Origin of the sequence: Sphaerotilus microaerophilus, assembly GCF_023734135.1 — a bacterium.
GTDB lineage: Bacteria > Pseudomonadota > Gammaproteobacteria > Burkholderiales > Burkholderiaceae_C > Sphaerotilus > Sphaerotilus microaerophilus.
In genome coordinates this window covers 5,117,768-5,173,547 of record NZ_AP025730.1, presented here as the reverse complement: position 1 = coordinate 5,173,547, position 55,780 = coordinate 5,117,768, and the positions used below count along the sequence as shown (strand labels likewise).

General features: G+C 71.4%; 52 protein-coding genes (2 of these 52 cut by a window edge). 24 read left to right on the top strand and 28 right to left on the bottom strand.

Features of this window, described 5'->3' with window-relative positions:
* The 4 genes from NGK70_RS22185 to NGK70_RS22170 all read right to left on the bottom strand — a co-directional run.
* On the bottom strand, window positions 1–902 hold the 5' portion of the coding sequence (locus NGK70_RS22185) for an aminotransferase class V-fold PLP-dependent enzyme (protein WP_251970630.1). It extends 223 nt beyond the left edge of the window; the window shows 902 of its 1,125 coding nt (coding positions 1–902); the start codon lies at window positions 900–902; its stop codon lies off the left edge, out of view.
* A gap of 4 nt (window positions 903–906) precedes the next feature.
* Window positions 907–1,266 (bottom strand): FKBP-type peptidyl-prolyl cis-trans isomerase, encoded by a 360-nt coding sequence (locus NGK70_RS22180; RefSeq protein ID WP_251970629.1) that lies wholly within the window; start codon window positions 1,264–1,266, stop codon window positions 907–909.
* 66 nt (window positions 1,267–1,332) lie between these two features.
* The gene (gene gluQRS / locus NGK70_RS22175; protein ID WP_251970628.1) at window positions 1,333–2,271 is read right to left on the bottom strand and encodes a tRNA glutamyl-Q(34) synthetase GluQRS; all 939 of its coding nucleotides are present in this window, start codon (window positions 2,269–2,271) and stop codon (window positions 1,333–1,335) included.
* A gap of 13 nt (window positions 2,272–2,284) precedes the next feature.
* A complete protein-coding gene (locus NGK70_RS22170) occupies window positions 2,285–3,325 on the bottom strand; it encodes a LysR substrate-binding domain-containing protein (protein ID WP_251970627.1) in 1,041 nt (346 codons plus the stop codon).
* 211 nt (window positions 3,326–3,536) lie between these two features.
* Between NGK70_RS22170 and NGK70_RS22165 the strand changes: the two genes are divergently transcribed.
* Window positions 3,537–4,247 carry a pirin family protein gene (locus tag NGK70_RS22165; protein ID WP_251970626.1) on the top strand — a complete coding sequence of 237 codons (711 nt, stop codon included), beginning with the start codon at window positions 3,537–3,539 and terminating at the stop codon, window positions 4,245–4,247.
* 60 nt (window positions 4,248–4,307) lie between these two features.
* Entirely contained in the window at window positions 4,308–5,036 is a 729-nt protein-coding gene (locus NGK70_RS22160; protein ID WP_251970625.1) for a DUF599 domain-containing protein, read from the top strand.
* A 13-nt stretch (window positions 5,037–5,049) separates the two neighbouring features.
* On the opposite strand, the gene NGK70_RS22155 is transcribed toward NGK70_RS22160, so the two are convergent.
* Together NGK70_RS22155 and rhlP are read right to left on the bottom strand one after the other, a co-directional pair.
* Entirely contained in the window at window positions 5,050–5,433 is a 384-nt protein-coding gene (locus tag NGK70_RS22155; protein ID WP_251970624.1) for a TfoX/Sxy family protein, read from the bottom strand.
* 16 nt (window positions 5,434–5,449) lie between these two features.
* Entirely contained in the window at window positions 5,450–6,256 is an 807-nt protein-coding gene (rhlP, locus tag NGK70_RS22150; RefSeq protein WP_251970623.1) for a rhombotarget lipoprotein, read from the bottom strand.
* Between the two features lie 467 nt (window positions 6,257–6,723).
* Here rhlP and NGK70_RS22145 point away from each other — a divergent pair, with 467 nt between their 5' ends.
* Entirely contained in the window at window positions 6,724–7,038 is a 315-nt protein-coding gene (locus NGK70_RS22145) for a c-type cytochrome (RefSeq protein WP_251970622.1), read from the top strand.
* A 97-nt stretch (window positions 7,039–7,135) separates the two neighbouring features.
* Here NGK70_RS22145 and NGK70_RS22140 read toward each other — a convergent pair whose 3' ends face one another.
* The 3 genes from NGK70_RS22140 to NGK70_RS22130 form a co-directional block, all read right to left on the bottom strand.
* The gene (locus NGK70_RS22140) at window positions 7,136–7,906 is read right to left on the bottom strand and encodes a ferredoxin--NADP reductase (protein WP_251970621.1); all 771 of its coding nucleotides are present in this window, start codon (window positions 7,904–7,906) and stop codon (window positions 7,136–7,138) included.
* Between the two features lie 147 nt (window positions 7,907–8,053).
* Window positions 8,054–10,663: a ligase-associated DNA damage response DEXH box helicase gene (locus tag NGK70_RS22135; protein ID WP_251970620.1), complete on the bottom strand. Its 2,610-nt coding sequence runs from the start codon at window positions 10,661–10,663 to the stop codon at window positions 8,054–8,056.
* A gap of 84 nt (window positions 10,664–10,747) precedes the next feature.
* Window positions 10,748–11,377 (bottom strand): c-type cytochrome, encoded by a 630-nt coding sequence (locus NGK70_RS22130; protein WP_251970619.1) that lies wholly within the window; start codon window positions 11,375–11,377, stop codon window positions 10,748–10,750.
* A 556-nt stretch (window positions 11,378–11,933) separates the two neighbouring features.
* On the opposite strand from NGK70_RS22130, the gene NGK70_RS22125 reads away from it, so the two are divergent.
* Window positions 11,934–12,542, top strand: a complete 609-nt coding sequence (locus tag NGK70_RS22125) for a hypothetical protein (RefSeq protein ID WP_251970618.1) — start codon at window positions 11,934–11,936, stop codon at window positions 12,540–12,542.
* Between the two features lies 1 nt (window position 12,543).
* Here the strand turns inward: NGK70_RS22125 and NGK70_RS22120 are convergent, their stop codons facing one another.
* On the bottom strand, window positions 12,544–14,301 hold the full coding sequence (locus NGK70_RS22120) for a long-chain fatty acid--CoA ligase (RefSeq protein WP_256490704.1): 1,758 nt from the start codon (window positions 14,299–14,301) through the stop codon (window positions 12,544–12,546).
* A 601-nt stretch (window positions 14,302–14,902) separates the two neighbouring features.
* On the opposite strand from NGK70_RS22120, the gene NGK70_RS22115 reads away from it, so the two are divergent.
* The 11 genes from NGK70_RS22115 (at window position 14,903) to NGK70_RS22065 (ending at window position 30,036) form a co-directional block, all read left to right on the top strand.
* Window positions 14,903–16,297 (top strand): glycosyltransferase family 2 protein, encoded by a 1,395-nt coding sequence (locus NGK70_RS22115; protein WP_310742554.1) that lies wholly within the window; start codon window positions 14,903–14,905, stop codon window positions 16,295–16,297.
* The gene (locus NGK70_RS22110; protein WP_251970616.1) at window positions 16,294–17,856 is read left to right on the top strand and encodes a hypothetical protein; all 1,563 of its coding nucleotides are present in this window, start codon (window positions 16,294–16,296) and stop codon (window positions 17,854–17,856) included. The genes NGK70_RS22115 and NGK70_RS22110 overlap by 4 nt, the downstream gene beginning before the upstream one ends.
* Window positions 17,853–19,970, top strand: coding sequence for a polysaccharide deacetylase family protein (locus NGK70_RS22105; RefSeq protein WP_251970615.1), 2,118 nt, complete (start codon window positions 17,853–17,855; stop codon window positions 19,968–19,970). The genes NGK70_RS22110 and NGK70_RS22105 overlap by 4 nt, the downstream gene beginning before the upstream one ends.
* Before the next feature lie 6 nt (window positions 19,971–19,976).
* A complete protein-coding gene (gene wecB / locus NGK70_RS22100; protein WP_251970614.1) occupies window positions 19,977–21,185 on the top strand; it encodes a non-hydrolyzing UDP-N-acetylglucosamine 2-epimerase in 1,209 nt (402 codons plus the stop codon).
* Window positions 21,178–22,005 carry a YaiO family outer membrane beta-barrel protein gene (locus NGK70_RS22095; protein WP_251970613.1) on the top strand — a complete coding sequence of 276 codons (828 nt, stop codon included), beginning with the start codon at window positions 21,178–21,180 and terminating at the stop codon, window positions 22,003–22,005. The genes wecB and NGK70_RS22095 overlap by 8 nt, the downstream gene beginning before the upstream one ends.
* 22 nt (window positions 22,006–22,027) lie before the next feature.
* A complete protein-coding gene (locus tag NGK70_RS22090; RefSeq protein WP_251970612.1) occupies window positions 22,028–22,888 on the top strand; it encodes a hypothetical protein in 861 nt (286 codons plus the stop codon).
* A gap of 1 nt (window position 22,889) precedes the next feature.
* Window positions 22,890–24,197, top strand: coding sequence for a hypothetical protein (locus NGK70_RS26530; RefSeq protein ID WP_310742553.1), 1,308 nt, complete (start codon window positions 22,890–22,892; stop codon window positions 24,195–24,197).
* 11 nt (window positions 24,198–24,208) lie between these two features.
* Entirely contained in the window at window positions 24,209–26,512 is a 2,304-nt protein-coding gene (locus tag NGK70_RS22080; protein ID WP_251970611.1) for a polysaccharide deacetylase family protein, read from the top strand.
* Window positions 26,513–26,695: 183 nt separating this feature from the next.
* Entirely contained in the window at window positions 26,696–27,016 is a 321-nt protein-coding gene (ppnP, locus tag NGK70_RS22075) for a pyrimidine/purine nucleoside phosphorylase (protein WP_251970610.1), read from the top strand.
* Between the two features lie 60 nt (window positions 27,017–27,076).
* Window positions 27,077–27,595, top strand: coding sequence for a putative pterin-binding protein (locus NGK70_RS22070; protein ID WP_251970609.1), 519 nt, complete (start codon window positions 27,077–27,079; stop codon window positions 27,593–27,595).
* Between the two features lie 2 nt (window positions 27,596–27,597).
* A complete protein-coding gene (locus NGK70_RS22065; RefSeq protein WP_310742552.1) occupies window positions 27,598–30,036 on the top strand; it encodes an ATP-binding protein in 2,439 nt (812 codons plus the stop codon).
* 34 nt (window positions 30,037–30,070) lie between these two features.
* Here the strand turns inward: NGK70_RS22065 and NGK70_RS22060 are convergent, their stop codons facing one another.
* Window positions 30,071–30,505 carry a hypothetical protein gene (locus NGK70_RS22060; RefSeq protein WP_251970608.1) on the bottom strand — a complete coding sequence of 145 codons (435 nt, stop codon included), beginning with the start codon at window positions 30,503–30,505 and terminating at the stop codon, window positions 30,071–30,073.
* A 137-nt stretch (window positions 30,506–30,642) separates the two neighbouring features.
* Window positions 30,643–32,040, bottom strand: coding sequence for a DNA repair protein RadA (radA, locus tag NGK70_RS22055; protein WP_251970607.1), 1,398 nt, complete (start codon window positions 32,038–32,040; stop codon window positions 30,643–30,645).
* A gap of 80 nt (window positions 32,041–32,120) precedes the next feature.
* On the opposite strand from radA, the gene NGK70_RS22050 reads away from it, so the two are divergent.
* Window positions 32,121–32,765 (top strand): LysE family transporter, encoded by a 645-nt coding sequence (locus NGK70_RS22050; protein WP_251970606.1) that lies wholly within the window; start codon window positions 32,121–32,123, stop codon window positions 32,763–32,765.
* Window positions 32,766–32,799: 34 nt separating this feature from the next.
* On the opposite strand, the gene arfB is transcribed toward NGK70_RS22050, so the two are convergent.
* From arfB to NGK70_RS22020, 6 genes are all read right to left on the bottom strand, one after another.
* Entirely contained in the window at window positions 32,800–33,198 is a 399-nt protein-coding gene (gene arfB, locus NGK70_RS22045) for an alternative ribosome rescue aminoacyl-tRNA hydrolase ArfB (protein ID WP_251970605.1), read from the bottom strand.
* Between the two features lie 24 nt (window positions 33,199–33,222).
* Complete coding sequence (locus tag NGK70_RS22040; RefSeq protein WP_251970604.1) at window positions 33,223–34,182, bottom strand: bifunctional riboflavin kinase/FAD synthetase; 960 nt, start codon at window positions 34,180–34,182, stop codon at window positions 33,223–33,225.
* Between the two features lie 65 nt (window positions 34,183–34,247).
* Window positions 34,248–36,401 (bottom strand): xanthine dehydrogenase family protein molybdopterin-binding subunit, encoded by a 2,154-nt coding sequence (locus NGK70_RS22035; protein WP_251970603.1) that lies wholly within the window; start codon window positions 36,399–36,401, stop codon window positions 34,248–34,250.
* Window positions 36,402–36,414: 13 nt separating this feature from the next.
* Window positions 36,415–36,885, bottom strand: coding sequence for a (2Fe-2S)-binding protein (locus tag NGK70_RS22030; protein WP_251970602.1), 471 nt, complete (start codon window positions 36,883–36,885; stop codon window positions 36,415–36,417).
* Window positions 36,886–37,042: 157 nt separating this feature from the next.
* Window positions 37,043–37,747 (bottom strand): pseudouridine synthase, encoded by a 705-nt coding sequence (locus NGK70_RS22025; protein WP_251973867.1) that lies wholly within the window; start codon window positions 37,745–37,747, stop codon window positions 37,043–37,045.
* A gap of 38 nt (window positions 37,748–37,785) precedes the next feature.
* Window positions 37,786–38,832, bottom strand: a complete 1,047-nt coding sequence (locus NGK70_RS22020; RefSeq protein ID WP_251973866.1) for a P1 family peptidase — start codon at window positions 38,830–38,832, stop codon at window positions 37,786–37,788.
* A 147-nt stretch (window positions 38,833–38,979) separates the two neighbouring features.
* On the opposite strand from NGK70_RS22020, the gene NGK70_RS22015 reads away from it, so the two are divergent.
* Window positions 38,980–40,599 carry a methyl-accepting chemotaxis protein gene (locus NGK70_RS22015; RefSeq protein WP_251970601.1) on the top strand — a complete coding sequence of 540 codons (1,620 nt, stop codon included), beginning with the start codon at window positions 38,980–38,982 and terminating at the stop codon, window positions 40,597–40,599.
* Between the two features lie 114 nt (window positions 40,600–40,713).
* Here the strand turns inward: NGK70_RS22015 and NGK70_RS22010 are convergent, their stop codons facing one another.
* From NGK70_RS22010 to NGK70_RS21980, 7 genes are all read right to left on the bottom strand, one after another.
* Entirely contained in the window at window positions 40,714–41,823 is a 1,110-nt protein-coding gene (locus NGK70_RS22010) for an acyl-CoA dehydrogenase family protein (RefSeq protein WP_251970600.1), read from the bottom strand.
* A gap of 2 nt (window positions 41,824–41,825) precedes the next feature.
* A complete protein-coding gene (locus NGK70_RS22005; protein WP_251970599.1) occupies window positions 41,826–43,019 on the bottom strand; it encodes an acyl-CoA dehydrogenase family protein in 1,194 nt (397 codons plus the stop codon).
* A 129-nt stretch (window positions 43,020–43,148) separates the two neighbouring features.
* Window positions 43,149–43,337, bottom strand: a complete 189-nt coding sequence (locus tag NGK70_RS22000) for a hypothetical protein (RefSeq protein WP_251970598.1) — start codon at window positions 43,335–43,337, stop codon at window positions 43,149–43,151.
* A 2-nt stretch (window positions 43,338–43,339) separates the two neighbouring features.
* On the bottom strand, window positions 43,340–43,798 hold the full coding sequence (locus NGK70_RS21995; RefSeq protein ID WP_251970597.1) for a DUF2442 domain-containing protein: 459 nt from the start codon (window positions 43,796–43,798) through the stop codon (window positions 43,340–43,342).
* On the bottom strand, window positions 43,785–44,033 hold the full coding sequence (locus NGK70_RS21990) for a DUF4160 domain-containing protein (protein WP_251970596.1): 249 nt from the start codon (window positions 44,031–44,033) through the stop codon (window positions 43,785–43,787). The genes NGK70_RS21995 and NGK70_RS21990 overlap by 14 nt, the downstream gene beginning before the upstream one ends.
* Before the next feature lie 42 nt (window positions 44,034–44,075).
* Entirely contained in the window at window positions 44,076–45,275 is a 1,200-nt protein-coding gene (locus tag NGK70_RS21985) for a type IIL restriction-modification enzyme MmeI (RefSeq protein WP_251970595.1), read from the bottom strand.
* Window positions 45,247–46,443: a DNA methyltransferase gene (locus tag NGK70_RS21980; RefSeq protein WP_251970594.1), complete on the bottom strand. Its 1,197-nt coding sequence runs from the start codon at window positions 46,441–46,443 to the stop codon at window positions 45,247–45,249. Before NGK70_RS21980 ends, NGK70_RS21985 begins: the two co-directional genes overlap by 29 nt.
* Window positions 46,444–46,507: 64 nt before the next feature.
* On the opposite strand from NGK70_RS21980, the gene NGK70_RS21975 reads away from it, so the two are divergent.
* From NGK70_RS21975 to NGK70_RS21960, 4 genes are all read left to right on the top strand, one after another.
* Complete coding sequence (locus NGK70_RS21975; RefSeq protein ID WP_251970593.1) at window positions 46,508–47,017, top strand: hypothetical protein; 510 nt, start codon at window positions 46,508–46,510, stop codon at window positions 47,015–47,017.
* A gap of 53 nt (window positions 47,018–47,070) precedes the next feature.
* Window positions 47,071–48,561 carry a hypothetical protein gene (locus tag NGK70_RS26525; RefSeq protein ID WP_310742551.1) on the top strand — a complete coding sequence of 497 codons (1,491 nt, stop codon included), beginning with the start codon at window positions 47,071–47,073 and terminating at the stop codon, window positions 48,559–48,561.
* A gap of 83 nt (window positions 48,562–48,644) precedes the next feature.
* Window positions 48,645–48,917 (top strand): ribbon-helix-helix domain-containing protein, encoded by a 273-nt coding sequence (locus NGK70_RS21965; RefSeq protein WP_251970592.1) that lies wholly within the window; start codon window positions 48,645–48,647, stop codon window positions 48,915–48,917.
* A 3-nt stretch (window positions 48,918–48,920) separates the two neighbouring features.
* A complete protein-coding gene (locus tag NGK70_RS21960; RefSeq protein WP_251970591.1) occupies window positions 48,921–49,259 on the top strand; it encodes a type II toxin-antitoxin system RelE/ParE family toxin in 339 nt (112 codons plus the stop codon).
* Here NGK70_RS21960 and NGK70_RS21955 read toward each other — a convergent pair.
* A complete protein-coding gene (locus NGK70_RS21955; RefSeq protein WP_251970590.1) occupies window positions 49,249–49,737 on the bottom strand; it encodes a YajQ family cyclic di-GMP-binding protein in 489 nt (162 codons plus the stop codon). The genes NGK70_RS21960 and NGK70_RS21955 overlap by 11 nt on opposite strands.
* 54 nt (window positions 49,738–49,791) lie before the next feature.
* Between NGK70_RS21955 and murB the strand changes: the two genes are divergently transcribed.
* Entirely contained in the window at window positions 49,792–50,817 is a 1,026-nt protein-coding gene (gene murB / locus NGK70_RS21950) for a UDP-N-acetylmuramate dehydrogenase (RefSeq protein ID WP_251970589.1), read from the top strand.
* 31 nt (window positions 50,818–50,848) lie between these two features.
* Here murB and NGK70_RS26520 read toward each other — a convergent pair whose 3' ends face one another.
* Both NGK70_RS26520 and NGK70_RS21935 read right to left on the bottom strand, forming a co-directional pair.
* Complete coding sequence (locus NGK70_RS26520) at window positions 50,849–52,018, bottom strand: septal ring lytic transglycosylase RlpA family protein (RefSeq protein WP_310742550.1); 1,170 nt, start codon at window positions 52,016–52,018, stop codon at window positions 50,849–50,851.
* Window positions 52,019–52,135: 117 nt separating this feature from the next.
* Window positions 52,136–53,233 carry an alkene reductase gene (locus tag NGK70_RS21935; RefSeq protein WP_251970588.1) on the bottom strand — a complete coding sequence of 366 codons (1,098 nt, stop codon included), beginning with the start codon at window positions 53,231–53,233 and terminating at the stop codon, window positions 52,136–52,138.
* Between the two features lie 327 nt (window positions 53,234–53,560).
* Here NGK70_RS21935 and NGK70_RS21930 point away from each other — a divergent pair, with 327 nt between their 5' ends.
* Window positions 53,561–55,507, top strand: a complete 1,947-nt coding sequence (locus NGK70_RS21930; protein ID WP_251970587.1) for a right-handed parallel beta-helix repeat-containing protein — start codon at window positions 53,561–53,563, stop codon at window positions 55,505–55,507.
* A 10-nt stretch (window positions 55,508–55,517) separates the two neighbouring features.
* Window positions 55,518–55,780, top strand: partial view of a right-handed parallel beta-helix repeat-containing protein gene (locus NGK70_RS21925; protein WP_251970586.1) — the start only. It continues 1,636 nt past the right edge of the window; only the first 263 of its 1,899 coding nucleotides appear in the window; it begins with the start codon at window positions 55,518–55,520; its stop codon lies beyond the right edge, outside the window.

The window sequence follows — 55,780 nt, the reverse complement described above, 5'->3', positions numbered from 1 at the left end:
CCATCGGCCGCCACGCTGGGGTAGCCCCGGGCCTGCAGCATGGCGCGGGCGGCCTGGCCCAGTTCCCACTGCTCGGCCTTGACACGGCCGAAACCGCGCTCACGCGTCTCGCGCATCACGTCGCGCGTGCGCGCCAGCGCATCGGTGGGCATGGTGGTGTGGTACGCGAAGCCGCCACCCTCGTAGGCCTCCATGATCTGCAACCATTTCTTGAGGTCGCAGGCGAAGCTGGTGCTGGTGGTGGCGTCGATGCGCTCGCGCGCCGCGGCGCTGAGCATCACGAAGCCGCAGCCGGGCGAGCCGGTCCAGCCCTTCTGCGGTGCGCTGACCAGCACGTCGACGTTGCAGTCGGCCATGTCCACCCAGATGGCGCCGGAGGCGATGCAGTCCAGCACGAACAGGCCGCCCACCTCGTGCACCGCGGCGCCGACGGCACGCAGGTAGTCGTCGGGCAGGATCATCCCGGAGGCGGTCTCGACGTGTGGCGCGAACACCACCCCGGGCCGCTCGGCACGGATGGTGGCGACCACCTCGTCGATCGGCGCCGGGGCGAACGCGGCCTGCGGGCCGTCGCCGACGCGGCCGGCCTTGAGCACCGTCGTGGACGAGGCGATCTGCCCCATGTCCAGGATCTGCGACCAGCGGAAGCTGAACCAGCCGTTGCGGATCACCAAGCAACGCTGGCCGGTGGCGAACTGACGCGCCACCGCCTCCATCGCGAAGGTGCCGCTGCCCGGCACGATGGCCACTGCCTGCGCGTGGTAGGCCTCCTTGAGGATGGCCGAGATGTCGCGCATCACGCCCTGGAACTTCACGGACATGTGGTTCAGGGCGCGGTCGGTGTAGACCACCGAGTATTCGAGCAGACCGTCCGGGTCCACGTCAGGCAGCAAGCCGGGCATGTTGTCAGTACCCCAGGAAGTCGACTTCGAAAACCAGCGTGGCGTTGGGCGGGATCACGCCGCCAGCGCCGCGGGCGCCGTAGCCGAGTTCGGGCGGAATCACCAGCACGCGGGTGCCGCCTTCGCGCATGCCTTGCACGCCTTCGTCCCAGCCGCGGATCACCATGCCGGCGCCGAGGTCGAAGCGGAACGGCTGGCCGCGGTCCTTGCTGGAGTCGAACTTGCGGCCTCGGCCATCAGGCTTGCTGGCGTCATGCAACCAGCCGGTGTAGTGCACGCTGACTTGCCTGCCGGCGGTGGCAACGTTGGCGCCGCTGCCGGGCACGGTGTCTTCAATATGGAGGCCGGACGGGGTCGTGGTCATCGGAATCTGCCTTCGAGGAACGTGTGCCCCACGCCCCCCGGCGTGCGGCAGCAAATATTACAAAGGTCACGATGATGCCACCCACTCGGCCTGTTGTGCCCACAGGGAGACCCCAAGCCCAAGCAGGTCGGGGAGGTGCCCCCCCGCTCCGGGATGGAGCATCCCCTGGATCGGGAGGCCCAGCGCCTGGGCGGCCCGCAGCAGGGCGGCAGCCGGGTCGGTGAGGTCCACGGGCGGCGCGCCATGGCTCTTCGAGAGCTTTTCGCCATCGGCCGCGCGCACCAGCGGCGTGTGCAGGTAGGCCGGCGTGGGCAGGCCCAGCGCGCGCTGCAGCAGGATCTGGCGCGGCGTGTTGTCGGCCAGGTCCTCGCCGCGCACCACGTGGGTGATGCCCTGCTCGGCATCGTCCACCACCACGGCGAGCTGGTAGGCCCAGCAGCCGTCGGCGCGCCGCAGCACGAAGTCGCCCACCTCGGCGGCCACGTCCTGCCACTGTGCGCCGAGCCGCCGGTCGCGCCAGTCGATCAGCGATGCAGGGGAGCCCGCCGTGCCGGTGTGCAGGCGCCAGGCCCGAGCGGGCCGGCCGGCCAGGCCGCCTCGCTCGGGCCGGCAGGTGCCTGGGTAGACCCACTCGGCGTGGCGCTCGTGCACGTGGCCCTGTGCGGCCCAGGCGCGGGCGATGTCGGCGCGCGTGCAGGCGCAGCCGTAGGCCCGCCCGCCGTCGATCAGCCGCGCCAGTGCCGCGTCGTAGAGGGCGCTGCGCTGCGACTGCCACTGCGGCGGCTCGTCGGGCAGCAGCCCGCAGCACGCCAGCTGGCGCAGGATCTCCTCGGCCGCGCCGCTCTGGCAGCGTGGCCCGTCCACGTCTTCGATGCGCAGCAGCCAGCGCCCGCCGTGGGCGCGGGCATCCAGCCAGGACGCCAGCGCTGCCGCCAGCGAGCCCTCGTGCAGCGGCCCGCTGGGCGTGGGGGCGAAGCGGCCACGGTAGGGCGGCAAGTCCTTCATCGCGCGGCAGGGGTCAGAGGATCAGCCCGGCGTGCTGCTCCAGCAGCGCGCGGCGCGTGGCCGGGCGCTCCAGCTGCTGCAGCCACCAGGCCAGGGCGCGGCCGTGGCCGGCGCTGCGGCGCCAGGCGTAGTGCAACTCGATGCGGCGCGGCGCCTCGGCGAGCGGCTTGACCACCAGCCGGCCGGCGTCCGCGTGCAGGCGCACCAGCGGCTCGGGCATGCGCCCGCAGCCCAGGCCGCGGATGATCGCTTCCAGCTTGGCCACCAGGGAGGGCACCGTCAGCACGTCCTGCCCCGGTGCCACGCCGAAGGTCTGCGGCGCCATGCGCAGCGCCGTGTCGGCGATCGCCACCACCCGGTGCCGAGCCACCGCCGCGCTGCTCAGCGGTTCGTCCTCGCGCGCCAGCGGGTGGTGCGGCGCCACGGCGAACACCATGTCCAGCACCCCCAGCGGGGCGCACTCCACCACGTCGAAGGGGGTGTCGGGCAGCATCACGCCGATCGCCAGGTCCACCTGGCCGTTGATCAGCGCCTCCCAGGTGCCCGACATCACCTCGCTGCGCAGCTTCAGTCGCGTCGGCGGGGCGTGCGCCGACGGGTCGTCGGCCTCGGCCAAGGACGCGGGCGAGGCGATGGCGGCGGGCGATGCCGGCGGCGATCCCGCGGGCGTGCGCGGGGCCACCTTCAGCGCGAAGAAGGCGTCCATCAAGTCGAAGATCGCCGGCGCGGCGATGATGCTGTCCACCGCGATGGACAGCGTGGCCTCCCAGCCGGTGGCCACGCGCTGCACCCGGTTGGCCACCGCGTCCATCTGCACCAGCAGGCGCCGGCCCTCGCGCAGCAGCTCGTCACCGGCGGTGGTGAGCTGGGCCTGACGCGAGCGGCGGTCGAACAGCAGCACGTCCAGCGCCTCCTCCAGCTGTCGCACGCTGTAGGTCAGCGCCGAGGGCACCTTGCCCAGCTCGCGGGCGGCGGCGGCAAAGCTGCCGGTGCGGGCGATGGTGTCCATCATCTCCAGCGCCTCGGGCGTCAGGGCACGGCGGCGATTGGTCATGGTCGGCGGCCTTCTTCGGCGTCGCAGCGCACCAGGGAGCCGGCCGGCGGCCGGGGTGCAGCGTTCTTGAATGATGCCATCGCGTCCGGTTGAACCCACGCCGCCCGCCCGCCCGGCAAGATCAGCGGCTGTTCCACCGACCGTTCCGCCATCCGTTCTGCCACCCGTTCCGCCCACCAGGAGGGCCGCCGCCCCGGCGCAGGCCACCACCATGCTGATTCCCCGCCGATCTGCCGAGCGCGGCTATGCCGACCACGGCTGGCTGAAGAGCTTCCACAGCTTTTCCTTTGCCGACTACCACGACCCCGCCCACATGGGCTGGGGCAACCTGCGTGTCATCAACGAGGACCGCATCGCTGCGGGCACCGGCTTCGGCACCCACCCGCACCGCGACATGGAGATCGTCAGCGTGGTGCTCGAAGGCGAGCTGGCGCATCGCGACAGCATGGGCAACGGCACCGCCATCCCGCCCGGCTCGGTGCAGCGCATGACCGCCGGCACGGGCGTGCGTCACAGCGAGCACAACCACGCCCCGGGCTCGGTCACGCACTTCCTGCAGATCTGGCTGCTGCCGGCCGAGCGTGGCCTCGCACCCGGCTACGAGCAGCGTGCCTTCGACCCCGCCGATCAGCGCGGCCGCCTGCAGCGGGTGGCCGCGCCCATCGGCGAGGCCGATGCCGCCGAGGTGCCGCTGCACGCCGATGCGCGCCTGTGGATCGGCCGGTTCGACGGCGCGACCGAATCCGCCCGGCTTGCCCTTGACCCGGCGCGCAAGGCCTACGTCTTCGTCACCCGCGGGCGGCTGGCCGTCAACGGCGTGGCGCTGGCCGCCGGCGATGCCCTGGCGGCGCAGGACGAGGCCGAACTGCGGGTCAGCGACGGCTGCGGCGCCGAGGTGCTGGTGTTCGACCTGGCGTCCTGAAGCGGTCCGCCTCGTCCTGCGTCGCGCTCCTGCCTCGCCGTGCTTCGGTAGAGTGCGAGGATGGACTTCCTCCTGCGTGCCCTCCAGGTCCTGCCCCGGGCCGACTGGCTGGCGCTGGCCGCCTTCGTCGTCGGCTGGGTCGGCTACGTGCAGTTCGCCCGCCACCGCGGCCTGACCCGCCGCTCGGTGCTGGGCAGCACCAACCGCATCCGCGAGGTCTGGATGCTGGAGAGCACGCGGCGCGAGGTGCGCATCGTCGACAGCCAGGTGCTGCAGAACCTCTCCTCGGCGCCGAGCTTCTTCGCCTCCACCACCATCTTCGTCATCGGCGGCCTGGCCGCGGCGCTGGGCGCCACCGAGAAGACCACCGAACTGATGCAGGAGCTGCCCTTCGCCGCGCGCACCTCCGCGCTGGTGATGGACCTCAAGCTGCTGCTCCTGCTGGGCGTGTACGTGCACGCCTTCTTCCGCTTCACCTGGGCGATGCGGCAGTACACCTTCGGTGCCCTGATGATCGGCGCCGCGCCGGACCGCGATGTCTTCGCCGCCGACGAGGCGGCCCGCCTGGCCTACGCTCACCGGGCCGCCCGCGTGATGGGGCTGGCGGCCGAAACCTTCAACGACGGCCTGCGCGCGATCTACTTCGGCTTCGCCGCGCTGCTGTGGTTCCTCTCGCCGCTGGCGATGGTTGCCGGCACCACGGGGGTCATCTGGGTGCTCTACCGGCGCGAGTTCCACTCCGAACTGCTCGCCGTGCTGGCCGACGAGTCGGCGCTGCCGCGCTCCTGAAGCCGTCCGTGGGTCAGCCGGCCTTCGGCCGGGCTGACTTCACCTTCGCCGGTGCTTTCGCCTTCGGTTCCCGTTTCGGGTTGGCCTTCGGCTTGGGCTCGGGCAGATCCGCACTCGTGGCCAGCAGGGCCGCGACCAGCCGCTCGCGGTCGTCGAGCAGGTCGTCGACCACGAAGTGTGCCTTGGCGCCCGGGTAGGGGAAACCTTCGCTCACCACGCCGATGCTCGCCCGCCCGGCGGCGCTGGGTTTCAGGAACAGCCGGTTGTCGCAGATGAAGGCCACCACCTTGCCGTGGTGGTACAGCGCGTACTCGCCGAACATGCGGCGGTGGGTGATGCCGGAGACACCGCCCAGCTGGTCGAGCACGTGGTCGAGGAAGTGGGCATCGGACGCCATGGGCCGCTCCCCGCCTTCACTTCGGCGCGGAGCTGTTGCCAGCGGCCGCGTCGTAGCCTGGCGGCAGCACCAGGCGGATCATCGGGTCCTTCGGCGCCCGTTCGCGGAAGGCCTGCACCTCGCCCTGCAGGTTCGTGACCATCTGGTCCATCGCCTGCGCGAAACCCTGACCGCGCGCCTCGCGGGCCTTCTCGGTGAAACCCACCAGCGTCGCACCGCCCTTGTTGCCTGCGGTGCCGGCCGCGCGCATCAGCAGGCGGTGGCTGCGGATGTCGAACACGGTGCACTCCACGGCGGTCAGCACCTCGAACTTGTCGCCCTCGACCACGTAGGCGCCCACCCCGGTCCAGTACAGGAAGGACCAGCCGCTGGCGTCGGCGTGCTGCACCTGGTCGTAGGACAGCAGCGCGATCACGTCCAGGTTCAGCAGCGCGCCCACGCGTTCCAGGTTGGCAAAGCCGCCGCCCGGCTCCAGGTAGAGCGAGGGCACCGTCTCGATGCGGCTGACGAAGGGGAAGCGGGCAAAGGCGTCGCGCACCTTGGTGGCCAGCTGCTGCCGCTCGGTCTCGGACAGGCGCATGTCGGCGCGCGTGGTGTCGGGCACAAAGGCCACCCCGATGCGGAACGGCACATTCAGCACCGCCACCTGGCTGCCGGGCGCCGGGGGCTCCTCCTTGCCAGGAAAGAGGAAGCTCAACACCGAGGCCACCTGGCGCTGCTTGTTCGCCTGGTTCATCGACGCGCAGCCGGCCAAGCCGCCCAGTGCCCAACCCAGCCCGGCCGCGCTCGCCCAGCCGGCCACCTGTCGTCTCGTCAGCTCCATGGTTTCCACCTCTGCGGTTGCATCACGGTCACGACATTGTGAAGGGCCATCCCTTCACCTGCGCTTGCCGCAGCCATCGTGAACCGGCGCCGGGCTGGCCGATTTGTCGCGGCGCAAACCCGTGTCGCGGTTGTTCAGCGCAGGAGCACCCGGCTGGCGCCGCCGCGGCGACGCGGCCGGGTGCTGCGCGGCTTTGGGACAGCCAGCGTCCCCCGCAGGGCCCCTCGACACCCGCCCGGGTAGCCCGGCCCTGCGGGTTCACCCGCAGCGGCGGCCTCCCAGCCATCGGGCACATGGCTTGCAGTAGGGCCTCCCAGCCTCACCGACCGGCTCCCTCCGACCCCTTGCCTCCGGTCGGTGCAGGCGGGGTGGCTGCCGCGACGGCCCGGCCGCGGCAGCCACCTGTTTTTTCTTGCCCAGTCACTGCGCCGGCCCGATCCACCGCCCGAGACGAGGAGACCCCTGTCATGACCGCTGCCCCCCGAACCCTGCGCATCGCCGCCGCCCTGCTCCTGACCGCCGGGGTGACCTCCGCCTGGGCCGCCGACGGCCAGGCCGTCTACAACAACAACTGCGCGATGTGCCACATCCCCGGTCTGGCGAACGCCCCCAAGTTCGGCGACAAGGCCGCCTGGGCGCCGCGCGTGGAGACCGGCCGAGCCGCACTGCTGGCGTCGGCCATCAAGGGCAAGGGCGCGATGCCGCCCAAGGCCGGCAACCCCAAGCTGACCGACGACGAGGTGGCCGCGGCGCTGGACCACATGCTGGCTGCCGTGAAGTGAGCCCGGGCTGCCCGCCTGCGCCAGGCGGCGCGGGCCGCGCCCACGAAAAAGGCCTCGCAGTGCGAGGCCTTTCTTGCGTCAGGGCGTCCGCGCCGGCTCACTGCTCGGCAAACGCGCGCTCGATCACGAAGTCGCCGGGTGAGCTGGTGCTGCCTTCCTTGAACTGGCGCTCCTCCAGCATCTGCTTGAGGTCGCGCAGCATGGCCGGGGAGCCGCAGATCATCACGCGGTCCTCGGCGGGGTTCAGCGCGGGCAGGCCGAAGTCGTTCCACAGCCGGCCATCGTTGATCAGGTCGGTGATGCGGCCCTGGCGCGGGAAGGGCTCGCGCGTCACGGTGGGGCAGTAGATCAGCTTGTCGCCGATGATCTCGCCCAGGAACTCGTGCTCCGGCAGGGTCTTGAACAGGTCCTGGTAGGCCAGTTCCGACACCTGGCGGCAGCCGTGCACCAGGATGACCTTCTCGAAGCGCTCGTAGGTGTCCGGGTCGCGGATGATCGACAGCCAGGGTGCCAGGCCCGTGCCGGTGCCGAACAGGTACAGCCGCTTGCCCGGGTTCAGGTAGTCGATCAGCAGTGTGCCGGTGGGCTTGCGACCGACCAGGATCTTGTCGCCCACCTTCAGGTGCTGCAGGCGCGAGGTCAGCGGGCCGTCCGGCACCTTGATGCTGAAGAAGTGCAGGCTCTCCTCCCAGTTCGGGCTGGCGATGGAGTAGGCGCGCAGCAGCGGCTTGCCATTGACCGGCAGGCCGATCATCACGAAGTGACCGTTCGAGAAACGGAAGGCCGGATCGCGGGTGGTGGTGAAGCTGAACAGGCGATCGGTCCAGTGATGGACTTCGGTCACGGTTTCTTCGTTGAACGGTTTCATCGCAGCAGACGGGCAAGACGGGCGGCCGGCAGGCCAGGCAAGGCGGCGCGAGCTCAGGAAATTTCCCGACGGATCGACCACCCGGATTGCGCAGACGCGCAAGACCCTAGAGGATACCCTGATCCGTTGAAATGCAACCCGTTTGCGTCAACTCCCACCTTGACCGGGGTCATGTTCGGTGCGGCGTGGGTTGGTACTCGGGCTTGGACGTCGGCGCCGCGGGCGTGGTGCGGCCGGCAGTGGGCTGGCCTGTGCGTTCGCCTGGGCTTTGGCCTGGGCTTCGGCCTGGGCTTCGGCATCCCGCAGCAGCCGGGCCAGCCGGTCGGCCAGCTTCTCGGTGCTGAACTGCTCGCGCAGGCGTTCCACCATCAGCGGCAGGCTGAAGGGGCTGGGCGCGCGCAGCTCCACCCAGTCGATGCGCAGCGCCCCCAGCCGGCGCAGCGTCGCCTCCAGGTGGGTGAGGTCCAGCTCCTGCGCCAGCACCTCGGCATCGGCCTGGCTGAGCAGGCGGTTGCCGGCGTCGTACTTGCGGAAGACCTCGTAGAACAGGCTGGAGGAGGCCTGCAGCTGCCGCGTGCTCTTGGGCGCGCCCGGGTAGCCGGTGAAGACCAGCCCCGCGACGCGGGCGATCTCGCGGAAGCGCCGCTGCGCCAGCTCGCCCGCGTTCAGGCTGGCCAGCACGTCCTCCAGCAGGTGATCGGTATCGAACGCCTGCCTGCTTTGCAGCCGCGCCAGGTCGACCGGCTCGGCGCTCAGCAGCTCCAGCCCGTAGTCGTTGACCGACAGCGAGAAGGTGTTCGGCGCGCCCTGCGCCAGTCGCCAGGCCAGCAGGTTGGCCAGGCCGATGTGCACATTGCGCCCGGCAAAGGGATAGAGCGTCAGGTGGTGCCCCTCGCGCGAGCGGAAGTGCTCGATCAGCAGCGCCCCCGGCGCCGGCAGGTGGGATACGCGCCGCTGCGCCGCCAGCATGGGGCCGGCCGCCTGCAGCTCCGGGCAGGCCAGGCGCGGCGGTGCCGGCTGCTCCGCCGGGTGGCTGCCGACGGCGAACAGCAGGTCCTGCACCGCATCGGCCAGCTCGCTGGACAGCGGCATCTTGCCGCCACCCCACACCGGGATCGCCCCGCGCCGTCGGGAGGCCGGGCGCACGTAGGCGGCCATGTCGCGCGTGCGGATGTATTCCAGCGCCCGGCCGGCGAAGAAGAAGCCATCGCCCGGTTTCAGCCGCGCGATGAATCCCTCCTCGATGTGCCCCAGCGTGCCGCCGGAGAGCCACTTCACCGCCATGCTCACGTCGCTGACGATGGTGCCCACCTGCATCCGGTGGCGCCGGGCGATGCCGCGGTCGGGCACGCGGTAGCTGCCCGTCTCGTCCGGCAGCACCCGGTGGTACTCCGGGTAGGCGCCCAGGCTCGATCCGCCATGCTCGACGAAGGCCAGCGCCCAGTCGAAGTGAGCGCGCGGCAGGTCGCGGTAGGCGTGCGCGCCACGGACCTCGGCATACAGCTCGTCGGCGCGGAAGCCGCCGCCCAGCGCCACCGTCACCAGGTGCTGCACCAGCACGTCCAGCGGTTCGTGCGGGCTGTGGCGGGCCTCCACCTTGGCGGCCAGCGCCGCCTCGCGGGCGGCGGCGGCCTCGACCAGCTCCATCGTGTTCGTCGGCACCAGCGTGATGCGGCTGGGCCGCCCCGGCGCGTGGCCCGAGCGGCCGGCGCGCTGCAGCAGCCGCGCGATGCCCTTGGCCGAGCCGATCTGCAGCACCCGCTCCACCGGCAGGAAGTCCACCCCCAGGTCCAGCGAGGAGGTGGCCACCACCGCCTTGAGCTGCCCGGCCTTCAGCCCCGCCTCCACCCAGGCGCGCACCGACGGGTCCAGCGAGCCGTGGTGCAGCGCGATCTGCCCGGCCCAGTCCGGGCGCGCATCCAGCAGCAGCTGGTACCAGATCTCTGCCTGCGAGCGGGTGTTGGTGAACACCAGGCTGGTGGCCGCGGACTCGATTTCCGCCACCACCGGGTCGCGCATCTGCGCACCCAGGTGGCCGCCCCAGGAGAAGCGCCCGGCATCGGCGGGCAGCAGGGTGTCGATCGCCAGCGCCTTCGGCAAGCGGCCGCGCACCAGCCGCGCCTGCGCCGCGCGCGCCGGCCCGACCAGCGTGGCCATCGCCTCGGCCAGGTTGCCCAGCGTGGCCGACACGCCCCAAACCCCCAGCGCCGGGTTCCAGCGCTGCAGCCGTGCCAGCGCCAGCTGCACCTGCACGCCGCGCTTGCTGCCGATCAGCTCGTGCCACTCGTCGACGATCACGGTGTGGATGCCGGCCAGCTCCGCGCGCGCGTGTTCGCGCGTGAGCATCAGCGAGAGCGACTCGGGCGTCGTCACCAGGGCGCTGGGCCAGCGCCGGTCCTGCCGGGCGCGTTCGGTCGAGGGTGTGTCCCCGCTGCGCAGCCCCACCGTCCAGCCCGGTGCCAGCGTGGTGAGCGGCAGCGCCAGCGCCCGCGTGGTGTCCGCCGCCAGCGCGCGCATCGGCGTGAGCCACAGCACGCCCAGCGGCGGCGCCTGCCGGCTGTCTAGCGCCACGCCCAGCGCGGCCGCCCGCGCCAGCGCACCGAACCACACCGCATAGGTCTTGCCCGCGCCGGTGGTGGCGTGCAGCAGCCCGCTGTCGCCCGCCGCCATCGCCGCCCAGACCTCGCGCTGGAAGTCGAACGGCGCCCAGCCGCGCCCGGTGAACCAGTGCTCGGCGAAGGTGCCTTCGGCCGTCATCCGGGGATCCAGCTCAGCGGGTGGCACGGATTTCCCTCTGCCTGCGGGCCCAACGGCAGGTGGATGCGGAGCCCGGCGTTCCCCTCAATCCAGTGTCGCGATGTAGCTCGCCACCGCGTGCGCCTCCAGCTCGGTGAGCTTGGACGCCACGGTGTGCATCACCGCGTTGTCGTTGGTGCGCTCGCGGGTGTTGAACTGGCGCAGCTGGTCCTCGATGTAGCGCGGGTGCTGCCCGGCCAGCCGCGGCAGCTGCGGCGTGCCGTGGGCCTGTGGGCCGTGGCAGCTGGCGCAGGCGGGCAGGCCGCTGAAGGTGTTGCCGCGCTGGTAGATGAAGCGGCCCACCGCCAGCAGGTCGGCATCCCGGCCCGCCCGGCCGGGCACCTTGCGCGAGGCGAAGTAGGCGCCCAGCGCCTGCATCTGCGCAGGGGTCAGGGGCGCGGCCTGCGACTTCATCGTGTCGCTCTTGCGCTGGCCGGACTGGAAGTCGCCCAGCTGCTTGGCGATGTACTGCGCATGCTGCCCCGCCAGCCGCGGGAACACCGCACTGGCCGACTCGCCCTGCAGCCCGTGGCAGAGGTGGCAGCGCTCCTTGACGATGGCCTCCGCTCCCGCCAGGTCTGCCGCGGCAGGTGCGCCCGCCGCCGGCTCGGCCGCGCTGGCCGAACCGGCCAGCATCGCCCCGCCCAGGACCAGGCCCAGGAGCAGCGCGCCCAATCCAAGTCCGCAAAGCGGGGCCTTCCGCCCGTGCCTCATCGTCAACGTCATCTCAGCTTCCTCGCATCCGTCACGCGCCCCGGCGACGGGCCGGGTCAGGTGACGATCATGCCGGGCCGGCGCGAGCCGGCCACGCGGCATCGCAAAAGGGTGGCCTCTGCTTCGAGCCAGTGGTCATGTGCGATATGTCGGGCAACGTGGCGGTGAGGTCCACGACACCACCTGGACCCACTCCGGGTACCGAGGGGATTCTTGCTGAATTCTGACGACAAGGGGCTGCCGGCCTCCCCGATGGGGATTCAGTGGTTTACCGGCGTCATACCCCCTTCGGTGGGAATGGCTGCCGTGCGCGGTTGACCTAGACTGCTGGAGCCCGGTGGATCCAGCTGTGTTCCTGGAACGCATCGTTTGAACCGGGGTTCGTCGTTTTGACCCGTGGGTTGATCAAAAGTGATGAGGGTCAATTCGGCGCAGTGGCACAGCAAAATCGAGAGGTTCATTCATGCGTAATATATTTGTGGCAGTCTGTACCGTGGCCGTGACGGGGTGTGCGTCCATGGGCAATGTCGCCATGGCGCCCGCTTCTGTGGAGCAACTCAAGGGCCAGACGGCCACGTTCGCCAAGACGAAACCCTCGGAACTTGCGATCGTGACGCAAGGCAAAGCCGCTATTCCGCTGGGGTTGGGGATTCCTGCGATGTATTCGGAAGGCAAGGAGATTGTCGACGAGAACGGCGTGGCTGATCCCGCTGCGCGCATCCGGTCGAAGCTGGAAGAGCTGCTTCGCCAACAGCACAAGATGAATTTCGTCAACGTCGATGTCGGTATCGTCGGCGACGATGTGGGCGCCATTGCTGCGAGCTATGGGCCCAAGGCGCGCTATGTCATTGAAGTTCAGACGACGGATTGGGCATTCGCGTCGATGCTGTATGACGCATCGACATTCCGATTGAACTATGTTGCCAAGGCGAGACTGATCGATACCCAGTCAAAGACGGTGTTGATGCAGTCAAGATGTCATTTGCGGAAATTCAATGACCGCAATCAGGCGGGATTCCCTTACGAGGAAATGCGGGCCCAACGCGCCGAGCGAGTGAAGACCGAGACCAACGCAGCCGCGGACGACTGCTCCAAACAGTTCATGCGGGAACTCCAGCCCAACTGAATCACCCGCCCCGCTGCTCCTTCTCCTGCAGCAGTCGCCACATGACCTTGCCCGAGCCGCTCTTGGGCAGCGCGTCGGCGAACTCGACCAGACGGGGCACCTTGTAGGCGGCCATGTGCTCGCGGCTCCAGGCGATGATGTCCTCGGCGCTGGTCTGGCCGCGGGCGGCCTCGCGCAGCACGATGACGGCCTTGACCGTCTCGCCGCGGTACTCGTCCTTGGCCGAGATGATGCAGGCCTCGGCCACCGCGGGGTGCTTGTAGAGCAGCAGTTCCACCTCGCTGGGCCAGACCTTGTAGCCGCTGGCGTTGATCATGCGCTTGAGGCGGTCGGTGATGAAGAAATAGCCCTCCTCGTCCATGCGGCCCAGGTCGCCCGAGCGGAAGTAGCGCCGGCCGTCCAGCTTGAAGAAGGCGGCCGCGGAGGCCTCGGGGTGCTTCCAGTAGCCGCTGAAGACCTCCGGGCCGTGGATGACGATCTCGCCGACTTCGCCGGCGGGCAGGGGCTCCAGCGTGACCGGGTCGACCACCAGCGCGTCGGTGCCGAAGAAGGGCACGCCCAGGCACTGCAGCTTGGCGCGGTCGGGCGGGTTGAGGTGGCTGGGGGCGGCGGTTTCGGTCAGCCCGTAGCCCTCGGTGAAGGTGATGCCGAACTCGCGCAGCAGCCGCTCGGCCACGGCCTGGGGCATGGCGGCGCCGCCGCCGCTCATGCTGGTGAGGCTGGACAGGTCGAAGCTCCGGTAGTGCTCGCTGGCGAACAGGTCGATCACCATCGTGGGGATGCAGGTCCAGTGGGTGATGCGGTGGCGTGAGATGAGGCGCCCGGCCAGGTCGCGGTCCCAGCGCGGCAGGATGACGGTGGTGGCGCCTGCCCAGACGTTGGCCAGCACGCCGTTGACCAGCCCGGTGATGTGGAAGAAGGGCACCACGCCCAGCCCCACGGTTTCCGCCCCGGCCGTGCCCCAGACCGCGTTGCCCACCGCGTTGTGCATCAGCGTGCGGTGCGGGTGGATGCAGCCCTTGGGCAGGCCGGTGGTGCCGGAGGTGTAGGGCAGCAGGGCCAGGTCGTCCGGGCCGGCGCTGCAGGGGCCCAGCGAGCCGCGTGCCGCCTCGCCCGCGACGAGCGCGTCGGACCAGGCGGTGGCGCCCTCGGGCAGCGGCACGGCGGTGGTCAGCCAGCGGGCGATGGCCGGGGCGGGCTGCAGGTCGTCGGGAATGACGGCGGGCAGGTAGTCGGCCAGCTGGCTGACCAGCACCGCACGCAGGCGCTGCGCGGCGGGCAGCGCGTCGTTGGCCTGGGTGACGATGCCCGCCAGGTCGGCGCTGGTGATCACCACCCGGGTGTCCGGGTCGGTGATGTAGTGGCCGAACTCGTCGGCCTTGTTCATCGGGTTGACCGGCACCACCACCGCGTCGGCGCGCATGGCCGCATAGAAGGCGACGATGAACTGCGGCAGGTTCTGCATGAACAGCGCCACGCGGTCGCCGCGTTGCACGCCCTGGCTGCGCAGCCAGGCGGCGAGTGCCTCGGCCTCGTTGTGCAGCTGCTGGTAGCTCAGCTCCCGGCCGAGGAGCACGTAGGCCGGGCGCTGCGGATAACGCCGGGCGGCGACCTCCAGGTTGAACCACAGCGAGGTCTGCGGCACGGCGAGCTCGCGCGGCATGCGCTTGGGCCAGTGGGCGTGGTGCGCGCGGGTGGGCAGGGGACCGGGGCTCGATGAGCCGGGTGCGTGGGACGCGTGGGGGGAGGCGGCAGACATCGGCGGAGGGTCTCTCTCTGGGCGGTGAAGGTGGTGCGGAGGTCGTGCGGGCGGGGACGGCCCAGCTGGCACTCAGGCTACGCCGCTGCCTGCGCGGCGCCCACCGGGCTGTCCCGGAGGTCCTGTCGCCGCTGGGACAGCCCGGCCCGGCCCCGCCGCTGTGGTGTGCTGCCGACAGCCTGGGCGGCCGATTTCGCGCCGGGGTGGCTTCCCCCGGATGTGGGCGCTGGTTCGAGGGGGGCGGCGGTGAGGGTGCCGATGCACCGCCAGGCCGCGACCCGGGCCGATTGACGCGCCTCAAGCCAGGCCCGGCGCGCCCTGGCGGCCGATGCCGGCCGCGAAGGAGCGGGCGTCGAGCACACCCCGATGGCAGGCAATTTCGTAACCGGATGTGAAAAACGTCACACTTACGGTCTAGACTTACAACAAGAAACCAATTGATACGGTGTGTCGCACATGTGCCGCATGGGGACCGCCGCCGGGGTCTGAAGGCCGCCGGGTTGCAGAGGGAATGTCAGTACAGATGGACAGGTCAGGGGTAGGAACGGTCATTCATGGCAGCGGGTGCGCTGCCCGGCGGCGCTTTGGCCCGAGCCAGGCGGTGCCCACCGCGGTGGCTGTGGGGCTGGCCGCGCAGGCGCAGCCCGCGTGGGCGGCGCGTTCCGGGGTCGAGGGCTGGAACGTGACGTTGAGCAGCCCGCTGGGGCCCCTGTGGTCCTGGACGCTGGTGGTCTCGATGATGGTGATCGTGGCGCTGCTGGCGGCCTATGCGGCGCGGCACTACTGGTTCTCGCTTAACCGCCTGTTCGGCCGCCAGCGCCACCCCTTTGCGAGCATCGTCAGCGCGGACTGGCCGCGTGTGACCATCTTCGTGGCCGCCCACAACGAGGAGGCGGTGATCGAGGACTGCCTCGTCAACCTGATGAGCGTGGACTACCCGGTCGACCGGATGACGGTGGTGCCGATGAACGACCGGTCCACCGACCGCACGCGCGAGATCATCGACGCCGTGGTGGAGCGCTTCCCGGGGCGCATCCGGCCGTTCCACCGCACTGACGGCAAGCCCGGCAAGGCCGCGGCGCTGAAGGACGCCACCGAGACGGTGGACACCGACTTCATCATCGTCTTCGATGCGGACTACCTGCCCTCGCGCGGGCTGATCCGCCGGCTGATGGCGCCCTTCTTCGACCCCGAGGTGGGCGCGGTGATGGGCCGCGTGGTGCCGCAGAACTGCGGCGCCAACCTGCTGACCCGCCTGCTCGACCTGGAGCGCTCCGGAGGCTACCAGGTGGACCAGCAGGCGCGCATGAACCTGGGCCTGGTGCCGCAGTACGGTGGCACGGTGGGCGGCATCCGCCTGGGGGCGCTGCACGCCGTGGGCGGCTGGCACGACGACGTGCTGGCCGAGGACACCGACCTGACCTACCGCCTGCTGCTGGGCGGCTGGAAGACGGTCTACCAGAACCGCGCCGAGTGCTACGAGGAGGTGCCGCAGAACTGGGGCGTGCGGGTGCGCCAGATCAAGCGCTGGGCCAAGGGCCACAACCAGGCGATGTGGCGCCACACCGCGGGCGTGCTGGCCGCGCGCCACCTGAGCTGGGCCGAGCGCATCGACGGCGCGCTGCTGCTGGGCGTCTACATCATGGCGCCGGTGCTGATGCTGGGCTGGGTGATCAGCCTGCTGCTGTACTTCACCGTGTCGATGCAGTGGATCGCGCCGGCGCTGGTGGTGATCGCCTTCATGACGCACGGCGCGCTGGGCAACTTCGCGGCCTTCTTCGAGATCGCGGCGGCCACGCACATGGACCGTTCGCACAACCGCATCCGGCTGCTGGCCTTCAACTGGCTGGGTTTCCTGGTCAGTGCGGTGGCGATCGGCCGCGGCGCGCTGGAGCAGGTGCTGCTGGACCGCATCGGCAAGACCCAGTTCAAGTGGGACAAGACGGTGCGCTACCGCAGCGCCCCGGCGGCCGGGCAACCGAGGGCCGGCACATGATCGCGGCCGTCTTCCTGCTGGTGCTGACGCTGGGCGTCATCGTGCTGCCGCTGCTGCCGGCGCTGCGCGAGTGGCGCCGGCCCACGGACGTGACGCCGCTGCCCATCGACGAGGCCGATGCGCTGGAGCCCGACTACCTGGCGCGGCGTTTCGCCCAGCGCATCGACGCGGCGCTGGCGCAGGGCGTGGACGAGCTGGGCGGCACGGCGCTGTCGATGCTGCCGCGCAGCGCCGCCTGGCCCTCCGGGCTGCTGACCCGCAAGGAGCAGCGCACTGGGCGCAGCGAGCGCATCTGGTACGGCAAGGGCGACGCGGTGCTGCCGGAGGGCCTGCATGGCCTGGCCGAGATCGCCGCGCGCGGCACGCTGCGCGCCGCCGCCGGCCACACCTATCGGGCGCTGCTGGCCGGTGGGCGGCTGACGCTGCCGCCGCGGGTGCGCGTGCTGCGCTGGGCGCACGGGCGCAGCGTCGCGGTGGGCGACCTGTGCCGGGTGCCGGGGCGGCTGAGCGCCGACGAGCTGATCCTGATGGGCCGCAACGTCAGCTTTGCGCTGCTGCACGCGCCGACGATCTGCTTTGCCGGGGCGCTGCCCTCGGACGCGCAGGGCACGCTGGCGGGCATCGAAGGCGTGCGCTGGGAGGTGTCCGCCGATGGTGCGTGGGATGGTGCGCACAGCGTGGCAATGGTCGACCACTCGATGAGCATCCCGGCGTTGCGTCACTGGGAGGGCGACCTGATGGGCGCGGCCCACCTGACGCTGGGCGAAGGCTGCGTGGCCCGGGGCTCGGTGAAGGCCGCCGGGATGATCAGCCTGGGCGCGGGCTGCCAGGTGCATGGCGGCCTGATGGCCGCGGGCGAGATCTACCTCGCCCCGGGTGCGCAGGTACGCGCTTCGATCGTGTCCGAGACCGCCGTGGTGTTGGGCCCGGGCTGCGTGGTGGGCGTGCCCGGCGCGCACGCCACGGTGCGTGCGCCGCGGGTGGAGGTCGGCCAGGGCGTGGTGGTGCATGGCACCGTCTGGAGCGGCTCGATGCTGCTGGCAGTGGGGGATCCGCTGAACAATGGGTCTCCCGGCCAGCCCGACCTGGACGACCTGGTGGCCTGGAACGAGGTCACCGGCCGCGGTGTGGCGGGCAACTCGCTGACGGTGGCGCCGGGGCGCGCCTGGGATGGCGACCTGGTCTGCCACGGCGACCTGGCGCTGGGCCCGCGCTGCCATGCGGCGGGTGGCCTGAAGGCGCATGGCGCGATCGGCCTGGGCGCGGGCTGCGCGGTCGATGGCAGCGTGATCGCCCACGGCGAGGTGGTGGTCGGTGCCGGCGTGCAGGTGCTGGGCTCGGTGGCCTCGGAGAGCGCGGTGCTGCTCGGCCCGGGCTGCATCGTCGGAGCGCCCGGGCGGCCGGCGACGGTGTGTGCGCCACGCATCGAGGTGGCGCTGGGCGTGGTGGTGCATGGCACCGTCTGGGCCGGCGACAGTGGCGACGCGCTCGACAAGATGCAGCTCGTGGCTGACGGTGCGGACGACAGTGGCGTGCTGCCGGGGAGGGCACTGGCATGAAGCTCGCCTGCGATCGTCCGCGCCTGTACCGGGCCAATGTCGATGGCACCAGCGCACAGCGCCCCGCCGGGGGCTTGCTCTGGCGGCTGCGCTACCCGCTGGCGGGGCTGCTCCTGGCCGTGCTGCTGGCCTTGCTGGCGGCGGGCGGCACGCTGACCGGTTCGATGCCCGGCCCGCTGGCACGCCTGTGGGCCAGCCTGACCGGCCCGGCGGGCGAGCCGGCGGTGCAGCGCCTGCTGCTGCTGCTGCCCGACGAGGGCACGCCCGATGCCGCCGCGCTGCAGGCCTGGCGCGATGCGGCCGAGGAGCTTGGCTTCCCGCTGGAAACCGCCACCGCATCGCAGCTGATGCGCGACGGCTCGCTGGCCCGCAGCTCGGCGCTGATCCTGCCCGACCAGCTGCACCGCCGCATGGGCGACGTGCTGCTGCAGCGCCTGCGCGAGCAGGTGCGCGACGGCGCCCGCCTGATGCTGGTGCACGACGCCGGCACGATGGACCTGGATGGCCAGTACCTGAACGACCGCGCCCGCCTGTCCGACCTCGCCGGGGTTGACTACGCGATGTACGGCGAGCTGCGCACCGGCATGCTGCGCGAGAGCACGGTGGCGGTGCCGCCCGCCCAGGTCGAGGCCCTGCAGATCCCGCCGGGCAAGCTGCTGCGCTCCGCCGGTGGGCCGCCGCACACCAGCGACCTGCCGCCGCCCGCCGCGGGCGAGGCGCTGACGCTGGCCGGCTACGTCTACGGCGCGCTGCGTTACACCAGCTTCGTCACCCGCGGCGGCTACGACGGCACGCGGCTGATGGAGGCCCCCGACGGCAGCCTGGTGGCCGGGTTGCGGCGCAGCGGCGCGGGGCGGGTGCTGTTCGTCAACCTGCCGCTGACGCAGCTGAAGCTGCGCACCGATGCGCTGCCGCTGCACAGCCTGCTGCGCTACTTCGCGCAGCAGGTGGCGGGGCTGCCGCAGCTCTCCGCGGTGCCGCAGGGCCGCGGTGCGCTGGTGATGAACTGGCACATCGACGATCGCAAGGCGCTGCCGGCCATGGCGCGGGCGGCCGAGCTGGGTGCCTTCCAGCAGGGGCCGTACTCGATCCATTTCACCGTGGGCCCGGACGTCGACGAGGCGGGCGACGGCAAGGGCATGGACCTGCTGCACAACCCCGATGCGCAGGCCTGGGTGCAGCGCCTGGCGCAGGCCGGCCACGAGGTGGGCAGCCATGGCGGCTGGATCCACAACTGGTTCGGCGCCCAGGCGAGCAAGCTGGAGCCGGCGGTGGCCACCGAGCTGATCGAGCGCAATGCCGCCGCGCTCACGGCCATCACCGGCCGGCCGATGCGCGAGTACTCCGCGCCGGTGGGCAACCACCCGGCCTGGCTGACGCCCTGGCTGCGCGAGCGCGGCATGCGCTCGTACTACTTCACCGGCGACACCGGCATGCCGCCCACGCGCAGCTACCAGGATGGGGCGGTGCCGCCGCGCGAGGTCTGGGCCTTCCCGGTGTCGAGCTTCGGCGCGCTGGCGTCCTTCGAGGAGGTCAAGGCGGCCAACACGCCCGAGGCCTCGGTGGCCGCCTGGCTGCGCGACCTGGACCGCTTCTGCGCCGACCACCGCAGCGTGCGGCTGGTGTACTTCCACCCCTTCGGACTGGTGATGTACCCCGAGGCGCTGCGCCAGTGGCTGGAGGACACGCGTGCCCTGATCGCCCAGGACCGGCTGGCCTGGATGACCATGGCGCAGTACGCCGACTTCGCCAACCGCCGCCTGCAGGCGCGCTGGTCGCTGGACGATGCCGGCGCCGCAGCGCAGCGGCTGCATGCCGAGCACCCGGTGACGCTGGCCGGGCTGACTTGGTTGCTGCCGCGCGAGCGCTACCTGCGCCCGGACGTGAAGCGCGGCGAGGCCCGCGTGGACACGGCGGACAACCACTGGCGCGTGGTGGCCGGCGAGGGCCGCGAGCTGGAGCTGGAGCTGCGGCCCAAGCCCGAACCGCAGCCCCAGGCGCTGCAGCCGCCCGCATCCACCGCGCCGGCTTCGCCCGCCGCCCTATCCGCCCCGGCCCCGGCCCCGGCCGCCGTTTCCGCGCCCCCAGCGGCACCGACTTCCCCCGCAACCTGAGAACCGATGACCACCATGGAACGCCCCATCGTCATTTCCGTCGGCACCCGTCCCGAGATCATCAAGATGGCGCCCGTGCACGGTGAGCTGCGCCGCCGCGGCCTGCCGGTGGCCTGGGTGCACACCGGCCAGCACCGCGAGATGGCGCAGCCGCTGTACGAGTTCTTCGGCATCGAGCCGGAGCACGAGGTCATCCTCAAGCGCAGCAACGGCAGCCTGGCGCACCTGAACGCGCTGCTGCTGGAGCGCCTGGGCGAGATCTTCGACGCGGTGCAGCCCAGCGCGGTGCTGGTGCACGGCGACACCACCAGCACGCTGGCGTCGGCCCAGGCGGCCTTCTACCAGGGCGTGCCGATCGGGCACGTGGAGGCGGGGCTGCGCACCTTCAACCACCGCGAGCCCTTCCCCGAGGAGATGAACCGCGAGCTGACGGCGCGCCTGGCGCACTGGCACTTCGCGCCCACGTCCAAGGCGGCGGCCAACCTGCGCCACGAGGGCGTGCCCGACCAGGGCGTGCACACCGTGGGCAACACCGCGGTGGACGCGGCACTGGCCGGCACCGCCCGCGTCGAGGCGCTGCTCGGCCAGGGCCGCTCGGTGCTGCCCGCCGAGCTGGACGCGCTGCGCACCGGCCTGCGCTACGCCGGCTGGAAGCTCATCACCGTGACCGCGCACCGGCGCGAGAACTGGGGCGAGGGCATCGGGAACATCGCCCGCAGCGTGGCCGACCTGCTGCGCGCCCACCCGGACCTGGCGGTGGTCTGGCCGGTGCACGGCAACCCGGCGGTCAGCGATGCGGTCTACGCCGAGCTGGGCCCGCTGGTGCACGAGCTGGAGGGTCGCCTGACGCTGTGCCCGCCGCTGGACTACCCGGCGCTGCTCTGGTGCCTGCGCAACAGTACGCTGGCGCTGACCGATTCCGGCGGCATCCAGGAGGAGGGCGCGGCCCTGAGCTGCCCGGTGCTGGTGCTGCGCAACACCACCGAGCGGCCGGAGTTGATCGACGCCGGGGCCGGCCTGATCGTCGGCACCGACCGGGCCCACATCGTCGCCACGGTGGACGGCCTGCTGCGCCAGCCCGCCGCACTGCAGCGCATGCGCGAGGCGGTCAATCCCTTCGGCGACGGGACCACCGCGCGCCGCATCGCCGACGTGCTGCAGCAGGACCTGGGCCACTCGCCGGCCGCCGAGCCGAGGAGCGTTGAACATGCGTGACCCGAAGAACCCCTCGCGGGCCACCCTGGCCATGACCACGGCCCTGCTGTTGGGCACGGGGCTGGCCTGCGGGCGCGCTCACGCCGCCGAGCCCGGCCTGCGCCAGCCGCAGCGCGCCAGTGTGGAACTGCTGGGCAACCAGAGCGAACTGAGCGCCGGCCTGCCGCGCGGCACGGCGGCGAATCTGCGCGCCAACTGGTCGGCGCAGCCGGGCACGCTGCTGGCGGCCGAGCTGCTGTCGGAAAAGAAGTTCGGCGAGACCGGCGGCGTGGCCGGGCTGGGCCTCACCCAGGAGTTCAGCGAGGCCTGGTTCGGCAGCGCCACGCTGCTGGGCGGCTGGGGCGGGCCGAACTGGGCGCGCAAGCGGGTCGATGCCTCGGTCTCGCGCAAGTGGGGGCTGCGGCGCCAGTTCGTCACCACGCTGGGGGGCTACCGCGCGCTCTACGACGGCAGCCGCTCCGACACCGGCCTGCGCGTGTCGGCCAACTACTACGTCAACGGCTTCGTCGTGCTGGAGGCCGGCAGCAGCTTCAACCGCAGCCAGCCTGGCGGCGTGCACTCGCGCATGCCCTACCTGGCGGCCACGCTGGGCCGCGAGGGCGAGCAGGTTCTCGCCCTGCGCGCCGCGCGCGGCACCGAGGCCTGGCAGGCGCTGGGCGCGGGCAGCCCGCTGATGGTGGACTTCCGCAGCACGACGGTCGGGCTCGACTGGCGCTGGTGGGTCGACCCGGGCTGGGGCCTGCTGCTGCGCGCCGAGCACTACAGCAACCCGACCTACCGCCGCAACACGCTGGGCGGCGGTCTGTTCATGCAGATGTGAGCGCCCAACGGTGAGCGTCTTCATGCGATTCCTGACCCGTGCCCCGGCCCCGCGGCGCCGTGGCCCTGTCTTCCAGCATTCGCTGCAGCACGCCGTGCTGGGCGAGCTGGACCGGCGCGGCCAGCGCAGCGCGCGCAGCGTGATGCACCGCTCGATCTGGGGCCTGCAGCTGCCGCGTGGCCGGCTGCTGCACAGCACGCTGCTGGCGCTGGCGCTCACGCTGCTGCTGGTGGCGCTGCGCGAGTGGATCGGCCAGGCCTGGGCGACGCAGCTGGTGTGGTGGCTCGACCAGATGGGCCTGGGCGGGCGCTGGTCGGCGCGCATCGAGCCGGGCCTGATGCCCTGGCACATGGGCGCGCCCCGGGTGAGCCTGGCCGTCTCGGCGCCGCAGGACCTCACGCTGGCCGGCAACGCGCTGGGCGTGGCCCTGCTGTGGTGGGCCGTCGGCCGCCTGCCCGATGCCGCGCGGCCCGGCGCCTACCTGTTGCGCTTCTGCGCCCTGATCCAGGGTGCGGCGGTGTTCTTCTTCTGGCTCTGGCCGGCGAGCTTCCCGCACTCGGTGGATGACCACATCGGCAACGGCCTGCAGCAGTGCTGGTCGCTGATGCTGCTGGCGCCCTGGATCCACCTGGGCACGTACTACCTCTTCTCGGTGACCTGGGCGCAGCGCCTGGCGGTGACCGGGCTCACCTGGGGCTGGCTGCTGCTGCTGGCGCCGCTGCTGTATGCGCTGCACGCGCTGGTGATCGCCACCTTCGGCGTGCTGGCCATGCCGCTGCTGCACCTGATGTTCGGCGTCATGGTGGCCATCATCGGCTTCGTGGCGATCTATGGCTGGGCGATGAGCTGGGCCAACCAGCGCTCGCTGCGGCTGGGAGCCTGACGTGCGCGTACGACACCCCCTTGTCCGTGCCGCGCGCGCCATTGGCGCGCTGCTCTTCGCCGCGTGGGCCGGCGGCGCGCTGGCGCAGGACCCGCCGGCCGCCCTCGCCACGCCGCCCATCGACAGCGCCTGCCCGGCGGGCAACCTGGTCGACCCGGCCTTCCGGGACGCGGCGGTGCTGACCATGCGCCGCCTGGTGGTGCGCGCACCGGGCCGCGCCACCCACGGTGCGGTGCGCCGCAGCCTGGGGGCTGCGCACGTGGACCGGCGCGGGCGCACCTGGCACCACGTGGCCGCCTATGAGGCCAACCTGGGCTTCGTCGGCGCCCTGCGGGTGGATGCGACGATGCGCCGCGAGGCGGCCGACTGGCTGCGCTGGCAGGCCGCGCAGCTGCCCCTGTCCGGCCCGGACCGGGGCGTGCTGCACGACCGCTGGGTGCTGGCCGACGGATCGCAGCAGTCGGCCTGCCCGGCCGACATCGACGCACGCCACTGCCGCCAGATCGACGCGGTGGACAGCACCCTGGCGTCCTTCTTCCTGATGGCGCAGGCCTACCTGCGCCACGGCGGCGACGCGGCGCTGCTGCGCGAGCCGGCGCTGCGTGCGGCCTTCGACGTGGCCGCAGCCACGCTGGCCACGCTGCAGCAGACCGAGGGCCTGAGCTGGGCCAAGGCCGACCACCCGGTGGCCTACCTGATGGACGCGGTGGAGGTGGCCGCGGGCTGGCGGGCGCTGGCGCAGCTGCAGGCCGAGGCCTGGGGCGATGCGGCCGGCGCGGCGGTGAGCCGCCACCAGGCGCAGCGCACGCAGGACGCCCTGCAGCGCTCGCTCTGGGACGGGTCCGCCGGGCTCTGGCGCGTCAGCCTGAACGGCCCGGCCACCCGCCTGGCGCGCTGGTACCCGGACAGCATGGCGCAGGCCTGGCCGCTGCTGTGGGGGCCCGCCGGGCGCGACCCGGCGCAGGTCACCCGCGACCGCGCCGCCTGGCAGCGCGCCGCGGCGGCCTGGCACACACCCGAGCGCCACTGGGCCGCGCGCAACGTCGACCCGGCCGGCTTCTGGTGGCCCGCTGCCGCGGTGGCGGCGCACTGCAGCGGCGACGCCGGTGCTGCGGCCGACTGGGTGGCGCGGGCCCGCCGCGCCTGGCTGGCCGGCCCCCCGCCGTTCCCCTGGCCCTTCCAGGTCAGCGACCTGCTGTGGCTGCTCTGGCTGGCCGAACCCGGGCCGCCGCAGGCGCCGCTGCCCGACCCGGCTCCGGCCCCGCCCGCCCTATCCACACCGCTTTCCGTTTCCACCCCTGACCGTTGAGAGGACTCGCCATGACACTGTCAAAACCCCCTGCTGCTTCCCCGCACCGGGCACCGCGCCGCCTCAAGGCCTTGGCCGCGGCCCTGCTGGTCGGCGCCGGCCTGATGGCGCCGCTGGCGCACGCTGCCGTGGCGCGTGACACCCTGGTGCTGCTGGTGCCCGATGGCGCCAGCGCGACCAGCTGGCCCGTGCAGGTCTGGACCGACTCGGCCGCCGAGGAGGGCATCCGCATCCGAACAATGACGGACAGCCAGTTCATCGCGCTGGGCAGCGCCGCGGCCGCGCAGATCGCCGGCATGATCCTGCCCGACAGCGCCCACATCACCGCCAGCGACGCGGTGGTGGCCGCCGTGACCCAGTACGCCAACCTGGGCGGCAAGCTGATGCTGGTCTATGACGCCGGCGCGCTCACCGACACCGGCTTCTACGCCGCCGGCAAGTCGCGCTTCTCGGCCCTGGCCGGCGTCGACTACGTGCTCTACGACACCCTGCTGGACCGCATGGTCGGCTTCGGGCCGGCGGTGGGCACGCAGGCCCAGCTGGATGCGCTGCACCTGCCCCCGGGCAAGTACGTGCCCTGGACGGCCACCACCACGCTGTCGGCCAGCACCACCAGCACCGCGGCGTTCGTGACCGCCAGCAGCAGCGATGCGGGTGGCAGCAAGGCGATGCGTCCCTTCATCGAGGCCCGGGCGCTCAAGCGCATCGACGCGAGCTCGCGCAACGTGCGCCTGGCGCAGACCCAGCTGGTGCGCGACCTGCTCGGCCTGAACGCGCTGGATGCGCTGTCCGCGCCGACCACCAGCAGCGCTCCGGCCACCACCACGGTGACCGTGGCCGGCACGACCAGCACGCTGTCGAAGACCAGCACCACCACCTCCACCACCAGTGCGCTGCGCTTGCTGTCCAAGGTCAGCACGGCCACGTCCTGGAGCAGCCTGCTGACCAAGCTGCTCAGCAGCCCGGGGACCACCAGCACCACCACCAGCACCACCTCCGCGGGCACGCTGGTCACCGCGGCGGCCACCAGCACGGCGCTGCAGGCCATCAGCGGCTACGCCTACGGCCCGGTGAGCTACTTCAGCTACGTCACGCAGGGCAGCTACGCCGGCACGCCGCTGCTCACCTCGCCAGACCACGGCCTGGTGGCGGGCACGCGCACGGTGGGCAGCGGCAAGGTGATGTTCGTCAACATGCCGCTGGGCTACTTCAAGGCGATCGGCACCGACGCGGCCCCGCTGCACGGCTTCCTCAACCTGTTCGCGACCGACGTGGTCAAGGCGCCGGTGATGTCGGCGCAGCCCAAGGGCGTCGGCGGGCTGGTCTACAACTGGCACGTCGATGACGGGGACGACCTGAACACCGACATGAAGGCGCTGATGGACACGACCACGGTGCTCAGGCGCGGGCCGTTCTCCATCCACTTCACCGCCGGTCCGGACACCGTGACGCAGGGCGACGGGCTGGGCATGCTGCTGGACAGCAACACTGCGTCGCAGACCCAGTTCAAGCGCGTCGACGCGCTCGCGGCCAACCACGAGCTGGCGGCGCACGGCGGCTGGAACCATGACCTCTATGGCCTGGGGGCCGACGAGACCAACGCCGCCACCTACCTGCCGTGGGTGCAGCTGAACGTGGCGGCGGTGGAGCGCCTGTACGGCAAGACCACCACCGAGTACTCGGCGCCGCAGGGCAACAACCCGAGCTGGGCGGTCAACTGGCTGGAGGGGCATGGCGTCGTCGGCATGTACTTCGTCGGCGACACCGGCACCTCCGCCGTGCGCTCCTGGCGCAACGGGGCGCGGCTGACGCAGAAGCTGTGGAGCTTCCCGATCGCGCCCCAGGGCAAGTACGCGACCTTCGAGGAGTTCGAGGACTTCGGCGTCACCGATGCCACCACCAGCCAGTGGCTGCAGGACCTGCAGAGCTTCGTCGTCAACCACCGCACCAACCGGCTGTTCTACAACCACCCGCCGGGTGCGCGGGGTCACCTGCCGGTGGTGAACGCGCTGCTGACCCGGGCGGACACGCTCAAGGCGGCCGGCCAGTTCAACTGGTACACGATGACGCAGCTGGCGCAGTTCAACCAGCGCCGCCTGGGCGTGACCTGGAGCGCCAGCACGGTGTTCGGCTTCGGCAACTTCACCGCCAGCCACCCGACCTCGCTGACGGACATGACCTGGCTGCTGCCGCGCAGCGCCTACATGATGCCGATCATCACCTCGGGCCGGGGCAAGGTCAGCTACGACGCGACGAACTGGATCGTCACCGCCACCAGCGGCACGACGCTGAAGTTCAGCGCCGCAGAGAAGTGACCCACCCCCGTTGCGGCTGACGCCGTTCCAGCCGAGCGGCCTGCAGGCCGCTCGGCCTTCGCTGGCAGGAAGCCGTCCGCAGGGACGCCTTCCTGTCCCGCTCAGCCCCCTCAAGGGGATGGCGCAGGCTCCCTAGAATCCGGGCTCGCCCGTCCGGGTTCAACCACGTCAGCCCTTCTTCCCATGAGCACTCAGCAGATCGCGAACGTTTCCGTCCAGACCCAGGCCAACGTCTACTTCGACGGGCGCTGCGTGTCCTACTCCATCACGCTGGCCGACGGCACGAAGAAGAGCGTCGGCGTGATCCTGCCGGCCTCGCTGGTGTTCAACACCGGCGCCCCCGAGATCATGGAAACCGTCGCCGGCTCCTGCAGCGTCAAGCTGCCCGGCGCTGCCGACTGGCAGACCTTCGGCCCGGGCGAGCGCTTCAGCGTGCCGGGCAACGCGAGCTTCGAGATCCGCGTCGAAGGCGCCCCCTACCACTACATCTGCCACTTCGGCTGATCTTCGGTTCCCCGTCCGTCACGGGCGGGCTGCGTCGCGTTTGCGCCCATGGAGGCCGAGATGAATCCTTCCTTTGCGATACCGCGTCGGCGCGTGCTGCTGGGCGCCGCCCTGGCGGCGGCACTGTGGCGGCCCGCGAGCGCGCTCGACCGCCCGCAGGGGCGTGTCGTGCTGACGATCGGCGGGCTGATCGGCGAGAAGAACGCGGCCGCCCGGGCCGAGTTCGACATGGCGATGCTCGCCGCCCTGCCGCAGCACAGCTTCAGCACCCGCACCCCCTGGTACCCGGCCGCGCGCAAGTTCACCGGCCCGCTGCTGCGCGACGTGCTGGCCGCCGTGGGCGCCAAGGGGCAGACCCTGCGTGCCGTGGCGCTCAACGACTACAAGGTGACGCTGCCGGTCGAGGACTGCAAGCGCTACCCGGTCGTGCTGGCGCGGCTGATGGATGATCAGCCCATGCCGGTGCGCGACAAGGGCCCGCTGTTCATCATCTACCCCTTCGACAGCGACGAGGCGCTGCGTTCCGAGCGCTACTACAGCCGCTCGGCCTGGCAGCTCAAGCACATCGAGGTCGAGTGAACGTGGAGCAGCCGGCCGCGCCGGGCGTTGCCGCCGCCGAGGGGGGCGAACACCCTGCGGGCCCGGGGCGCTGGCTGTCGCTCATCGGGCTGGTGCTGGTGCTGGCCTTTGCCGGCGTGGCCTGGGTGCAATCGCGCGCGCTCGGGCTGCTCAACGACACGGTGTCGTACCAGGGCGACAGCCTGGTGTGGAGCTTCTACCAGCTGGAGGCGGAAACCCTGCGCCTGCGCCAGGTGCTCGATGACCTGGCCGATCACCCCCAGGCCTCCGGCCTGGAGGCGGTGCGCGATCGCTACGAGCTCTTCGTCAGCCGCATCAGCCTGATCGATCCGCACCGCACCCGGGCGGTGCTGTCGGACCTGCCTCGCCAGGCCGAGGTGCTGGCTGCGCTGCAGGCCTTCGTGCAGCACGCCGACCCCTTGCTGGCAGAGGGAGAAGGCGGCGCCCGGGCCGGTGATGCGCGGGTCTGGCACGACTTGGTGCATCGCCTGGACTGGCTGGCCGCCCCGATGCGTGAACTGGCCCTGCAGGTCAACCAGGCGGTGGGCGAGCAGGTGACGCGGCGCAACGAGGCAGTGCGCCTGCAGAACCGCCTCGCCATCGGCCTGACGGTGTTCCAGAGCCTGCTGACACTGGCCTTTGCGATCATCGTGATGCGGCAGATCCGCGCGCTGCACCAGCGCCATCACCGCCTGGAGCAGCTCGCCCAGCACCTGCAGGAGGCCCGCGCGGACGCCGAGCAGGCCAGCCGGGCCAAGAGCGCCTTCCTGGCCAACATGAGCCACGAGCTGCGCACGCCCTTCAACGGGCTGCTGGGCATGCTGTCGCTGCTGGAGGCCACGCCCCTGGAGGCACAGCAGCGCGCGCACCTGGCCACCGCGCGTGAATCGGGCCGGCACCTGCTGGCCCTCCTCAATGACGTGCTGGACATCTCCACGCTCGAATCCGGGCGCCTGGAGGTGCACCCCCACGACGTCGACCTGCGCGGCCTGGTGCATGACGTGGCCGCGTTGATGGGCACGCACGCCCGCGCCAAGGGCCTGCCCTTGCACTGCGAGGTGGCGCCCGAGGTGCCGCAGACGCTGCGTGCCGATGGCAAGCGCCTCAAGCAGATCCTCTTCAACCTGCTGGGCAATGCCATCAAGTTCACGCCCGGCGGCGAGGTGCGGCTGGAGGTGGCGGTGCGCCCGGCGGCCGGAGGCGCCCCCGAGCGGCTGGCCCTGCAGGTCAGCGACACCGGCATCGGCATGGACGCCGCCACGCTGGCGCGGCTGTTCCAGCGTTTCTCGCAGGGGGACGCCTCCATCCAGCGCCGCTACGGGGGCACCGGGCTGGGCCTGGAGATCTCGCGCAGCCTGGCACGCCTGATGGGCGGCGACATCGAGGTGGACAGCGCACCCGGGCAGGGCAGCCGCTTCACGGTGACGATCGCGCTGGAGCGCGTGCAGGCCCCGGCCGAGGCCGCCCCCCCGCCCAGCACGGCGCCGGTGCCGGCCGCACTGAGCGCCGAGGTGCTCGTTACCGACGACCACCCGGTCAACCGCAGCCTGATGCAGGCCATCCTGCAGCACCTGGGGCACCGCGTGCACCTCTGTGAAAACGGTGCCGAGGCGGTCGAGTGGCTTCGCCAGCACCGCTGCGATCTGGTGCTGATGGACGTGCACATGCCGGTGATGGACGGCCTGGCCGCCACGCGGGCCATCCGCGCGCTGCCGCCGCCGGCCTGCGACGTGCCGGTCATCGCACTGACGGCCGATGCCTTCGATGCCGCGCGCCAGCGGGCGCTGGAAGCCGGCATGAACGACTTCATCACCAAGCCGGTGCAGGTGCCCGTGGTGGTGGAGGCGCTGCGCCGCTTCGTGCCCCGCCTGGCCGCGGCCGAAGACAGCTCGCCGCGCGCAACTCAGCCTGTCCTGCAGCCCGAGCCGGGCCCGGCCCCGGGCCCGGGCCCCACCCCGACGGTGGCCGTATCCGCTGCCGTACCGGCTTTCATGCCGGTCTCCTCGCCGGCTTCCTCGCCGATGATCACCAGTCCCGCCCCGGCGGCCCCCCGCCCGCGGCTGCGCGTGCGCCGCGGTGAGATCGCCGAGTGGCTGGACCTGGAGGCGATTGCCGAGATCTGCGTCACGGTCGGCCTGGAGGGCTATCGCTCGCTGCTGGCCGGCCTGCTGGCCGAGTCATCGCCCGCGCTGGACGAACTGCTGCGAGCCCTCGACCCCGCCGCAGACCCCGCCGCCATCCGGGGCGCGGCCCACAAGTTCAAGGGGGCCGTGGCCAGCCTCGGGTTGAAACGCCTGGCTGCGACGGCCAAGGCCTGGGAGCTCGCCAGCGCCGAGGCCCCGCTGGAGGCGGGGCAGCGCGAGCAGGCGGCCCAGGCATTGCGCGATGGGTTCCAGCACACCCGCGCGCTGTGCCTGCGGGTGGGTTACCTGCTCGCCTGAGCCGGGCGGCCGCAAGGGCCGCAGGCGACGCTGCTCAGGCGGCCTTGTCGTAGGACTCGTCGGGGTACTCGACGAAGCGGCTCTCGTCGGCGCGGGCCACCGCCCAGCGCACCACCACGTTGCGCCGTAGCGTCACGGCGATCTCGTGGCCGGCGGCATCGCGCCAGAGCCACTCGTCGCGGCGCTCGGTGGGCACGCCCAGGCTGCCGGTGATGCGCAGCACCTCGGCCATCGTCATGCCATGGGCCAGGCGGGATTGCACCCGCACGATGCTGTCGATCTGCCCCTTGGGCTGGCTGGCCGCCTGGCGCAGCACCCGGGTGGCCTGGTTGAACTGCAGGACCATCCAGAACGCGATGATGGTCACGCTCACCACCACCCCCTGCCATCCGTAAAAAAACCAGCCGATCAGCAGCGCCGATCCTGCCAGCACCATGTTGAAAGTCTGCCCCGTCAGCTTGTTGGCCATGGACGTCCCACCGCTTGTTTCGATACTGCGAAAATGAAAATTATCATCTCATCACGTGACCACGGTGCGTCGGCCGTGCTGCGGCAAGGGCCATCGGTGCCCTTCGCGCAACGGTGGTGCGGCCGCGCCACCGGGCCTCAGCGCGCCGGTGGCGGGCCCGCGTGGCCGTCGCCGAGCGCACGCACCAGGTCGATCGCCTGCTCGATGCGCTCCACGCCGTGCAGCTCCAGCCCCTCGATGGGCTTCTTTGGCAGGTTCGCCTTGGGCACCACCGCCACCGAGAAGCCCAGCTTGGCCGCCTCGCGCAGCCGCTCCTGCCCGCGCGGCGCCGGGCGGACCTCGCCGGCCAGGCCCACCTCGCCGAAGGCGACAAAGCCGCGCGGCAGCGGCCGGCCGCGCAGCGAACTCTGGATCGCCAGCAGCACCGCCAGGTCGGCCGCCGGCTCGCTGATGCGCACGCCGCCCACCGCGTTGACGAACACATCCTGGTCGAAGCAGGCCACCCCGGCGTGGCGGTGCAGCACCGCCAGCAGCATGGCCAGCCGGTCGCGGTCCAGGCCCACCGACAGCCGCCGTGGGCTGGGCCCGCCCGAATCGACCAGCGCCTGGATCTCCACCAGCATCGGCCGCGTGCCCTCCAGCGTCACCAGCACGCACGATCCCGGCACCGGTGCGCCGTGGGTGGACAGGAAGATCGCGCTCGGGTTGGTCACGCCCTTCAGGCCGCGCTCGGTCATCGCGAACACGCCGATCTCGTTGACCGCGCCGAAGCGGTTCTTGATCGCCCGCACCAGCCGGAAGCTGCTGTGCGTGTCGCCCTCGAAGTACAGCACCGTGTCCACGATGTGCTCCAGCACCCGCGGGCCGGCCAGCGCGCCCTCCTTGGTGACGTGGCCCACCAGCACGATGGTGCAGCCGCTGGCCTTGGCCGTGCGGGTGAGCTGGGCGGCGCACTCGCGTACCTGCGCCACCGAGCCGGGCGCCGAGCTGAGCTGCTCGGAATAAAGCGTCTGGATCGAGTCGATCACGCAGAAATCGGGCGCCTCGGCCGTCAGCGTGGCCTGGATGCGCTCCAGGCCAATCTCGGCCAGCACGCGCAGCTGTGTGCCGCCCAGCCCGAGCCGGCGCGCCCGCAGCGCGACCTGCGCGCCGGACTCCTCGCCGGTCACATAGAGCACCTTCATCTGCATCGACAGCGCCTCGGCCGCCTGCAGCAGCAGGGTGGATTTGCCGATGCCGGGGTCGCCACCGATCAGTACCACGCCGCCCTCGACCACGCCACCGCCCAGCACACGGTCCAACTCCTCCAGCCCCGTGGGGGTGCGGGCCACGTCGGCGGCCTCGATGTCAGCCAGCGTTGCCACCGGCTGGGTGCGGGCCAGCGCCTGGTAGCGGTTCTTTGCCCCGCTGGCCGCCGGCTCGGCCACCGTCTCCTCCAGCGTGTTCCAGGCGTTGCAGCTCGGGCACTTGCCCAGCCACTTGGCGCTCGTGCCGCCGCACTCGCTGCAGGTGTAGATCGTCTTGGCTCGGCTCATGCCCTTATTGTCGTGGGCAGTCGCGGGGCAGCAGGAAGTGAGGCTTGCGCCGACAATCGCCGTTTTGTCGGAGCCCCTGCATGGATTGGTCCACCTGGCTTGCCTTCTTTGCTGCCTCCTGGGCGATCAGCCTCTCGCCCGGTGCGGGCGCGGTCGCCGCGATGAGCGCAGGGCTGAGCCACGGCTTCATGCGCGGCTACGCGATGACGCTGGGCCTGGTGCTGGGCATCTGGACGCAGATCCTGGTCGTCGGCCTGGGGCTGGGGGCGCTGATCGCGGCGTCCAGCCTGGGCTTCACCCTCGTCAAGTGGGCCGGCGCGGCCTACCTGATCTGGCTGGGCATCCAGCAGTGGCGCGCCCCGGCCAAGCCGATGGTGGCCGAGGCCGCGCCAGATGCATCGGGCGCGGGCGTGCGCACCCGGCGGCGTGAGCTGGTGCTGCGCGGCTGGATGATCAACACCGTCAACCCCAAGGGCACGGTCTTCCTGCTCGCGGTGGTGCCGCAGTTCCTGGAGCTGGCGCAGCCGCTGGCGCTGCAGTACGGCGTGATCGCGCTGACGCTGGGCTTCACCGACCTGGTGGTGATGGCCGGCTACACCGCGCTGGCCGCGCGCGTGCTGCGCAGCCTGCGCGAGGTGCACCACATCCGCGTGATGAACCGGGTGTTCGGCTCGCTCTTCGTCGGCGCCGGGGCGCTGCTGGCGACCTTCAAGCGCGCGGCCTGAGCGGGCGCGCAACCTCCGTCAGTCCGGCGCTCCGTCAGTCGGTCACCCGGCCGCGCCCGGCCTTGATGCCGGCGCGCACCGACTTGCCCTGCAGGCGGCGCTGCTGCGAGCCCCGCGTCGGCCGGGTGGCGCGGCGGGCCTTGGGCACGTGGGCAGCGGCATCGACCATTTCTTGCAGGCGCTCAAGCGCCTCGGCCTGGTTCATTGGCAGGCTGCGGTGCGCCTGCGCCTTGATGACCACCACGCCCTCGGCGCTGATGCGGCTGTCGGCCAGGGCCAGCAGGCGCTCCTTCACAGCGTCGGGCAGCGAGGAGGCGCGGATGTCGAAGCGCAGGTGCACTGCGTTGGACACCTTGTTGACGTTCTGCCCACCCGCGCCCTGGGCACGGATGGCGCTGAACTGCACCTCGGCCGGGTCGATGCAATGGGACATGGCCGCCGCGCCGCGGGCGCTGCGTCAGGCGCGGGCGAACCAGACGCGTGCGTCGACCACGTCCTGGGCGATGCCTGCGCGCAGGGCTTCCAGGCCGTCGTAGCGGCGCTCGTCGTGCAGCTTGTGCAGCAGCTCGACCTGCACGACGCGGCCGTAGGCGCCCTCGCTGCCGAGCGAGGCAGGCCAGTCGAGGCAGTTCACCTCCAGCAGCACGCGCCCGGCGTCTTCCACGGTCGGGCGCACACCCAGGCTGGCGACCCCGGGCAGTGGCCGGTCGGCCAGGCCGAAGACCTGCACCACGAAGATGCCCTGCGCGGCCGGGTTCGGGTGGCCGAAGCGCAGGTTGAGGGTGCGAAAGCCCAGCTCCCGCCCCAGCTTGCGCCCGTGCAGCACGTGGCCGGAGACGCTGTAGGGCCGCCCGAGCAGCGCGGTGGCGCGTGCCATGTCGCCCTGCGCGAGCGCCTCGCGCACCGCCGAGCTGGACACGCGCAGGCCGTGCACCTCGTAGCTCAGCATGCGCGCCACGTCGAAGCCGGCGCGTGTGCCGGCCCCGTCGAGCATGGCGTAGTCGCCGGCCCGCTTGGCACCAAAGCGGAAGTCGTCGCCCACCAACACGTAGCGTGCGCCCAGGCCGCGCACCAGCACGTCGTCGACGAAGGCCTCGGGCGAGAGCGCCGCGAAGCGCTGGTTGAAGGGCATCAGCACCACCTGGTCCACGCCGCAGCGCTCCAGCTCCAGCAGCTTGTCGCGCAGCGTGGCCACGCGCGTGGGGGCCAGCTCGGGCCGTCCGGTGCGCTGGGCGAAGTAGTCGCGCGGATGCGGCTCGAAGCTCATCACGCAGCTGGGCAGGCGCCGGTGCCGGGCCTCGCTGGTCAGCAGCGCGAGCATGGCCTGGTGGCCGCGGTGCACGCCATCGAAGTTGCCGATGGTCAGGGCACAGGCCGGGGCGATGCCGGGGTGGTGGTGGCCGCGGAAGATGCGCATGGGCCGGGATTATCGGTGCCCGGCCCGGTGCTTCGCTGGGTGTGCCGCGTGCCGTGCCAGCCTGCTCAGGCCTGGGCGATCGTCTCCGGCCGGATCGGCATGCGGCGCACCCGCTTGCCGGTGGCAGCGAAGACCGCATTGGCCAGCGCCGGGGCCATCAGTGAGGTGGCCGGCTCGCCGATGCCGCCGGGCTTCTCCCGGCTCTCTAGCAGCGTGATGTCGATCGCCGGCACCTCGTTGTGGCGCATCACCCGGTAGGTGTCGAAGTTGAACTGCTGCACGCGGCCCTTGTCGACGGTGATCTCGCCCCAGAGTGCGGCCGACAGGCCGTACACCACGCTGGACTGGATCTGCGCCTCCACCGTGTCGGGGTTGACCATGCGGCCCGGGTCGGCCACCACGGTGACGCGGTGCACCTGCGGCGCGCCGTCCTTCATCGAGATCTCCAGCACCGCGCCGATGTGGGTCTCATAGCCCTCGAACACGGCCACGCCCCGGTGGCGCCCCGCCGCGGCCGGCGTGCCCCAGCCGGCCTTGGCGGCCAGGGTCTTGAGCACGTTGGCCAGGCGCGGCTGGGTCTCCAGCAGCGAGAGCCGGTAGGCCACCGGGTCCTTGCCCGCGGCGGCGGCCAGCTCGTCGATGAAGCTTTCGTTGGCGAAGGCGTTCATGTTGTGGCTGACCGCACGCCAGTAGCCCACGCGCAGGCCGGCGTCGTGCTTGACGGCGTCGTGGCGGGCCACCGGGATGTCGTACAGCGGCACGGCGGCCTCGGTCATCAGCGCGTCGGGCGCCTCGGCCGGCAGGTTGAACACCCGCCCGGTGACCGACTGCGATGCCACCCGCCAGGTCAGCGCCGTGGGCTTGCCATCCGCGCCGACGGCCGCGGCGAGCTGGTGCACCCCCAGCGGGCGGTAGAAGTCGTGCTGCATGTCGTCTTCGCGGGTCCACACCAGCTTGACCGGCTTGCTCACGGCCTTGCTGATCAGTGCGGCCTGGATGGCGTAGTCGAAGTCGATGCGCCGCCCGAAGCCGCCGCCCAGGAAGGTGTTCTCCACCGTCACGGTCTCCGGCTTGAGGCCGAGGATCTTGGCGATCGCGCCCTGCAGCGCATCGGGCCACTGGGTCGGGCCGACCAGCCGGGCGCGGTCCGCCTCGACGTGGGCGGTGTAGTTCATCGGCTCCATCGGTGCGTGCGACAGGTTCTGTGTCAGGTACTCGGCGCGCAGCACCTTGGCGGCGCGGCCGATCACGCTGTCCGGGTCGCCCTGCTGCTTGATCGGGAAGGGCTTGCCGCTGGCCAGCGCAGCGCGCGTGCCGGCGATCATCGCCGCGGTGTTCAGGCCTGCGTTCGGCCCCTCGTCCCACTGCACGCTGAGCTGCTCGCGCGCCTGTGCGGCCTGCCAGTAGCTCTGCGCCACCACCGCCACGCCGTCGGGGATCTGCACCACGTCGATCACGCCGGGCATGGCGCGCGCCTTGCCGGCGTCGAAGGACCTGACCTTGCCGCCCTGCACCGGGCACTGCTGCAGCGAGGCGTAGACCATGCCGGGCAGCTTGACGTCGATGCCGAAGGTGGCGGTGCCGTTGACCTTGGCCGGCGTGTCCAGCCGCGGCGTGCGCTTGCCGACGATGCGGAACTGGCTCGGGTCCTTCAGCGTGACCTTCTCGGGCGCCTTCAGCTTGGCGGCCTCGGCGGCCAACTCGCCGTAGCTGGCGCGCCGCCCATTGGGGCCCAGCACCTGGCCGTCCTCGGCGCGCAGCTGGGCGGCGTCGACCTTCCAGCGCTCGGCGGCGGCGGCGATCAGCATCTCGCGCACCTGGGCGCCGGCCAGGCGCTGGCGCTCCCAGCCCTCGCGCACGGAGGTGGAGCCGCCGGTGAGCTGCAGGCCGAAGATCATCGCGTTGCCGTAGGCCTTGCCCGGGGGCGCGAAGGCTACGCGCACCTTGCGCAGGTCGACGTTGAGCTCCTCGGCGAGCAGCATCGGCATCGAGGTGTAGACGCCCTGGCCCATCTCGGCGCGCGCCGAGATCAGCGTGATGGTGTTGTCGTCGGCGATGTGCACCCAGGCGTTGGGCGTGTGCACCAGGCCGGCGGCGCCGGCCGGGCCGCTGGGCAGCACGAAGCCGACCATCAGGCCGCCGCTGAAGGCGGCCGAGGACTTGAGGAAGCTGCGGCGTGAGGGGCGCGACGGGCTGGCGGCGCGTTGGGCGTGCTTCATGTCGGGTCTCCCTTCAGGCCTTGCCACGGCGCATTTCGGCGGCGGCGGTCTTGATGGCGGCGCGCACGCGCACGTAGGTGCCGCAGCGGCAGACGTTGCCCTTCATCGCCTCGTCGATCTGGGCGTCGCTGGGGTTCTGGTTGGCCGCCAGCAGCGCGGCGGCGCTCATCAGCTGGCCGCTCTGGCAGTAGCCGCACTGCGGCACGTCGTGGGCGATCCATGCCTTCTGCAGCGGGTGGCTGTTGTCCTTGGACAGGCCCTCGATGGTCGACACCGATCGGTCGGCCGCGCGCGACAGCGGCGTCGAGCAGGAGCGGATCGGCTCGCCGTCCAGGTGCACCGTGCAGGCGCCGCAGAGCTTGGCACCGCAGCCGAACTTGGTGCCGGTCAGGCCCAACTCGTCACGCAGCACCCACAGCAGCGGGGTGGCAGGCTCGGACTGGGCGGTGGCCGCCCGGCCGTTGATCGTCAGGTTCACGCTCATGGGTCTCCTCCAGAACAGGCATGGGGCTTTCGGCCCCATGATCCATGTCAAGACTAGATCCGTGAACGCAAAAAACGCAGCGTACTTACCCGCGCCAAACAGGCCAGCCTGGGCGGCACTCTGTCGCGCCAGCGACAGCGGCCGAGGTTGAGACGGCTCAGCTCCCGGCGGCCCAGATCACCGCCGGGTCGTCGATCCAGCGCCACTGACCGGGCGCCAGGTCGGCGGGCAGGGCCAGCGCGCCGAAGCTGCTGCGGTGCAGCGCCTCGACGTGGTTGCCCACCGCGGCCACCATGCGCTTGACCTGGTGGTACTTGCCTTCGCCCAGCGTCATGCGCAGCGCGCATTCACCGCTGCGCTCGCAGGCCAGCACACGCACCAGGTTCGGTTCGTCGTGCAGCTTCACGCCGGCGCGCAGCTTCTCGATCTGGCCGTCCTCGACCGGGCGGGCGGTGGTGACCTCGTAGACCTTCGGCACGTGGCGCTTGGGGTGCGTCAGGCGGTGGATCAGCGCGCCGTCGTCGGTCAGCAGCAGCAGGCCGGTGGTGTCCACGTCGAGCCGGCCGACCGGCTGCACGTCGCGTTGTCGCAGCGGCCCCGGCAGCAGCTTGAGCACGCTCGGCCAGGCCGAGGGCTTCTGCGAGCACTCGTAGCCGGCCGGCTTGTGCATCAGGATCACGGCCTGGGCGTGGTAGGGCCAGGCCCGGCCCTCGACCTCCAGCACCAGGCCCTCGGTGGCCACGGGCTCGAAGGGGTCGGTGATCGTGCGCCCGGCCACGCGCACCAGCCCGGAGGCGATCAGGCCCTCGCACTCGCGGCGGGCGCCCAGGCCCTGGCTGAAGAGGGCGTCGGCCAGGGCCAGCGTGGCCGGTGCACCGGCGTTCGTGTTCTTGCGGGCCATCAGTGGCGCTCCAGTCGGTTCAGGTCGGTGGCGGCGGGCAGGCGCGTGCCGTCGGGCAGCGTCAAGCCGGTCGCGGCGGTGATGGCGTTGACGATCGCGCGGGCGGTCACCTCGGCCGCCAGCGCGCCGAGCACGGTCAGGTCGGCGTGGCCCTCGGCGGTGCCGGTGGCCAGCGCGAAGAGCGTGTCGCCATCGGTCATCGTGTGCACCGGCGAGATGGCGCGGGCCAGGCCATCGTGCGCCATGGTGGCCAGCTTGTTGGCCTGCGCCTTGGTGAGCGCGGCGTCGGTGGCCACCACGCCGATCGTGGTGGCCATGCCGGCCAGCGCGCCCGCAGGCAGGTCACCGGCGACCAGGCGGGCAGCGGCGTCGCGCAGGCTCGTCCCGTCGGCGCCGCGCGAGCCGGCCAGCAGGCGGCCGGTGGCGGGGTCGCGCACGTCGCCCAGCGCGTTGACGGCGATCAGCGCGCCGACGGTGAAGCGCCCGGCGCGTAGCGAGGCGCTGCCGATGCCGCCCTTCATGGCCTGCGCGACGCCGAAGAGCTTGCCCAGCGTGGCTCCGGCCCCGGCGCCGACACCGCCCTGCGCGGGCGCGCTGCGGCTGGCGGCGGCGCAGGCGGCGTGGCCGGCGCTGGCGTCGGGGCGGATGCGGTGGTCGCCCACCAGCAGGTCGAAGAGCACCGCCGCGGGCACGATGGGCACGCGTGCCGGGCCGACCGGAAAGCCGTGCCCGGCCTCCTCCAGCCAGCGCATCACGCCGCCGGCGGCATCCAGCCCGAAGGCGCTGCCGCCGGCCAGCAGCACGGCGTGGACCTGCTCGACCAGGTTGTCCGGGCGCAGCAGGTCGGTCTCGCGGGTGCCGGGCGCGGCGCCGCGCACGTCGACACCGCAGGTGGCGCCGGCCTCGCAGAGCACGACGCTGCAGCCGGTGGGCCGGCGGGTGTCGGTGAAGTGGCCGACCTTCAGTGGCGCGACGTCGGTGATCGCGCCGGGGTAGCTGAGGGGCGGCAGGGCAGGCAGGGAAGGCGGGTTGGTCGGTGTCTGCATGCCGCCAGTGTGCGCGAAGTCACTGTTGCTGCGTTGCAGCACCAGCGCTTTTCAAGCGATCGGGCCCGCGCCTGCGCTGCCAATCTGCGGCCCGTACCCAAGCAGTTGGTGCGGTACCGCCCGTCCATCGATCCGAATCGACCCGACTTGCCGACGCCTCCCATGCGCACCTCGTCTTCTGCCCAGCAGCCACTCAGCGGCCGCGAGTGCCGCCTCGAACCCAGCCAGGTGCTGGTGTCCACCACGGACCGGCAGGGGCGCATCACCCACTGCAACCGCGATTTCGTGGCGGTGAGTGGCTACAGCTACGACGAGCTGCTGGGCCAGCCGCACAACCTGATCCGCCACCCGGACATGCCGCCCGAGGCTTTCCGCGACCTCTGGTCCACGATCGGCCACGGCCGGCCCTGGAGCGGCATCGTCAAGAACCGCTGCAAGAACGGCGACCACTACTGGGTGCAGGCGCACGTGACGCCGGTGCTCGAAGAGGGCAAGCCGATCGGCTACATGTCGGTGCGCCTGCCGGCCAGCCGTGCCCAGGTGAGTGAGGCCGAGGCGACCTACGCGTTGCTCGCCCGGCAGCGTACGCAGCCACACCCGAGTTGGACGTTGCACGCGGGGCGGCTTCGCCGCACCGGCTGGCGCGACTGGCCGAACCGCATCTGGCGCCTCAGCCTGAGCCAGCGCATGACGGGGGCGATGCTGATCCTGATCCTGGCCATCGCATTGCCCGGGCTGGCCTGGGCCTTTGCGGCCGAGTTGGGGCTGCCGGCCTGGCAGCCCTCGCCGTGGATGGTGGCCACCAGCGGGCTGTGGCTGGGCCTGCCGGTGATCGCGGCGCTGATGATCTGGTTCGAGCTGCAGGTGGCTCGTCCGCTGCGCGATGCCGACGTGATGGCTGCCCAGGTGGCGAGCTGCCGGCTGTCGATGCGGCTGGACTACGAGCCCACCAGCCCGCTGGGCTCGCTGCTGCGCCGGCTCGACCTGATCAACCTGAACATGCGCGCCATCGTCTCGGACGTGCGCTGCGAGGTCGGCCACATGCGCGTGGCCACCGGCTCGCTGGCCGAAGGCAGCCGCCAGATGGCCGAACATGCCGACGCCCAGGCGGCCGGCCTGAAGCAGACGGCTGCCACGATGAAGGAGATTGCCAGCACCGTGGACGCTGCGGCGCGCGGTACCCACGAGCTCAGCGAACAGAGTCGCCACGCCAGCGCCCGCGCCGGTGAGGGCGGCGAGGCCATGCGCGCCGCCACCGAGACGATGCAGGCCATCCGCCAGTCGTCCAAGCGCATGCACGAGATCGTCGGCGTGATCGAGCAGATCGCCGCCCAGACCCACCTCCTGGCCCTCAACGCGGCGGTGGAGGCCGCGCATGCGGGCGATCAGGGCCGAGGGTTCGCGGTGGTGGCTCAGGACGTGCGCACGCTGGCACAGCGCAGCCGCGACGCGGTGCGCGAGATCGCCACGCTGATCGACGATTCCACCCGGGAGGTGCGCGTCGGTGCCGACCGCATCGACGACGCGGCGCTGCGCATCGGCGAGGTGGTGGACGAGTCGCGCGTGGTCGCCGAGCGGCTCGACGAGGTCAGCGACGCGGCCGGCCGCCAGCGCGAGGGCATTGCCGGCATCCATGGCGCCGTGCGCCAGCTCGACGACACCACCCGCCACAACGCCAGCCTGGCCGCTGAAGCCGCCCAGGCCTGCCGGGACCTGGAGGATCAGGCCGGGTTGCTGGTGCGCTCCGTCCAGATTTTCCGGAGCTGACTCCCACCCCCGTTGCGCCTGACGGCGCTCCCCCTCAAGGGGGCAACGCCAGCGGCCCGGCAGAGCCGGTTCCGCGGCGTTCGCCGGCTAAAGATTTGCCCAGGACGCGCTTGCTCAGGCAAACACGCCGGCGCTGTCCTGCATGCGCGCGCTCACCTCGCCGAGGTGGTGCAGCGTGTCGCCGAATTGCATTTCCAGCATCGTCAGGCGCTTGAAGTAGTGGCTGGAGACGTACTCGTCGGTCACGCCGATGCCGCCGTGCAGCTGAGTGCACTGCTGGCCGACGTAGCGCACCGACTGGCCGATCTGCACCTTGGCCTGGCTGAGCGCCCGGCGGCGCTGCTCTGCCGGCTCGCCCAGCTTCAGCGTGGCGTAGTAGCTCATCGCGCGGCCGAGTTCGAGCTGCATCTTCACGTCGGCGATGCGGTGGCGCAGCGCCTGGAAGGTGGACAGCGTGACGCCGAACTGCTTGCGCGTGTTCATGTACTCGACCGTCAGCGCGGTCATGCGCTCCATCAGGCCCACCGCCTCGGCGCAGACCGCGGCGATGCCCACGTCGATGGCACCTTCCAGCTCGACCAGGCCGTTCTCGGCCACCAGTTGCGCCGGGGCGTCGGTGAAGGCGATCTCGGCGGCGCGCGCGCCGTCCTGGGTCGGGTAGCCGCGTACCTGGCAGGCCGCGCGTTCGACCAGGAAGATGCGGATGCCGTGCGGCGTGTGCGCCGGCACCAGGAAGGCGTCAGCCTCGTCACCGGCCGGCACCAGGCTCTTGGCGCCGGTGACGGTCCAGCTGCCGTTCGATTCGGTGGCGCGGGTGGTCACCTGGTCGAGCCGGTAGCGCGCGGCGCGTTCCTGGTGCGCCAGCACCACCAGCGCCTCGCCGCTGGCCATCCGTGGCAGCCAGGCGGCCTGCAGCTCGGCGGGGGCGAAACTCAGCAGCGAGGGCGCCACCAGCGCGCCGTGCAGGTAGGGGGCGTTGACCAGGCCGCGGCCCAGCTCCTCCATCACCACCATCGCCTCGACGGCGCCAAAGCCCAGGCCACCGTGTTCCTCGGCGATGGCCAGGCCGGTCAGGCCCAGCTCGGCCAGCTCGGCGTAGACCGCGCGGGTCGCGCCGCCGGCCTTGGCCAGCGCATGGCGGCGCTCGAAGCTGAAGCCCTTCTCGACCCAGCGGGCCACCGCATCGCGCAGCGAGTTCTGATCGTCGGTGAAATCGAAATCCATGGTCAGGCTCCCAGCACGGTTTGGGACACGATGTTGCGCTGCACTTCGTTGCTGCCGCCGTAGATCGTCGTCTTGCGGTAGTTGAAGAAGGTGCCAGCCACCGGCGCGCAGTGCGCGGCGCCGACGAAGCCACCCTGCCAGCCCGCCTCCATCGCCTCGTGGATGAAGGGCAGGCTGTACGGGCCGGCGGCCTGCATCATCAGCTCGGTGTAGCGCTGCTGGATCTCGCTGCCGCGGATCTTCAGGAGACCCGCCACGTCCAGGCTGCTCTTGCCGCTCTTCTCGGCACTCAGCACGCGCAGCACCAGCATCTCCAGCGCGACGATGTCCACCTCCAGCAGTGCGATCTGGTCACGGAAGCGGCTGTCGTCGTAGACGCCTTCGGCGCGGGCAATGCGCTTGAGCCGCTCCAACTCGCGCTTGGCGCGGTTCACGTCGGCGATGTTGGTGCGCTCGTGCGCCAGCAGGTGCTTGGCGTAAGTCCAGCCCTTGTTCTCCTCGCCGATGAGGTTCTCGGCCGGTACCTCGACGTTGTCGAAGAACACCTCGTTCACCTCGTGCTCGCCGTCGAGCAGGATGATCGGGCGCACCGTCACGCCGGGCGACTTCATGTCGATCAGCAGGAAGCTGATGCCCGTCTGCGGCTTGCCTTCGGTGCTGGTGCGCACCAGGCAGAAGATCCACTCGCCGAACTGGCCCAGCGTCGTCCAGGTCTTCTGGCCGTTGACGATGTACTTGTCGCCTGAACTCGTCGATACACGCTCGGCACGCGTCTTCACCGAAGCCAGGTCCGAGCCCGAGCCCGGCTCCGAGTAGCCCTGGCTCCACCAGACGTCGCCGCTGGCAATGCCCGGCAGGAAGCGCTGCTGCTGCTCGGGCGTGCCGAAGGCCATGATCACCGGGGCCACCATCACCGGGCCGAAGGGCACGATGCGCGGCGCGCCGGCCATCGCGCACTCCTCCTCGAACAGGTGCTTCTGCACCGCATTCCAGCCCGGGCCGCCGAAGGGCTTGGGCCAGCCGTAGCCCAGCCAGCCCTTCTTGCCCAGGATACGCGCCCAGCGCTGCATGTCGTCACGGGTGAGCCGCAGGGCGTTGTGCACCTTGTGGCTCAGGTCGGCCGGCAGGTTCTCGGCCACCCACTGCTTGACCTCGGCGCGGAACGCCAGTTCCTCGTCGGTGAAGTTCAGATCCATCCGCGTCTCCTGTGCTGTGCTCGCCGCGGGACCGGCCCCGCGTGGCGACGATGAAACGCAGTTTTTAGCACGCCCGTTCGTTTTTGGCCTGTCCCTGCAGCGACAGGGTGGAGCCGCCGAGAAGGCGGGTCAGACCGAGGACGCGGGGCCGCAGACGCAGGGCAAGTCGCGCACCTGCATCGGCTGCGATTCATCGCGGAGATCCTGCACCGCCTCGATGAAGTCCGTATCGAAGCCCCGCAGCGCGTCGAGCAAAGCTGCGCCGCGTGAGGCGGGCGGCGTGGTGGCGTCTTCAGGCCGGTGGGTGTCGCTGTCCATGATCAGCCCGCGCTCGATGGATTCGGTTCTGATTTGCGCGGCCGTCCGCCCAGCCGGCCGTTCTCTTGTGCGGCGCGGCGTTTGGCCTCGCTGCGCACGCGGCCACCGGTGGCGCCAAGCGCCGCGGCGGCCTGGCGTTCGGCAGCGCGGCGGCTCATCCAGGCGCGCGAGCCGAACAGGCCCTGCAGGAGGCCGGGCAGGTACAGGTCGGCGTCCAGCGCCGGCACGTGGATGCCCTGGCCGGACGGGGAAATTTCAAGATCCTCCAGGTCGGCCGGGCGTGCGCTCTCAAGCCCCTGGGCATCCTGCGGGCGCAAGCCGAGTTCCAGGCCGTTGTCCAGCGTGATCACAAGCCGCGCGGTGCGGCGGTCGTAGCGTGCCGCCACGGCGCGGGTGTCGTGGGCCATTCGCTCAGCCGCGCGGGCATTGGCGGCGGCGAAGTCAGCTTCAGAAATCTCCATGCAGATGGCTCCAGGCTGTGCACAGCGGCATCAGTGCGTCGAGCAGTGCCGTGGCGATGGCGGACAGTTCCTTGCGGGAAAAACCCTGGTTCTCACGCAGTTGCGGCGGGCCGAAGGGGCAGTTGAGCTTGAACACCGCCTCGCAGCCGCGCCCGATCACGTGGACGTGCGCGGGGCGGTGGTCGGCGGGGTAGATCGTGACCCGCAGCCCGTTGATCAGCAGGATCGTCGGCATGCTATCAGGAACCTGAGCGCTTGGGTTTTCTTCCGGTCGCCCTCACACCCCCCGCCAGCGCCCGTCCTCGCAGCGCGCCCGCGCCACCGCTTCCAGCGTGGCCAGCACGTCGGCCAGGCGCTTCTTCCAGGCGCCGCGGGCGGTGAAGCGTTCGGCGATCTGCGCCTCGCTCAGGCCGGCGGGGCTGGCGGCGAGCAGTTCGGCCACGGCGCGCAGCTGGGCCTTGAGGTCGCTCGGCCAGGGCTGGCGGGCGGGGGCTGCGGCGTTTGCGGCCGGGGTGGCGGCTGGGGTGGCGGCGGTGGTTTCGTCCGGGTCGGCTGCCTCCTGCGCCGGCTCGATCAGTGCCGGCTGCTCGGTCGGTGCGGGGTCCACGCCGGCCGCGGCGCTGTAGCGCTGCGGGTTCTGGGAGTCCGGGCGCAGCCAGCGCACCGTTCCCGCGGCCTCCTCGGCGGCGCGGCGCGCGTTCAGCGCCACCAGCCGCTCCAGCAGCGCCTCGGTCCAGGCGGCGTGGGCGGCGTCGTCGGACCAGGGCACGGGGCCCAGGTCGCTCCAGCCGTAGGCGGCGAGCACCGCGGCGTCCAGCTCGTCGTGCAGGCTTTGCAGCACGCCGACCAGGCCCTGGCTGTGCAGCGCCTTCTCCTTGGCGGTCAGCGCCTCGCCGCGGCGTAGCTTGGCCAGCACGTTGTACAGGCCGGTGAGGGTGACCGCTTCGTGCGCCGCCTGCCGCGCCTTGCGGTGCGCGTCGATCTGCTCGGCCAGCGTGCGGATGCGCTCGGCCAGCGCGGGCGTCAGGCCGGTGTCGTCGTCGGTGGCGTCCGGGAACGGGAAGGTCTCCAGGCAGCGTGTCTTGACGTAGACCGGGTCGTTGCCGACGCCCAGCCGGCTGCCGGTGGCCAGCGCCCAGTCGACGTGCACGGCGCTGGATAGCACGCCCAGGTGCAGCGCGTCACTCAGCGCGATGGCAACCAGCTTGTTGTCCGGCAGCACGTCCATGCTGAGGAACTGGAAGTGTCGGTGCTTGGAGGTTTCGACGGTGGCGATGTAGCGCGGCAAACCGGAGAGATACGCACGCAGTTCCTGGCGCGGCTTGCCGAACAGCCACCACAGCCGAGCGTAGGCGGCGCCGTCCTTGCTCTGCGCCTTGGCATCCCGCTCCGGCTTCACTCGTTCCGCGACCCACTGGTAGACCGCCGGGTAGCGGGAGCGCACGTCTTCAGCCGTGAGCCCGAACAGATCGATCACCTGCACACCGCGCGGCCGGTCGGTCAGGTCCCGGCCGTTGCGGTATGCGCGAATGACGCTGGAATTGCGGGGGGGGGGGTAAACCCTCATTTGCCAAGCTGGCGCCTGGCAGCAGGGCCAGTGCCTCCGCTGGTGTCACGATGAAGCCCGCACCGTGCAACGAAACGCCGCGCGAGGAGATGCCCAAGTTGGCGCGCAGCGGCCGGGCGGCGGTCACGTTCGCGCCGATGTGCAGGTCGGCGTGCAGAACGCCACTGCGCTCGGCCAGCTCGACCTGTACCTCGCCGCTGTCGGTTTCGTGCTCGGCGGTGACCGTCACCAGCTTGCCGGGGGCAGCGCCGGGCGCCAGCACCGTCATCGCGATGCGCACCGCCGCGCCGTCGGCGCTGTCCACCCAGGGGTGGTTGGGAATCGCAAAAGTGAGATGGGCGACATCACTGGCCAGCGCCGCCTCCACCACACGGCGGTTGAAGGTCTGCCAGATGGCCTTGGTGGTGATCAGCCCCAGCCGCTGCGCCCGCCCGGCGCGCACCTCGGCGGCGGCCTTGGCCCACCAGAACATCACGAAGTCGGCGCTGTCGGGCACGGCCGGCCAGCTGGCGCGCAGGGCCTCCACGTAGCCGTCGCCCAGCGACTCGCGCATCGGCCCGGCGCCGATGAAGGGCGGGTTGCCGATGATGAAGTCGGCCTGCGGCCAATCGGCGGCACGTGGGTTCAGGTAGCGCCACTGCGGCACCTGCGCCGCCTCGTCCGGCACCTCCTTGCCGGTGACCGGATGGCGCTTCTTCGTGCGGCCATCCCAGCGCGTCAACAACTTCCCGTCCGCCCCGCAGGCCGGCTCCTGCGCGTCCCAGGCCAGCACCGCATCCCGGCATTCGATGTTGCGGTAGTCGTGCACCACCGGCTCGGCCACGCTCTGGTTGCCGAAGCTGCGGATCTGCCACTGCAGCCAGCCGATCCACAGCACCAGCTCGGCCAGCGCCGCCGCGCGCGGGTTCAGCTCGATGCCCAGGAACTGCTGCAGCGTCACCGTCTCGCCCTCCAGGCCCAGGCGGCTCTGCGTGTCGCCCAGGGCGGCCAGCGCATCCAGCACCTCGGCCTCCAGGCGCTTGAGGTGCTCCAGCGTCACGTACAGGAAGTTGCCGCTGCCGCAGGCCGGGTCCAGCACGCGCAGGGTGCACAGCCGGTGGTGGAAGCGCCGCAGCTCGGCGCGGGCCTCTTCGAGCCGGTCGGTGCGCTTCCTGCCGTCCAGCGCCTTCCAGGCCGTCCAGCGCCTGGGCGATCAGGCTGTCCCAGCAGGCGGCCAGGGCGAAGGGGGCCGGGTCGCTGCGCTCGCGCCATTGTTCGGCGCGAGCGCGTTCACTGCGGTGTTGCCAGAAAGAAAGTGCAAGCCGGCACTGGTCGAAGGTGGCCTGCGGCTCGCCGGACAAGGCGATCTCGGGCGCCAGGATGCGGCTGCGGATGCGTTGCATCGTCTCGGCGTAGGTCTTCACGGCCTGCATCAGCTCGGCGATGTCGCCGTTCAACCGCTGCGCCGGGTCCCGGGCGGTCTCACGCGCTGCGCCGCGTTGCGGGTTGCGCTGGCGTGCCCGGGCGGCCAGCAGCAGCGCGCCCATCTCGGCGCAGAAGGTGATGACATGCGGCGAGTCGATGCGCTGGCGGGTGAAGCGGGGTGGATGGGTGTTCATGGCGGTTTGTGGTGGACTGTGACCAGTCTGTGCCTCGATGGGCTCACCAGGTGAGCCAGTGCTGCGGAAGAATCCGGTTTCGAAGCAACACGACGCGGGAGATGCACATGAACGAAGCGTGGGAGTGGCAGGTTGGGGACACGGTGACCTGTGGCGATTCGTCCGACCCGTACTGGGGAAAGCTGAGCGCGCTGGGGCGGATCGAATTTGTCGGGAGGCTGGCGGACACCCCTGGGTTGGCGCACGGCACGCCTTGCATCCTGGCGCCCTTCGATACCCCGGTGGCCGTGGTTCGTCGCGTCGATGGCGAGCTGCTGGTGTATGCGGACGGTGACTTCCCGGCGCTTCGGCGCATTGCACTCGAGGAGTGGGAGCGCGCCTGCCGGCTGCACGACCGCGCCCGGGAGCGCCTGGATCGCCCCTTCAGCCCCTGGCAGCTCGACGACGCAGGGTTGGACGAGGCGCTGCGGCGCCGCTGGCAGGCCTGCGTGGCTGCGCGCCGGGCCGGGCACCTGCGGCTGCTGGCACAGCGGCTGGTCGAGCGCGAGGCGCTGGGCGCCGCGCCGATGCGCTGCGAGGTGCTGCACCCGCTGTTCCGGGGGCCGGCGCTGGCCCTGCCGGCCTGGATGGCCTGGACCGGCTCGCTGGTCGCCCGCCCGGATGCACCCCGGACGGCGGGAGATGTGCGCAAGCAGCCGGTGCAGGCGCCGGCGGGTGAGGAAACGGCGCGCCGTCGCCGCCGCCTGGCGGCCTGGGCCACGCGGATCTGGCAGTGGCGCAGCCCGGCCGCGCTGGTGGGGCTGGCACGGGCGCGGGCCGAGCTGCCGGCCGGCATCGACCCGCAATGGCCCCTGCTGTGGCTGCAGCCCTGGGAAGGGCAGAAGGACGACAGCGACTTCCCGGCCGCTTACTACACCTTGCGGCGCGTGGTGGCGGCGCGCGAGGATCTGCGCTGGCGCCTGCAGGCCGACAGCGCGCCCCTGCTGCGGTCGCTGGCGCGGCACCTGGAGCGGGCGCACGGCCTGGGTGTGCAGCCGGCGCTGTGGTTCGATCGGCCCAAGGGCTGGCTGCACGGGGCCGCGCGGGACCTGAGTACCCTGCTGTTCAGCCGCAGGGCCGGCAAGCTGGTTCACTTCTCCTGGCACCGTGAGCACCCGATGGAGCTGGACTGGCTGGCCGAACCGGTGCACCCGGATGCGCCGCAGTGGCCCGACGAGGTCCGCCAGGCGGTGGAGGTGATCCGAGCGCGGCTGTGCCGCATCGCCGCTCAGCGAGGCGTCGAGTGGAGCGAGGCGAAGGCGGTGATCTGGGCCGGCTGGCGCGACGTGACCCACATCGACGACACCTGGTGCCGCTGGCGTCTGGAGACGCGCGAGCCCTTCGAGCGGCTGGACAGCTGGATCAACAACGCGCGTGAGCTGCGTGACGATGCCGACCACGACTGGCTACCGATTCCCTGGTGGCCGGACGCCAGCCCGGCGCAGCGCGGGCCGGGGTGGCGGCGGGTCGGCTGGTTCGAGCCGTGGCGGCGGATGATCCGCTGGCGCTCGAAGGCGTTTGCGCGGCGGGTGGCGTGGGAGGCGAAGGGGGAGCGGTAGGTTCGGGCGAAGGATTCAACCCGGCGTCTGTATTGATATTTCAGTATATTGAAGACATCGCTCACCCAGAGGCAGACTCCGCCATGACCCAGACCACCACGATGACCGTGCGCCTCAACGCCACGCTCAGCGACTTTGTCGCTGCCAATGTGAGTGAAAACGGCGCCTACGACAACGTGAGCGAGTACCTGCGCGACCTCATCCGGCGTGACATGGAGCGCTCCGAGCAAGCGAACTTCGAGCGGCTGCGGGCCGAACTGGCCCACGCCTTTGCCGCACCGGAGTCCGCTTACCGACCCTTGACGGCTGCGGATGTGCTGGCGCGCAACGCCCGCTCAGGCCCGAAAGGGGCTTGAGCGATGCCGGCGATCCGTATCCAGGAGGCGGCGTCCTGGCGGCTGGATGAGATCTATCGCTACACGCGTGATCGCTGGGGAGACGCCCAAGCCGAGCGCTACATCACTGGGCTGTTCGAGGCCTTCGAGCGCATCGAGTCCCGTGGCGTGGCCTCTCGGCCCGTGCCGGCGGAGTTCGGCGTGGAAGGTTTCTTCTTTCGCTACGAGCGCCACTTCATGTACTGGAAGTGGCTGTCGGACGGCGACATCGGCATCGTGACGATCCTGCACGAGCGCATGCACCAGATCGGGCGCTTCCGGCAGGATTTTTTCGGCGAAGAGCTTCCGCCCCTCAATCCCTGAAGTTGTTGAAGCTCAGCGGCATGTCGTCGATCTCCTTCTTCAGCAGCGCCATCGCGGCCTGCAGGTCGTCGCGCTTGGCGCCGGTGACGCGCACGGTGTCGCCCTGGATGCTGGCCTGGACCTTCATCTTGCTGTCCTTGATGGCCTTCTGGATCTTCTTGGCCACGTCGCTCTCGATGCCGGCCTTGACGATCACCTTCTGCTTGAGCTTGTCGTGGCTCATCTTCTCGGGCTTGGCGCTGGTGTCCAGGAAGCGGATGTCCACGCCGCGCTTGCTCATCTTGGCCAGCAGGATGTCGGTGACCTGCTGGAGCTGGAAGTCGTTGTCGGCATGCAGCGTCAGCTCCTTGTCCTTCTGCTCGATGCGGGCGTCGCTGCCCTTGAAGTCGAAGCGGGTGCCGATTTCTTTGTTGGACTGATCGATGGCGTTCTTGACCTCGACGAGGTTGGGTTCGAGGACGGTGTCGAAGCTGGGCATGGTGCGGCTCTCTGCCCTGGAGGGGCTTGGTGTGGGATCGGTGAAAATTCTGCCATGCGCATCGAAACCGGCGTTAATCTCCAGGACTGCAACACCTTCGGCCTGCCCGCGGTGGCGGCCACCCTCGTGCACATCGAGGAGGCGGCCGACGTGCGCCGCGTCGTCGACCACCCCGAGCTGGGCCGCTCGCCCAAGTTCATCCTGGGCGGCGGCAGCAACATCGTGTTCACCCGCGACCTGGCGGCCACCGTGCTGAAGGTGGAGATCCGCGGCCTGCGCATCGTGGAAGAGCGCGCCGACGCGGTGATCGTCGAGGCCGGGGCGGGCGAGCGCTGGCACGACCTGGTGGCCTGGACGCTCGACCAGGGCCTGGGCGGGCTGGAGAACCTGGCGCTGATCCCCGGCACGGTGGGCGCAGCGCCGGTGCAGAACATCGGCGCCTACGGGCTGGAGCTGGCGGACCGCTTCGATTCGCTCGACGCGGTGGACCTGGTCTCGGGCCGGGCGATCACGCTGGACCGCATGCGCTGCCGATTCGGCTACCGCGACAGCGTGTTCAAGCAGGACCTGGCCGGCAAGAGCGTGATCACGCGGGTGCGCCTGCGCCTGCCGCGGCCCTGGCGGCCGGTGCTGGAGTACCTGGACCTGCAGCGCAAGTGCGAGGACGCCGGCTTCATCGAGGGTCGGCTGCCGAGCGCGCGGCAGGTGTTCGACTGGGTCTGCGAGATCCGCCGTGCCAAGCTGCCCGACCCGGCGGTGATCGGCAACGCCGGCAGCTTCTTCAAGAACCCGGTGGTCACGCCCGAGCAGTGCCGCGACATCATCGCGCGCGACCCGCACCTGGTGCACTACCCGATGGCGGACGGCCAGTTCAAGCTGGCGGCCGGCTGGCTGATCGACGCCTGCGGCTGGAAGGGCAAGAGCGTGGGCGCCGCGGGCGTGTACGAGCGGCAGGCGCTGGTGCTGGTCAACCGTGGCGGGGCGCGCGGGGGCGAGGTGATGACGCTGGCGCGGGCGATCCAGGAGAGCGTCTACGGCCGGTTCGGCATCCGGCTCGAACCCGAGCCGATCGTGATTTGAACCACCCCCGTTGCGCCTGACGGCGCAGAGGTCACTTGCGCTCGACCAGCGTGGGCGTCAGGCCGGTGAGCAGTTCGCGCAGGCGGGTGCCGAAGCGGGCGGCTTCCTCGCGGGTGTCGAAGGGGCCGGCCTGCACCATGTGCTGCTGGGTTTCCTGGAACATGGTCAGCAGCGGGTCCAGCCCCTTGAGCAGGCCGCCCAGGCGCTGGTAGAAGCCGTCGGCGCTGTCCTGGCTCTTGAAGGCGCCCAGCTGCAGCCACCAGCCGCGTGCGGCCTGGGTGCCGGCGCGCTCGCTGCGCAGCGTTTTCAGGGCGGCGCTGGCGGCGGCCGGAGTTGCGGCCGGTGCGGTGGTGGTGGCGGCGGAGGTGATTGCGGCGGGGGTGGCCAGGGCCAGCGTGGCCTCGGGGATCCCGTCCGGCGCGCCGGTGGGCTCGGGCGTACCCGCCGGGCCGGCCTTGCCTGCCTTGGCGGCCTTGCCGGCCGGCTTGCGGGCGGCCGGGGCGAGTGGGGCGAAGGGGCCGAGCCTGGCGAGCTGGGCCAGGTTGGTGTTGCCCAGGCGTTCACCGCCGGCGATCTCGTAGGTCACCGGGGCATCGGCCGCATCGGCACCGGCCTTCCAGCGGCCGCTGCGGATTTCGTCTTCGGTGATGCGCTCGATCTCGACGGTGCCGACGTTGCGCAGCAGGTCGAGCTTGGCCGCCGCCGCCCAGGACAGGTCGATGACGCGGTTGTGCGCAAAGGGCCCGCGGTCGTTGATGCGCACGATCACCGTGCGGCCGTTCTTCGGGTTGCGGATGCGGGCGTAGCTCGGGATCGGCAGGGTGACGTGCGCGGCCGTCATGCCCCAGAGGTTGTAAACCTCGCCGCTGGCGGTGCGCCGGCCGTGGAACTTGTGGGCATACCAGGAGGCCAGGCCGACCTGACGGTCAGCACGGTCCTCGGTGTCGGGCACGTAGATCTGGTCGCCCACGGCGTAGGGCTTGTTCGGGCCGCCGCTGCGGATGGGCTCGACCACCGGCTCGGGGTCCGGCGCGTCGAGCAGGCGGTTCGCTGCGGGCGGTGGGGCCGCCGAGGCCTCGTCGGCGGGCGCCGCCCAGCCCGGCCCGGCCCACGTGACCAGCGCCAACGTCAGCTGAGCCAGCCAGGGCAGGCGGCGATGACGGGCGGCAAGCGAGGGAGGGGTGGTCAGGCGAGGGCTCAAAGCAAGGTCCGGGCCCGCTATGGGCCGTTCAGCGACGGAACCGCACTGTAATACCTGTCACGCCTGCTTGCATCCCCCGGACGTGCGTTGGGTCACGAACAACGGGCTGGATACAAATCAGGCCGCCGGCTGCCAGCGTGGGTAGTCCAGGTAGCCGGCCGTGCCGCCGCCGTAGAGGGTGTCGCTGTTCACGTTGTTCAGCGGGGCGCCCTGGCGCAGGCGCAGCGTCAGATCGGGGTTGGCGATGAAGGCCTTGCCGAAGGCGACCAGGTCGGCGCGGCCCTCGGCCACCGCCGCCTCGGCCATCGCCAGGTCATAGCCGTTGTTGACCATCCAGGTGCTGCGGCAGCGCTGGCGCAGCGCGGCGTAGTCGAAGGGGGCGTAGTCGCGCGCGCCGCCGGTCTGGCCCTCGACGACGTGCACATACAGCAGGCCCAGCTCGCCGAGCATGTCGCCCACCGCGTTGAACAGCGCCTGCGGGTCGCTGTCCAGCGCGGCGTCGTTGGCGGGGGTCACCGGGCTGAGGCGGATCGCGGTGCGCGCGGCGCCGATGGCCCCCACCACCGCCTGCATCACCTCGGCCAGGAAGCGCACCCGGTTGGCGATCGCGCCACCGTAGGCGTCGGTGCGGTCGTTGATGCGGTCGCGCAGGAACTGCTCGACCAGGTAGCCGTTGGCGCCGTGGATCTCGACACCGTCGAAGCCGGCCTCCACCGCGCAGCGCGCCGCGTGGGCGTAGTCGGCCACGATGCCGGCGATCTCTTCGGTGCGCAGCGCGCGCGGCGCGGACACGTCGGCAAAGCCGCCGGCGATGTAGGTCTTGCTCTGGGCCGCCCGGGCGGTGGCGGACACCGGCTGGGCGCCGCCGGGCAGCAGCGAGCTGTGGGAGATGCGGCCCACGTGCCAGATCTGCGTCACGATCTTGCCGCCCTCGGCGTGCACCGCATCGGTGACGCGGCGCCAGCCGGCCACCTGCTCGGGCGTGTAGATCCCCGGGGTGTCGAGGTAGCCATGCGCCAGCGGGCTGATCGGCGTGCCCTCGCTGACGATCAGCGCTGCGCCGCTGTCCGGGTTGGCGCGCTGGCGGTAGTACTCGACCATCGCCTCGTTCGGCACCTGGCCGGGCGCGCGGTTGCGGGTGAGCGGTGCCATCACCACACGGTGCGGCAGGTCCAGGTGGGTGCTGTGGAAGGGCGAGAACAGGGCTGCGGTCATGGGCTGCGGAGGGTGTGTCGGATGTTTCGGCGGTGCTGGCGATTGCATCGGCATGTTGCCGGAGCGTGGGACCAGTTGTAACGCAACCGCCCACCGGCCGGCTGTCACCCGGGTGCCTGGCGGTCCGGTTGGCGATGCCGTGGCGCAGCACGGGCCACCGTGCGGGCAAAGAGTGTGCAGCAGCGCACGGAGCGGGCTCCCCGCCGTTGGGTTCGGTCGGGCCTGGGTGCAGGGACGTAAGGGGATGTCACCTTGCAGCTCGATACCCGTACGCGGCGAACGGCTGCGAACAATGGCCCCATCGACCGCAACCCGAGGCAGTACCCCATGCATCCGATCGCCCTTGCTTCTTCCACCCGCCCTCGCCTGGGGCTCCTCCAACTGGCCCTGGTGGGGGCGCTGGCCTCGCTGGCTGCCTGCGGTGGGGGCACGGACTCCACGGCCGAGGCCGATGCGCCGACCACCGCGACCACCGCCAACGCACCGGCCGATGACAGCCGCGCCACTGCCGAGGACTACGGCAGCGGCCGCGACGCCGCTGCGGCGGAATCGGACACCGCCCAGCTCACCGTGGCCGCCGACACCACCGGTTCCACCGCCACCTCGGCTGACACCGGCGGCACGATGAGCGCCCTGGCGGTCGACCCGGCCTACGTCTCGGTGCCCGGCACCATCACCCTGCCCAATCCGACGCTGCAGAACCTCACCGTCGAGTGGGCCTTCACCGGCGACGCCAACAAGAGCGCTGTCGTGAACGTGCGCTACCGGAAGACCGGTACCACCGCCTGGACGGTCGGTGCGCCGCTGCGGCGCATCCAGGCAGCCAGCACCTCGGGTTTCAGCTGGGCCACGCGCCACTCGGGCAGCGTGTTCGACCTGCAGCCCGGCACCAGCTATGACCTGGAGTTGGCGCTGGTCGATGCCGACGGCGGCTCCACCACCCGCACCGTCACGGTGGCCACCCGTGCCGTGCCGCAGCCGATGGCGGGCGCGCCGATCAAGGCCGCCACCACGGCCAACTACAAGACGGTGCTGGCCGCGGCCGTGCCGGGCGACATCATCGAGCTGGCTGCCGGCAGCTACGCCGCCTTCTCGCTGACCAAGGACGGTACCGAGGCCAAGCCGATCGTCGTGCGGCCCAAGACCGGCCTGGCCAAGGGCAGCGTGATCGTCAACGGCGAGCTCTCGCTGATCAGCCGCAAGTACGTGCAGATCCGCGGGCTGACGGTGAACGGGCGCATCCGCTTCAATTCCTCGCTGGGGGTGGCGATCGTCGGCAACACCGTCAATGCGCAGCGCAGCGTGGGCGACGGCGATGGCATCGTCACCTGGAACGCCTCCGAGAATGCCTACATCGCCGACAACACCGTCAACGGCACGACGGTCTGGGCCAACAGCTCGCTCGGCGTGAACGGCGACAACTGGGGCGAGGGCATCCTGGTGAGCGGTCCGGGCCACGTGATCATGAACAACCGCGTCAAGGGCTTCCGCGACGGCATCTCCTTTTTGGAGGGCACGGAGGCGGTCAAGCAGTACAGCATCGACGTGCTGAACAACGACATCAGCGAGACGGCCGACGACGCGATCGAGGCGGACTTCTGCCACCACAACTGCCGCATCATGCGCAACCGGCTGACCAACACCTTCATCGCGATGTCCTCGCAGCCGGGGCTGGGCGGGCCGACCTGGTTCATCCGCAACGTGGCCTACAACGTGGCGCACGTGGGCTTCAAGCTCTACCGCACCAGCTACGGCGACGTGCTGCTGCACAACACCATCGTCAAGAACGGCGATGCCTTCGGCGCCTACCCGGGCGTACCCATCTACAACCTCTTGTCGCGCAACAACCTTTTCATCGGCGGGCCGGGCGGCACCTGGGGCGGCTACTCCTCGGGCAGCGGCCGGGTGATCGACCAGTACTACCTGGACACCGCCTCCTCGTCGATCGACTACGACGCGCTCGGCTCCACGCTCGGCACCTTCAACGCCCAGGTAGGCAGCCTGCGCACCTCGACCCTGGCCGACCTGCGCGCCAAGACCACCGAGAAGAACGCGGTGCAGGTGGGGCTGACGGCCTTTGCCGCCACCGTCGCCTTCCCCGCCGCGGCGATGACGCAGTTCACCGCGCCCGACCTGCGCCTGCGTGCCGGCGGCGGCGCCACCGACGTCGGCCAGGTGCTGCCGGGCATCAACGACGGCTTCACCGGCACCAAGCCCGATGCCGGCGCCTACGAGTACGGCACGGCGCTGCCGGTCTACGGGCCGCGGATCTGAGGACCTGCACATGGGCTGCCCCATGACGCCACCGCCACCCCCCTCGCCCCGCCTGCAGGCGTTGCGCGGGCTCTTCATCGCTACCCAGGCGGCTGTGCTGGTCACGCTGGCGGCCTGTGGCGGCGGTGGGGGATCGGCCGATGCGCCGGCCGATCCCGCGCCCACGCCGAGCCCCTCGCCGACACCATCCCCAGGTCCCGCCCCATCCCCAGGTCCATCCCCATCCCCAGGTCCATCCCCGGGCCCGTCCCCCACGCCCCCGCCGCCGCCCTC

Excerpts from the sequence above, each read along its gene's own strand:
- NGK70_RS22145 (WP_251970622.1), top strand. The coding sequence starts at position 6,724 with ATGACCGCTGCCCCCCGAACCCTGCGCATCGCCGCCGCCCTGCTCCTG.
- murB (WP_251970589.1), top strand. The coding sequence starts at position 49,792 with ATGCGCATCGAAACCGGCGTTAATCTCCAGGACTGCAACACCTTCGGC.
- NGK70_RS22090 (WP_251970612.1), top strand. The coding sequence starts at position 22,028 with ATGCGATTCCTGACCCGTGCCCCGGCCCCGCGGCGCCGTGGCCCTGTC.
- wecB (WP_251970614.1), top strand. The coding sequence starts at position 19,977 with ATGACCACCATGGAACGCCCCATCGTCATTTCCGTCGGCACCCGTCCC.
- NGK70_RS22095 (WP_251970613.1), top strand. The coding sequence starts at position 21,178 with ATGCGTGACCCGAAGAACCCCTCGCGGGCCACCCTGGCCATGACCACG.
- NGK70_RS21965 (WP_251970592.1), top strand. The coding sequence starts at position 48,645 with ATGACCCAGACCACCACGATGACCGTGCGCCTCAACGCCACGCTCAGC.
- arfB (WP_251970605.1), bottom strand. The coding sequence starts at position 33,198 with ATGTCCCATTGCATCGACCCGGCCGAGGTGCAGTTCAGCGCCATCCGT.
- NGK70_RS22180 (WP_251970629.1), bottom strand. The coding sequence starts at position 1,266 with ATGACCACGACCCCGTCCGGCCTCCATATTGAAGACACCGTGCCCGGC.
- NGK70_RS22035 (WP_251970603.1), bottom strand. The coding sequence starts at position 36,401 with ATGAAGCACGCCCAACGCGCCGCCAGCCCGTCGCGCCCCTCACGCCGC.
- NGK70_RS22040 (WP_251970604.1), bottom strand. The coding sequence starts at position 34,182 with ATGCGCATCTTCCGCGGCCACCACCACCCCGGCATCGCCCCGGCCTGT.
- NGK70_RS22105 (WP_251970615.1), top strand. The coding sequence starts at position 17,853 with ATGAAGCTCGCCTGCGATCGTCCGCGCCTGTACCGGGCCAATGTCGAT.
- NGK70_RS22125 (WP_251970618.1), top strand. The coding sequence starts at position 11,934 with ATGGGCAATGTCGCCATGGCGCCCGCTTCTGTGGAGCAACTCAAGGGC.
- NGK70_RS21930 (WP_251970587.1), top strand. The coding sequence starts at position 53,561 with ATGCATCCGATCGCCCTTGCTTCTTCCACCCGCCCTCGCCTGGGGCTC.
- NGK70_RS21935 (WP_251970588.1), bottom strand. The coding sequence starts at position 53,233 with ATGACCGCAGCCCTGTTCTCGCCCTTCCACAGCACCCACCTGGACCTG.
- NGK70_RS22155 (WP_251970624.1), bottom strand. The coding sequence starts at position 5,433 with ATGGCGTCCGATGCCCACTTCCTCGACCACGTGCTCGACCAGCTGGGC.
- NGK70_RS22160 (WP_251970625.1), top strand. The coding sequence starts at position 4,308 with ATGGACTTCCTCCTGCGTGCCCTCCAGGTCCTGCCCCGGGCCGACTGG.
- NGK70_RS22010 (WP_251970600.1), bottom strand. The coding sequence starts at position 41,823 with ATGGATTTCGATTTCACCGACGATCAGAACTCGCTGCGCGATGCGGTG.
- NGK70_RS22120 (WP_256490704.1), bottom strand. The coding sequence starts at position 14,301 with ATGTCTGCCGCCTCCCCCCACGCGTCCCACGCACCCGGCTCATCGAGC.
- NGK70_RS22165 (WP_251970626.1), top strand. The coding sequence starts at position 3,537 with ATGCTGATTCCCCGCCGATCTGCCGAGCGCGGCTATGCCGACCACGGC.
- rhlP (WP_251970623.1), bottom strand. The coding sequence starts at position 6,256 with ATGGAGCTGACGAGACGACAGGTGGCCGGCTGGGCGAGCGCGGCCGGG.
- NGK70_RS22110 (WP_251970616.1), top strand. The coding sequence starts at position 16,294 with ATGATCGCGGCCGTCTTCCTGCTGGTGCTGACGCTGGGCGTCATCGTG.
- NGK70_RS22060 (WP_251970608.1), bottom strand. The coding sequence starts at position 30,505 with ATGGCCAACAAGCTGACGGGGCAGACTTTCAACATGGTGCTGGCAGGA.
- NGK70_RS22005 (WP_251970599.1), bottom strand. The coding sequence starts at position 43,019 with ATGGATCTGAACTTCACCGACGAGGAACTGGCGTTCCGCGCCGAGGTC.
- NGK70_RS22070 (WP_251970609.1), top strand. The coding sequence starts at position 27,077 with ATGAATCCTTCCTTTGCGATACCGCGTCGGCGCGTGCTGCTGGGCGCC.
- NGK70_RS26525 (WP_310742551.1), top strand. The coding sequence starts at position 47,071 with ATGAACGAAGCGTGGGAGTGGCAGGTTGGGGACACGGTGACCTGTGGC.
- NGK70_RS22050 (WP_251970606.1), top strand. The coding sequence starts at position 32,121 with ATGGATTGGTCCACCTGGCTTGCCTTCTTTGCTGCCTCCTGGGCGATC.
- NGK70_RS22030 (WP_251970602.1), bottom strand. The coding sequence starts at position 36,885 with ATGAGCGTGAACCTGACGATCAACGGCCGGGCGGCCACCGCCCAGTCC.
- NGK70_RS21955 (WP_251970590.1), bottom strand. The coding sequence starts at position 49,737 with ATGCCCAGCTTCGACACCGTCCTCGAACCCAACCTCGTCGAGGTCAAG.
- gluQRS (WP_251970628.1), bottom strand. The coding sequence starts at position 2,271 with ATGAAGGACTTGCCGCCCTACCGTGGCCGCTTCGCCCCCACGCCCAGC.
- NGK70_RS22080 (WP_251970611.1), top strand. The coding sequence starts at position 24,209 with ATGACACTGTCAAAACCCCCTGCTGCTTCCCCGCACCGGGCACCGCGC.
- ppnP (WP_251970610.1), top strand. The coding sequence starts at position 26,696 with ATGAGCACTCAGCAGATCGCGAACGTTTCCGTCCAGACCCAGGCCAAC.
- NGK70_RS21960 (WP_251970591.1), top strand. The coding sequence starts at position 48,921 with ATGCCGGCGATCCGTATCCAGGAGGCGGCGTCCTGGCGGCTGGATGAG.
- NGK70_RS22170 (WP_251970627.1), bottom strand. The coding sequence starts at position 3,325 with ATGACCAATCGCCGCCGTGCCCTGACGCCCGAGGCGCTGGAGATGATG.
- NGK70_RS22000 (WP_251970598.1), bottom strand. The coding sequence starts at position 43,337 with ATGGACAGCGACACCCACCGGCCTGAAGACGCCACCACGCCGCCCGCC.
- NGK70_RS22140 (WP_251970621.1), bottom strand. The coding sequence starts at position 7,906 with ATGAAACCGTTCAACGAAGAAACCGTGACCGAAGTCCATCACTGGACC.
- NGK70_RS22020 (WP_251973866.1), bottom strand. The coding sequence starts at position 38,832 with ATGCAGACACCGACCAACCCGCCTTCCCTGCCTGCCCTGCCGCCCCTC.
- NGK70_RS22135 (WP_251970620.1), bottom strand. The coding sequence starts at position 10,663 with ATGACGGCCGAAGGCACCTTCGCCGAGCACTGGTTCACCGGGCGCGGC.
- NGK70_RS21990 (WP_251970596.1), bottom strand. The coding sequence starts at position 44,033 with ATGCCGACGATCCTGCTGATCAACGGGCTGCGGGTCACGATCTACCCC.
- NGK70_RS21995 (WP_251970597.1), bottom strand. The coding sequence starts at position 43,798 with ATGGAGATTTCTGAAGCTGACTTCGCCGCCGCCAATGCCCGCGCGGCT.
- radA (WP_251970607.1), bottom strand. The coding sequence starts at position 32,040 with ATGAGCCGAGCCAAGACGATCTACACCTGCAGCGAGTGCGGCGGCACG.